Source organism: Paenibacillus tyrphae (assembly GCF_024158745.1).
Classification (GTDB): domain Bacteria; phylum Bacillota; class Bacilli; order Paenibacillales; family NBRC-103111; genus Paenibacillus_G; species Paenibacillus_G tyrfis_A.
On sequence record NZ_JAMZAW010000002.1, the window covers coordinates 1 to 57,372 of the forward strand.

Annotated in this window: 54 protein-coding genes and 1 riboswitch (1 of these 55 only partly in view); of the genes, 16 read left to right on the forward strand and 38 right to left on the reverse strand. The window is 52.0% G+C overall.

Annotation, left to right across the window (positions count from 1 at the left end; translation table 11 throughout):
• Positions 1-59: 59 nt before the first annotated feature.
• The 3 genes from NI000_RS02560 to NI000_RS02565 all read right to left on the reverse strand — a co-directional run bounded on the left by NI000_RS02560 (position 60) and on the right by NI000_RS02565 (position 1,910).
• Entirely contained in the window at positions 60-281 is a 222-nt protein-coding gene (locus NI000_RS02560; RefSeq protein ID WP_253407435.1) for a Spo0E family sporulation regulatory protein-aspartic acid phosphatase, read from the reverse strand.
• Between the two features lie 196 nt (positions 282-477).
• Complete coding sequence (locus tag NI000_RS36675) at positions 478-600, reverse strand: hypothetical protein (RefSeq protein WP_301292306.1); 123 nt, start codon at positions 598-600, stop codon at positions 478-480.
• Between the two features lie 38 nt (positions 601-638).
• Complete coding sequence (locus tag NI000_RS02565) at positions 639-1,910, reverse strand: helix-turn-helix domain-containing protein (RefSeq protein WP_253407437.1); 1,272 nt, start codon at positions 1,908-1,910, stop codon at positions 639-641.
• 539 nt (positions 1,911-2,449) lie between these two features.
• Between NI000_RS02565 and NI000_RS02570 the strand changes: the two genes are divergently transcribed.
• The 3 genes from NI000_RS02570 to NI000_RS02580 all read left to right on the forward strand — a co-directional run bounded on the left by NI000_RS02570 (position 2,450) and on the right by NI000_RS02580 (position 4,143).
• Positions 2,450-2,686 (forward strand): hypothetical protein, encoded by a 237-nt coding sequence (locus tag NI000_RS02570; protein ID WP_253407439.1) that lies wholly within the window; start codon positions 2,450-2,452, stop codon positions 2,684-2,686.
• Between the two features lie 196 nt (positions 2,687-2,882).
• The gene (locus NI000_RS02575; RefSeq protein ID WP_253407441.1) at positions 2,883-3,401 is read left to right on the forward strand and encodes a hypothetical protein; all 519 of its coding nucleotides are present in this window, start codon (positions 2,883-2,885) and stop codon (positions 3,399-3,401) included.
• A gap of 28 nt (positions 3,402-3,429) precedes the next feature.
• Positions 3,430-4,143, forward strand: coding sequence for a hypothetical protein (locus NI000_RS02580; RefSeq protein ID WP_253407443.1), 714 nt, complete (start codon positions 3,430-3,432; stop codon positions 4,141-4,143).
• Between the two features lie 54 nt (positions 4,144-4,197).
• Here NI000_RS02580 and NI000_RS02585 read toward each other — a convergent pair whose 3' ends face one another.
• Entirely contained in the window at positions 4,198-4,419 is a 222-nt protein-coding gene (locus NI000_RS02585) for a hypothetical protein (RefSeq protein ID WP_253407445.1), read from the reverse strand.
• A gap of 565 nt (positions 4,420-4,984) precedes the next feature.
• Here NI000_RS02585 and NI000_RS02590 point away from each other — a divergent pair.
• The gene (locus NI000_RS02590) at positions 4,985-5,497 is read left to right on the forward strand and encodes a hypothetical protein (protein ID WP_253407447.1); all 513 of its coding nucleotides are present in this window, start codon (positions 4,985-4,987) and stop codon (positions 5,495-5,497) included.
• Between the two features lie 614 nt (positions 5,498-6,111).
• Here the strand turns inward: NI000_RS02590 and NI000_RS02595 are convergent.
• Entirely contained in the window at positions 6,112-6,495 is a 384-nt protein-coding gene (locus NI000_RS02595) for a winged helix-turn-helix domain-containing protein (RefSeq protein WP_309247866.1), read from the reverse strand.
• 542 nt (positions 6,496-7,037) lie between these two features.
• Entirely contained in the window at positions 7,038-8,321 is a 1,284-nt protein-coding gene (locus NI000_RS02605) for a helix-turn-helix domain-containing protein (protein WP_253407450.1), read from the reverse strand.
• Between the two features lie 303 nt (positions 8,322-8,624).
• Between NI000_RS02605 and NI000_RS02610 the strand changes: the two genes are divergently transcribed.
• From NI000_RS02610 to NI000_RS02625, 4 genes are all read left to right on the forward strand, one after another.
• A complete protein-coding gene (locus NI000_RS02610; RefSeq protein WP_253407452.1) occupies positions 8,625-9,758 on the forward strand; it encodes a hypothetical protein in 1,134 nt (377 codons plus the stop codon).
• Between the two features lie 106 nt (positions 9,759-9,864).
• Complete coding sequence (locus tag NI000_RS02615) at positions 9,865-10,455, forward strand: stalk domain-containing protein (RefSeq protein ID WP_253407453.1); 591 nt, start codon at positions 9,865-9,867, stop codon at positions 10,453-10,455.
• A 481-nt stretch (positions 10,456-10,936) separates the two neighbouring features.
• On the forward strand, positions 10,937-11,635 hold the full coding sequence (locus tag NI000_RS02620; RefSeq protein ID WP_253407455.1) for a hypothetical protein: 699 nt from the start codon (positions 10,937-10,939) through the stop codon (positions 11,633-11,635).
• Positions 11,636-11,783: 148 nt separating this feature from the next.
• Complete coding sequence (locus tag NI000_RS02625) at positions 11,784-11,939, forward strand: hypothetical protein (protein ID WP_253407457.1); 156 nt, start codon at positions 11,784-11,786, stop codon at positions 11,937-11,939.
• Between the two features lie 277 nt (positions 11,940-12,216).
• Here NI000_RS02625 and nrdR read toward each other — a convergent pair whose 3' ends face one another.
• Positions 12,217-12,699, reverse strand: coding sequence for a transcriptional regulator NrdR (gene nrdR, locus NI000_RS02630; protein WP_253407459.1), 483 nt, complete (start codon positions 12,697-12,699; stop codon positions 12,217-12,219).
• 99 nt (positions 12,700-12,798) lie between these two features.
• Between nrdR and NI000_RS02635 the strand changes: the two genes are divergently transcribed.
• Positions 12,799-13,023, forward strand: coding sequence for an alpha/beta-type small acid-soluble spore protein (locus NI000_RS02635; RefSeq protein ID WP_036682129.1), 225 nt, complete (start codon positions 12,799-12,801; stop codon positions 13,021-13,023).
• Between the two features lie 86 nt (positions 13,024-13,109).
• Here the strand turns inward: NI000_RS02635 and NI000_RS02640 are convergent, their stop codons facing one another.
• The 5 genes from NI000_RS02640 to polA all read right to left on the reverse strand — a co-directional run bounded on the left by NI000_RS02640 (position 13,110) and on the right by polA (position 18,694).
• On the reverse strand, positions 13,110-13,691 hold the full coding sequence (locus NI000_RS02640) for a lytic transglycosylase domain-containing protein (RefSeq protein ID WP_253407461.1): 582 nt from the start codon (positions 13,689-13,691) through the stop codon (positions 13,110-13,112).
• Positions 13,688-14,284 (reverse strand): dephospho-CoA kinase, encoded by a 597-nt coding sequence (gene coaE / locus NI000_RS02645; protein ID WP_253407463.1) that lies wholly within the window; start codon positions 14,282-14,284, stop codon positions 13,688-13,690. The genes NI000_RS02640 and coaE overlap by 4 nt, the downstream gene beginning before the upstream one ends.
• A gap of 44 nt (positions 14,285-14,328) precedes the next feature.
• A complete protein-coding gene (gene ytaF, locus NI000_RS02650) occupies positions 14,329-15,012 on the reverse strand; it encodes a sporulation membrane protein YtaF (RefSeq protein WP_253407465.1) in 684 nt (227 codons plus the stop codon).
• A gap of 86 nt (positions 15,013-15,098) precedes the next feature.
• Positions 15,099-15,962, reverse strand: a complete 864-nt coding sequence (mutM, locus tag NI000_RS02655) for a DNA-formamidopyrimidine glycosylase (protein ID WP_253407467.1) — start codon at positions 15,960-15,962, stop codon at positions 15,099-15,101.
• A 44-nt stretch (positions 15,963-16,006) separates the two neighbouring features.
• Positions 16,007-18,694 carry a DNA polymerase I gene (gene polA, locus NI000_RS02660; protein WP_253408379.1) on the reverse strand — a complete coding sequence of 896 codons (2,688 nt, stop codon included), beginning with the start codon at positions 18,692-18,694 and terminating at the stop codon, positions 16,007-16,009.
• 182 nt (positions 18,695-18,876) lie between these two features.
• On the opposite strand from polA, the gene NI000_RS02665 reads away from it, so the two are divergent.
• Positions 18,877-19,647: an HAD family hydrolase gene (locus NI000_RS02665; RefSeq protein WP_253407469.1), complete on the forward strand. Its 771-nt coding sequence runs from the start codon at positions 18,877-18,879 to the stop codon at positions 19,645-19,647.
• Here the strand turns inward: NI000_RS02665 and NI000_RS02670 are convergent.
• From NI000_RS02670 to NI000_RS02725, 12 genes are all read right to left on the reverse strand, one after another.
• Complete coding sequence (locus NI000_RS02670; protein ID WP_253407471.1) at positions 19,644-21,446, reverse strand: GGDEF domain-containing protein; 1,803 nt, start codon at positions 21,444-21,446, stop codon at positions 19,644-19,646. The genes NI000_RS02665 and NI000_RS02670 overlap by 4 nt on opposite strands.
• A gap of 120 nt (positions 21,447-21,566) precedes the next feature.
• Positions 21,567-22,589 (reverse strand): response regulator, encoded by a 1,023-nt coding sequence (locus NI000_RS02675; RefSeq protein WP_253407473.1) that lies wholly within the window; start codon positions 22,587-22,589, stop codon positions 21,567-21,569.
• Positions 22,590-22,632: 43 nt separating this feature from the next.
• Positions 22,633-24,459: a sensor histidine kinase gene (locus tag NI000_RS02680; RefSeq protein WP_253407475.1), complete on the reverse strand. Its 1,827-nt coding sequence runs from the start codon at positions 24,457-24,459 to the stop codon at positions 22,633-22,635.
• The gene (locus tag NI000_RS02685) at positions 24,456-25,481 is read right to left on the reverse strand and encodes a response regulator transcription factor (protein ID WP_253407478.1); all 1,026 of its coding nucleotides are present in this window, start codon (positions 25,479-25,481) and stop codon (positions 24,456-24,458) included. Before NI000_RS02685 ends, NI000_RS02680 begins: the two co-directional genes overlap by 4 nt.
• 166 nt (positions 25,482-25,647) lie before the next feature.
• Positions 25,648-27,201: an extracellular solute-binding protein gene (locus tag NI000_RS02690; RefSeq protein ID WP_253407480.1), complete on the reverse strand. Its 1,554-nt coding sequence runs from the start codon at positions 27,199-27,201 to the stop codon at positions 25,648-25,650.
• 150 nt (positions 27,202-27,351) lie between these two features.
• Positions 27,352-28,221 (reverse strand): carbohydrate ABC transporter permease, encoded by an 870-nt coding sequence (locus tag NI000_RS02695; RefSeq protein WP_253407481.1) that lies wholly within the window; start codon positions 28,219-28,221, stop codon positions 27,352-27,354.
• A gap of 14 nt (positions 28,222-28,235) precedes the next feature.
• Positions 28,236-29,192, reverse strand: coding sequence for an ABC transporter permease (locus NI000_RS02700; protein ID WP_253407482.1), 957 nt, complete (start codon positions 29,190-29,192; stop codon positions 28,236-28,238).
• A gap of 168 nt (positions 29,193-29,360) precedes the next feature.
• Positions 29,361-30,020, reverse strand: coding sequence for a phosphate signaling complex protein PhoU (gene phoU / locus NI000_RS02705; protein ID WP_253407483.1), 660 nt, complete (start codon positions 30,018-30,020; stop codon positions 29,361-29,363).
• A gap of 36 nt (positions 30,021-30,056) precedes the next feature.
• Positions 30,057-30,845 (reverse strand): phosphate ABC transporter ATP-binding protein PstB, encoded by a 789-nt coding sequence (pstB, locus tag NI000_RS02710; RefSeq protein WP_253407484.1) that lies wholly within the window; start codon positions 30,843-30,845, stop codon positions 30,057-30,059.
• A gap of 2 nt (positions 30,846-30,847) precedes the next feature.
• Positions 30,848-31,705: a phosphate ABC transporter permease PstA gene (gene pstA, locus NI000_RS02715; RefSeq protein WP_253407486.1), complete on the reverse strand. Its 858-nt coding sequence runs from the start codon at positions 31,703-31,705 to the stop codon at positions 30,848-30,850.
• On the reverse strand, positions 31,702-32,640 hold the full coding sequence (gene pstC / locus NI000_RS02720) for a phosphate ABC transporter permease subunit PstC (RefSeq protein ID WP_253407488.1): 939 nt from the start codon (positions 32,638-32,640) through the stop codon (positions 31,702-31,704). Before pstC ends, pstA begins: the two co-directional genes overlap by 4 nt.
• 193 nt (positions 32,641-32,833) lie before the next feature.
• Positions 32,834-33,763 carry a phosphate ABC transporter substrate-binding protein gene (locus tag NI000_RS02725; RefSeq protein WP_054973561.1) on the reverse strand — a complete coding sequence of 310 codons (930 nt, stop codon included), beginning with the start codon at positions 33,761-33,763 and terminating at the stop codon, positions 32,834-32,836.
• A gap of 211 nt (positions 33,764-33,974) precedes the next feature.
• Between NI000_RS02725 and NI000_RS02730 the strand changes: the two genes are divergently transcribed.
• Positions 33,975-35,936 (forward strand): methyl-accepting chemotaxis protein, encoded by a 1,962-nt coding sequence (locus NI000_RS02730; protein ID WP_253407490.1) that lies wholly within the window; start codon positions 33,975-33,977, stop codon positions 35,934-35,936.
• A gap of 70 nt (positions 35,937-36,006) precedes the next feature.
• On the opposite strand, the gene NI000_RS02735 is transcribed toward NI000_RS02730, so the two are convergent.
• The 6 genes from NI000_RS02735 to NI000_RS02760 form a co-directional block, all read right to left on the reverse strand.
• The gene (locus NI000_RS02735) at positions 36,007-37,089 is read right to left on the reverse strand and encodes a Gfo/Idh/MocA family protein (protein ID WP_253407492.1); all 1,083 of its coding nucleotides are present in this window, start codon (positions 37,087-37,089) and stop codon (positions 36,007-36,009) included.
• Between the two features lie 173 nt (positions 37,090-37,262).
• Positions 37,263-38,267: a Gfo/Idh/MocA family protein gene (locus tag NI000_RS02740; RefSeq protein WP_253407494.1), complete on the reverse strand. Its 1,005-nt coding sequence runs from the start codon at positions 38,265-38,267 to the stop codon at positions 37,263-37,265.
• Positions 38,268-38,398: 131 nt separating this feature from the next.
• Positions 38,399-39,118, reverse strand: a complete 720-nt coding sequence (locus tag NI000_RS02745; RefSeq protein WP_253407499.1) for a response regulator transcription factor — start codon at positions 39,116-39,118, stop codon at positions 38,399-38,401.
• A 95-nt stretch (positions 39,119-39,213) separates the two neighbouring features.
• Positions 39,214-41,013, reverse strand: coding sequence for a two-component system histidine kinase PnpS (gene pnpS, locus NI000_RS02750; RefSeq protein WP_253407501.1), 1,800 nt, complete (start codon positions 41,011-41,013; stop codon positions 39,214-39,216).
• A gap of 61 nt (positions 41,014-41,074) precedes the next feature.
• On the reverse strand, positions 41,075-42,070 hold the full coding sequence (locus NI000_RS02755; protein WP_253407503.1) for a bile acid:sodium symporter family protein: 996 nt from the start codon (positions 42,068-42,070) through the stop codon (positions 41,075-41,077).
• Between the two features lie 9 nt (positions 42,071-42,079).
• A complete protein-coding gene (locus NI000_RS02760) occupies positions 42,080-43,615 on the reverse strand; it encodes a fumarate hydratase (protein WP_253407505.1) in 1,536 nt (511 codons plus the stop codon).
• A 270-nt stretch (positions 43,616-43,885) separates the two neighbouring features.
• Here NI000_RS02760 and NI000_RS02765 point away from each other — a divergent pair, with 270 nt between their 5' ends.
• Together NI000_RS02765 and yfbR are read left to right on the forward strand one after the other, a co-directional pair.
• A complete protein-coding gene (locus NI000_RS02765) occupies positions 43,886-45,037 on the forward strand; it encodes a polysaccharide deacetylase family protein (protein ID WP_253407507.1) in 1,152 nt (383 codons plus the stop codon).
• A 52-nt stretch (positions 45,038-45,089) separates the two neighbouring features.
• Complete coding sequence (gene yfbR, locus NI000_RS02770; RefSeq protein ID WP_253407509.1) at positions 45,090-45,671, forward strand: 5'-deoxynucleotidase; 582 nt, start codon at positions 45,090-45,092, stop codon at positions 45,669-45,671.
• A 133-nt stretch (positions 45,672-45,804) separates the two neighbouring features.
• Here the strand turns inward: yfbR and ytaF (NI000_RS02775) are convergent, their stop codons facing one another.
• Complete coding sequence (gene ytaF / locus NI000_RS02775; RefSeq protein ID WP_253407511.1) at positions 45,805-46,440, reverse strand: sporulation membrane protein YtaF; 636 nt, start codon at positions 46,438-46,440, stop codon at positions 45,805-45,807.
• Between the two features lie 131 nt (positions 46,441-46,571).
• On the opposite strand from ytaF (NI000_RS02775), the gene NI000_RS02780 reads away from it, so the two are divergent.
• Positions 46,572-47,234: a DUF1232 domain-containing protein gene (locus NI000_RS02780; RefSeq protein WP_253407513.1), complete on the forward strand. Its 663-nt coding sequence runs from the start codon at positions 46,572-46,574 to the stop codon at positions 47,232-47,234.
• Between the two features lie 251 nt (positions 47,235-47,485).
• Positions 47,486-47,658, reverse strand: a riboswitch (M-box (ykoK) riboswitch).
• Between the two features lie 70 nt (positions 47,659-47,728).
• Here NI000_RS02780 and NI000_RS02785 read toward each other — a convergent pair.
• Complete coding sequence (locus tag NI000_RS02785; RefSeq protein WP_253407515.1) at positions 47,729-50,278, reverse strand: S8 family serine peptidase; 2,550 nt, start codon at positions 50,276-50,278, stop codon at positions 47,729-47,731.
• A 3-nt stretch (positions 50,279-50,281) separates the two neighbouring features.
• Positions 50,282-52,084 carry an oligoendopeptidase F gene (gene pepF / locus NI000_RS02790; RefSeq protein WP_253407520.1) on the reverse strand — a complete coding sequence of 601 codons (1,803 nt, stop codon included), beginning with the start codon at positions 52,082-52,084 and terminating at the stop codon, positions 50,282-50,284.
• A gap of 86 nt (positions 52,085-52,170) precedes the next feature.
• On the opposite strand from pepF, the gene NI000_RS02795 reads away from it, so the two are divergent.
• A complete protein-coding gene (locus NI000_RS02795) occupies positions 52,171-52,473 on the forward strand; it encodes a hypothetical protein (RefSeq protein WP_253407527.1) in 303 nt (100 codons plus the stop codon).
• On the opposite strand, the gene NI000_RS02800 is transcribed toward NI000_RS02795, so the two are convergent.
• Positions 52,460-53,389, reverse strand: coding sequence for an MsnO8 family LLM class oxidoreductase (locus NI000_RS02800; protein ID WP_253407529.1), 930 nt, complete (start codon positions 53,387-53,389; stop codon positions 52,460-52,462). The two genes, NI000_RS02795 and NI000_RS02800, sit on opposite strands and share 14 nt — an antisense overlap.
• Positions 53,390-53,509: 120 nt before the next feature.
• A complete protein-coding gene (locus NI000_RS02805; protein ID WP_253407531.1) occupies positions 53,510-54,289 on the reverse strand; it encodes an SDR family oxidoreductase in 780 nt (259 codons plus the stop codon).
• A 609-nt stretch (positions 54,290-54,898) separates the two neighbouring features.
• On the opposite strand from NI000_RS02805, the gene serS reads away from it, so the two are divergent.
• A complete protein-coding gene (serS, locus tag NI000_RS02810) occupies positions 54,899-56,188 on the forward strand; it encodes a serine--tRNA ligase (RefSeq protein ID WP_253407532.1) in 1,290 nt (429 codons plus the stop codon).
• Between the two features lie 67 nt (positions 56,189-56,255).
• Here serS and NI000_RS02815 read toward each other — a convergent pair whose 3' ends face one another.
• The 3 genes from NI000_RS02815 to NI000_RS02825 form a co-directional block, all read right to left on the reverse strand.
• The gene (locus NI000_RS02815) at positions 56,256-56,453 is read right to left on the reverse strand and encodes a copper amine oxidase N-terminal domain-containing protein (protein ID WP_253408381.1); all 198 of its coding nucleotides are present in this window, start codon (positions 56,451-56,453) and stop codon (positions 56,256-56,258) included.
• Positions 56,454-56,485: 32 nt separating this feature from the next.
• Positions 56,486-56,671: a hypothetical protein gene (locus NI000_RS02820; RefSeq protein ID WP_253407533.1), complete on the reverse strand. Its 186-nt coding sequence runs from the start codon at positions 56,669-56,671 to the stop codon at positions 56,486-56,488.
• A 380-nt stretch (positions 56,672-57,051) separates the two neighbouring features.
• On the reverse strand, positions 57,052-57,372 hold the 3' portion of the coding sequence (locus tag NI000_RS02825; RefSeq protein WP_216797707.1) for a hypothetical protein. 105 nt of this gene lie beyond the right edge of the window; only the last 321 of its 426 coding nucleotides appear in the window; the start codon falls outside the window, past its right edge; it ends in the stop codon at positions 57,052-57,054.

A 57,372-nucleotide genomic window follows, 5' to 3' on the forward strand; every position in this document is an offset into this window, starting at 1 on the left:
CATTCTAACTATTCCAGTTCTTCTATCCTCTTGCATAAACACACCTCAAACAATAATTTCTAGCTCACACATCGCATTTTTCGAATTTGAGCAATTAAAACGTATGTATCTAATTGTTGGCTCAGTTGGACCATATATTCACTCGTTAAGCTTTCGCCTTGCTTTACTGCCTCTTCCATTTGGTTTAGGATGATTTTCATTGTATTCTGCAATGTTTGATCATTTAGATGATCAATTGTATGCTGCGTGGGAGCCTCCTCTCCAGATACTTGATGCGTCATGTAAACCCCTCCTTTTACTGTTTAGTTTGATTTACTGACTTGAGTATACTGCACTGTATGGCAATTTTTTGCTTTTAGATAATTGCTGATACAGGAAAAATAAGTTAAATACAAAAAACCCGAACACTAGGTCCGGGCGTTTTATAAGCACTATTATGAAACTGAATGAATGTTCAAGCTCTTCAAGTATTTCTTTTTAATGTCCGGGATCAACATCCACATTTTGGAAAACAGTACCGGGGTATGGTTCTGGAGGAAAATTAGGAATAGTTCCAATAAGGATGAAAGATAGAACTGCCATCAAAACGAGCTTCTTCATATCACTCACCTCCAAATTATTGGTTTAATTTGGCATCATTAATATATATTATACACCTCTTTCAGCATACGTACATACTGTAAATCCAATTGTTTATTTGATTTCAAAAAATAGGTGAAAATTTGATTCATGCACACCTCTCTTTCTTTAGTTTCATTAATTTTTCCAAAAGCGTGCATACTAAGAACGAAGCTTTGTATCCCCTCGTAAACCGTTCCAATTTCAAGTTGATATGCCCCTTTTTGACGGTAATACACTCCAATGCCATAGTTTGTATGCGGACTTTCGGGATTTTTAGGCAAAAACTCTCGTTCTCTTTCCAGCAATTCGGCAATCGATTTCATATCTTTGGTTTGCAGATAAATTTCAATAAGCTCGGTTGCAACGCTTATTTTGTATTTGCTGCTTAGTTCATTCATGTAGCTTCGCAGCAGCGGAACGGCAATATCATATTCTTTTTTTCTTGCTTTGGTTATGGCACGAGTAATTTTAGCTGCTTCGGCAACAAAATCGTACTCAAACCGTTCAAATACGTCCAGATATCTTTCTACCGTATCATAATGCTTTAAGTGTGAGTATGAATTAATCATAGCCAGATAAGCTCTAGCTTTTAGCTCAGTGTCTCTATTTTCTAAATTAATGCCTTCATTGCAAAGTTTAATACAGTCCTTATATTTCTTTGTATTATGAGCATGTAAGCTCATTCTAAAATAAAAAGTTATTTTTTCCTCTCTGGACAAAAAATCCGTGTAATATAGTATCTCTTGCCCTTTTTGATACGTTTGTTCCAGCCGTTTAAAATCAAGCCGCTCTATTAAATATTTCTGTAACATTCCTTTAGCCAGATAGACCATAACGCCATGTCCTCTGGAATATTGAATAATAACCTCAAATAGTGCCACTTTCAGGGAATCATTCTTCATTGATTGTGTAAAATTAAACAATCGTTCTAAAGAAACTTCCGTCCCCTTGTTTGGAGATTCAAGTAAACGTAATGCTACCTTGGGTGCAAGGCTACAGGTTTCTTCGCGGGTAATAATGTCAGCTAGAATTTCTAACAAAGTATCGACTCGATTTTCATTTTCAATGTAGCCTTCAATGACTTGAAAATATGGAACGAGTAGTACTGGGGAAATCGCCTTCACTGTCTTGTATTCTGGATGTTTCGTTTCTCCAATTTCAATCTTATGAAGAACTCCTCTGCTAACCCCTGTAAGTTCTTCAAGGTCAGCGAAAGACAAGTTTCTCTCTTTTCTAAGTTGGAAGATGAAATCTGCGATGGCGTTATTCTGATGCTTAATATCCACCATAATACATACCTTCCCTTTAACTAAAATTTTACACTGGTTAATTATAGCAAAGTATGTTCTGTCTTACAATTTATTGATTCTTACAAAATCCCCTTAATTCTTACACGAAGCACAACTATTCGATGAAATTCTACAAAATTCAGCCTTTATATGGTAATATATGTATTTACTTGAACATTTAGAGGAAACTATCAAAACAAAAATAGCCACCTATTCCTATCCCATATTTTATATCATTATGATAAATTATGTTTGAACGATGAGGTCGCGACAAATTGTTCAGCTATTCCTAAAAGGAGCGAAAGCAACGATAATCAAAAAAAGTCCTGTTAACATCTGTGGCCTCTACCGTACTCGGTTTTCCTTCAACTGGTAACGCATCTGCCGAGTCACACCAAGAACCAAACACAATTTCAAAACAAAAAGTGGAAAAAAGCTCGTTTTCCGATGAGGGAGGTGGTGCGGCTCAGCCAGCGTTTAGATCGGTTTCTGATGGCTCAAAAGTCTTCTTCTAAGCTGAAGCTGAAGGTGTGTGGGTGATGCAGTACGAAAAGTTATTGGTCGGGGAAAGTCAGGAACGCATTCAATACCTTGCCCGGATCGGTGCAATCTATGAAAAGCTTTACGGCATTAAGGATTTACATGACGCGGTCTACAGGGCATCATCTGGTGCTGGGTTTGTCCACCGAAGATTGGCCAAGCTCGGCTATACCGAGGAGCAAATTGAGAAACTGTTACGCGAGCGCCTATTTTTTCGCAGAGTAAACCAAATTTGAAATTTAGATGCAACATTTCGTGTTCTTTGAACGTCAAAGATTAGGGATAATATTCCATCAATAACTTTTGTTAGGATGTGGTATGAACAAAAGAAGTCCGAGAATGTAAGAGTCGTAGTAATTGTCGAACCACCGATTTTGCCTAGATGCCGCTGGTAATAATTCTTGTGCAAAAAAAATAATTGGAGGATGTACCATGAAAAAAGCAAAGTCTTTAGCAATGATTTCTTGCTTATCTTTAGCAATGGCCTTACCAAACGCCGCATTTGCTGAAATTGATAGGCACGAGACAAGCGGGGTTATTTTCCAATATGGCCCCAATGGAGGAGTTACTTTTAGTGTAAGCGCCTTTACAAGTTCCGTTTTGGACTATACAAGCACTTATGTCGGAGCAAATATGTATCAAAATACGTATACTAAGTCTGATGCGAGCGTTAGATCGGACAGTTCCCATGGAATTAGTAGCTGCAACAGTAGATTGGACGTTAGAAACAACACCAATTTTAACGGTTCTTCCGTTAGCCTAACGGAACAGTCTAGTTACTGGGTCTCCCCTGGGACGTTTATCTTTGGCAAAAACAGTGCAAGTGGATGGAGGACTTCCTTGACGACAAACTATAGCGTAAACGTTGACAATGAGGGATATATCTCTCCTTCCTTGAATAAATGTTTTGGTGGTGGGTCTGTAAGGGATTCGTTCACTGTTTCTCATTAAAAAATCCTTGGAAAGTAGGGTATGCAAAATGAAAATAAAAAAGCTAACCGTGGTGATGGGCGGAGCTTGCTTATCTTTGTTACTAATCGGCTCTGCATTCGCTTCTACTGCTTCTAACGCTTCTAGTGTATCCATGTCCAAGACAGGGATCATTAGTTCAAGCTTTGATGATCTGAAAGCAAAACTTGAACAAGAAAAAAACAGCAAAAATTTGGCTTCCACTACTCCTTTAGTTCAGGGTGAAGATTTTCAAATTTCCAGACAAGACTTTATCTTTTACAAAAGCAATATGGATATGATTAACAAGCTCCAAAACAATAAGATTGCACCATCCTCCATTTCGGATGATGCCCTGATTGATGAAATGGTGTTAAAGGAACTAACTGTGAATCACGCGAAAAAATTGGGACTTCAAGTTAGCCCTCAAGAAGTAGACGCAGTGATCCAACAGGAAAGGACTTTGCTAAATGATCCTTCTATTACGGGAGAAAATAATGAAACAGTGCGTGAAATTATGAAGCATCGAATCCGAATCACTGGTTTATCCGAAGATGAATTCTGGAAAAGCAAAGAAACCAAAAAAGAATACGAAAAAGCGCTGTTGACGGGCAAATTGTTTGATAAACTGGTTGCAGAAGGAAAAATTGAAAAAGACGGTGCAAGCTTTGGAGTCTTCCAAAAGAGTCTTCTTGAGAGTTCTAAGGGGAAAGTAACCGTCAATAAAAATGCACTGAATAATTAAATAAAATCCCCTTGCAGTTTGAAAACTCCTTTCAACTGTAAGGGGATTTTATTTTTAAAGAAATTGCAAAGCATACATGATAATAAATAAGATTGCACATATTGCCCCTATTGCAAAAACAACATAACCGAAAAGACGTAGAACACGCGGCATCGTTTTCATATCAACTTTATTGGTTGGCGTTCCCATAATGGTTCTGTAGTGCTCAGTCACCGAGTTAAAGGAAGGTATCTCATCAGTATCATTCTTAATTTCTTTTTCGTTGGGTGTTTTCATAAAACATCACTCCTCACTAAGTATTGTAACACGAACCTTGAAGAAAGCGTGCAGCAGAAAGATAGGGTGCGTGGCCTTCACTTCCATAACGGAATTGAAATTCAAAAACTGACGATGGCATTTTTATCCTTTTTGCTGTCTATAAACCATTGCTGCATACGAGCGCTGATCGATATGGAGGTATCTCGGATTAGCTCCCATGTGGCCTTCATTGTAGGGGTTCCCACCAACAAAACGCGGAAAACGTACGCTAAAGGAGATGAAGCCAGCAAAATTGCCGCTTTTCCGTACGCTAAGGGATGCAGCACAAAGTCAATTGTGTTGTATTAGACCATGTATTCAAGCCGAACCATGCCCTCTAACGCAACACAATTTAGCCGTTCACGGCTGGATCAAAATGCAACAAAATTGTTAGCGTACGATTTTCGCGTTTTGCTGTCTCTCCCCCTATAAGATAAAGATAGTTGGTATAATAATACTAACTATCTTTATCTTGTTATTTATGGAATAATACTTATGGAGGTGGCTTATTGTGGGAATAAGGATGTTCTTATTGATAGCGTTCATGTGGGTATTAATTGGTTGTAATGCACAAAACGATTCGAGGGAGCACAACGATAAATCAAATTCTCAGTCGATAGTAGCTATAAAAGAAGCGGCAATTAAGGGTCAAATGAAAGGTATGGAGGTCCCGTTAAAATCTACTTACTCAAAAGTTGTTGAAGTGTATGGGGAGCCTAAAGAGATAAGCAATGAGGAGTGCTGGACGTATTCTCACGATCATCCCAAAACTAAGGCGAACTTTTATTTTAATTACGATTCATGTGCGAATGGTCTAAATGTCTTGAAGCCAGAAGCAATCGTTAATAAAATTTCTGTGCCAGTAGAGTCCCTTGATATACAGATGACGGCGGAAGATGTAAAATTAGCATTAGGAAAACCGAACAAAGAATTCTGGGATGAAGCCTACGATGGTTATTATTTGATCTATGAATTAGACCAAAGTCAGTTAGTATTTTTTGCAAAGGAGAATACCGATCCTATAAATATCAGCCGGGTGCAGGTAATCACTAGCTAATGAAAGGAATGAAATAAACATTCAATGACCCTAGATTTGATTACCCTCATGGATGAAACTGACTCCATGAGTTTTTTGTTTTTTGAGGATAAAAACACAGTTTGTCTTTGTTAACCTAAGCTTATGTTATCCCGCTTCTGCAAATAAAAAAGAGGCCCTTTGGCCCCTTACTTTATCTATAACAGTATATTCAAATGTATGTAAACTATACTGCGAATTTCGCTTTGATGAATTTTTCCATAATTGCTGATGGTAGTACATTCGACTTAATGGGACTCCCAGCTGAGCTAAGGCCCCTCGCTATTTGTTTCTTTTGTTGCTTTTATTAATTTCAGCGGCGACAAAATTGATAATAGCACAGCCCTAAGGGACTTGTCAATCAAATGAACTAAAGTTGTATTTTTCTGAAAATAAAAGGGCACTAAGCATCCAACTAGTGCCCCTATTTTGTTAAACAAAAAAATTATCGCAGCAACAAGTAAACTGACTGGTAGTGTAATTCAAAGAAGTTACTCTCCATATTCAAAACCAAAAAAGGAGGATGAAAATCCGCCTCCTTTAATTATATCATATTGAAACTTTTGGTATGTTCAGGAATTGGCACATTTATGTATCTACAGGTTCCTAATCAGTTTACTGACCCATGCCTCTGAAAATCCTAAGATTTTGGCTAACTCTTTTTGTGAGGCTTTCGGGTTTTCCTTAATCGCTTTATGCAGACGCTCCAATGCTTCTTTTCTTCTGTTAGTAGTTTTTTTCTTTTTTGAAAGTGTTCTTTTTACCTCTTTAGCACGCTCACATTCTACCCGCTCCAAAAAAACTTGAAGCGCCGGAAGGCTTTGAATACAGGGCATACAAATATAAAATTTTTTGAAGTAAATGGTTTGTTCCTTGTTTGAGCAAAACAAACATTCTTTGCCGTGATATCTATAAACCATAATCGCTTTTCTTTCGTCATCATAGTAATACTCTGTCATAACATTGGGATCAAGATTCAAAACACGCCTAACCTCCGTAGGGATTGAAATTCTCCCGAACTTATCTACCATCCTGACAATTCCAGTTCTTATACCCTCTTGCATCAACGCACCTCAAAATGAAAATTTCCCATAAACAATATGAATTAATTGTCATAAAAAACGGCTCTAATTTAAACACCTCATCTTCCTAGTTTGAGCGATTAAAATGTACTTATCTAACTCTTGACTTAAATGAACGATATGATCACAAGTCAAACTCTCTCCTTGTTGTACAGCTTCTTCCATTTGTCTAAGGATAGTCATCATCTCTATTTGCAACTCTTCATCGTCCATATTGAGTAACTAAACCTAAACCTCCCTTCCAGTAACTAATAATTTCAAGGGCCTCTATTAAACCTTAAGAAAAGTATATTGGTTTTCCCTTTAAAATGGATTTTTTAGAATTTAAAGAAAAAAACATAAAAAAACAGGCGAATATGCCTGTTTCAATAAATTGGTATATGTTTACGTTAAAGATAATGTCCAAAAATTTTCGAGAAAATAACCTTTACAATTCGGAGTCAAGTGTTTTCATAGGTGACATCCAACTGGAAAGTTTTTGCTATTTTTTTGATCATGGTTTTGAACGAGTCGTCCTTAGTTCCGACTATAGATAATATTGATAATAGAACGTTAATACATTCATCTCTCTTTTGAAAAGCACCAACTTTCTCAAACGCCTGGAGGCTATTAACAAAACTTTGTATTCCTTCGTCAATTAATCCAATGCAGAGCTGATAGACCCCTTTATGACGATAATACTTTCCAAGAGCCATATATTTTTGTGGTGTTTTTGGCTGTTCTGGTAAAAACTCATCTTCTTTCTCCAAAATCTCCGCGAATGATTCCAAATCACCAATTTCAAAGTATATTTCTAGTAGTTCATCGGCTATATGCAACCTATCGTCCCGACTAAATTCATCCAAATACTTTCGAAGGATGGGAATAGCTACGTCGTACTCTTTTTTTCTTGCTTTTATTAAAGCTCGGATATGTAGAGATGGTATGACAACATGCTCATTCTCCATCTTTTCGAAAATGTCCAAATGCTTCTCAACCGCATCATAGTTTCTAAGCCTCAATAATGAGTTAATCATTGACAGATATACCCTTGCTTTTAGTTCTGTATCCTTTTTTTCAAGGGGAAGCCCTTCTTCACAAAGTTTTATACATTCATTGTATTTTTTGATGTTATGCGCATGCAAAGCCATTCTAAAATAAAACGTGATCTTCTCTTCAGTCGATAAAAAATCAACATAATAGGTTATTTCTTGACCCAATAGGAATGTTTCCTCTAGCCGTCTCAAATCGTTCCTCTCAATTAAATACTTTTGTAGCAGCCCTTTGGCTACGTAATACGGCACACCGCGTTCTCTGGAATATTGAACAATAACTGTATAAAGGGATGCCCTGAGCGGATCATCGGATATCGATTCCGTAAAATAAAATAATCGTTGCAAAGAATCTTCTGTGCTCCTTTGAGGTGATTGAAGTAACCGCAAAGCTACCACAGGGGCTAAGTCATTTTTCAGGGAAATTACCTCTCGCAATATTTCAAACAATGGCTCAACTCGATCTTCTTCCTCAATATAACATTTCACAATTTCTGTATAATGTGATGGTAATGCTGTGGCTATGGCCTTCAATGTCTTAAACTCTGGTCGCTTTGTTGCTCCAGTTTCTATTTTATGGAGAACTGTGATACCCACACCCGTTAGTTCCTCAAGTTCTGCGTATGTCAAGTTCTTCTCTTTTCTAAACTGGAAGATGATATCTGAGATGGTTTTACATTTAATATCCACCATATAATATGATACCTTCCTTTTATTCAATATTATACATGGTTAATTATAGCAAAACATGTTTCATTTTACGATTAATTCATAATCGCCTAATTCTTACATTAGATACAACGATTCGATAAACTTCTACAAGGTATAGTTAATTTTTGGTAATGACAGTCATTACTTTTAAGTTTTGCAGTTAAGAGAGAAATAAAAATAGATGCCAATTCCTATCCTATATTTTGTGTTATTGTGATAAATTATGTTCGAACGATGAGGTCGCGACAAATTGTTCAAAACTACTTCCCTAAAGGAGCGAAAGCAATGAAAGTCAAAAAAGTCCTGTTAACATCTGTGGCCTCTGCTGTACTTGTTTTTTCTATTATGGGTAGCGCATTTGCCGAAACGCTTCAAAAACCGTCATTACAAACAAACGAGTTAGCCCCTGTGTCTCTACAAACAACCACCAAGCACAATTCAAAGTACAGCTCAGACGTCGAAAAGCTCAAATCACATGGGGTATCCGATGAAACTATTCAACGGCTAGGAGGTGATGTCGATGTTTTGGCTAGTCAGATTGATCATTTGTCCAAAACTCAAATTGCTAATTTTACAAATGGGTTAATTAAAAGCGCTGAAACAAGTGTAAAAATGAAAAACCTTCTTAGCGCTGGACAAAATGACAATTCCACACAATATGTTGCAAAGGTTATCAATGGGGAGGTTACGCTTGAGAACGGGAATAAGATCCCTGTTCCTAATAGCCATAAGTTAGATAGTAGTTCTGGCGCTCACACTTCCGGATATAATATCAATGAGGGGCCTATGTACAATGTTGATGCTAAATTGGGTTACTCAAAAGTTAGTGCATTAGTGACGCTCCCCCAAGTAAAGTCAACATACAAAAGTGGCGTCATTCCTTATGTACTCAATGGAATTTTTATGTCTAACGGACAAGGTGGCTATACTGGTGGAGCCGATTTAGGCTTATTTTACGAGGATAATCAGTGGCGGCTCTGCATCAATGGCGGTAATGGTCTTTGGGTCAACTCTAAAGATCCAATTAACACATCAAATGTCTTTATTATTTTTAAAGTGTCCGCTTGGGATACAGTTGAAATTGCTGCGTACGATGGACAAAGCTATCATCCTATTACGTCCATTTATTATTGGATGGGAGGAAAGAATTTTGACCCATCTGGTAACGGTGTTGAAATGGCAACGGGCTTTTCCCTTGCTTTGAAATATTATCATGGACTGAATGATGGTTCTTATTTACGCGGCGGACGATTCCAAAACACTTACTTATATAATAATAATGAAACTCGACTTTGGACTTCAGATCTTACAACACATAGAGATAAGAAAAGAACCGACGACGAAAAAAGGTGCATCTATGTGAATACTAACAGCTATGATTATGATTATTCTGTCGATATTAATCTCAATCTGCCATAATGTAATCATGGTTTACTAACTAAAGCTATAGGCTTGGAAGTGTGGGTTATTCCAAGCCTATAGCCATTTCTCAATTTTATAATAATGACTGTGTGGAGGCGAATTTATGAACAAGAAAAAATTTATTATTGTGCTAACAACGATGGGTGTGTTGTCTGGATTGACCACTGGTGTACTTGCAGCGGATTCAATACGTGCACTATTGTTTCCTGTAACTTATAAATTTAATGATCAAGTAAAGGAGCTTGGAAAAGAATATATCACTCTCAATTATGAGGGACACGTCTATGTTCCGCTCCGTTTTGTTGCTGAAAATATGGGCGGTGCTGTTGCGTATGAAGAAAGTACTGGAACAGTTTATGTAAAAAATAAGGGAACTTTGGATATAAAGAACATAACCTCAACCAGTGATAGCGTTAATTTAGGGAATTTAATCTTAACCAAGGAGGAGGGAAACAAAACAAAAGTCTCTGGATCACTTGAAATGTTATACGGAAGTGACGATATCGATTCTGTTTTAAAATTTTTTAACGAAAAAAACGAGGAAATAGGTCATGTGGACATAAAAGGGAATTTCAAAGAAGGGCTGAATAATTTTGAGGCAACAGGAGATGGCGATTTTAGAAGTTACAGTTCTGTAAAGTATTCTGTTAGCAGAATAGGAAAAATGGTATTGCCTAGAGTTCCGAAACCCTGAAAAATAAATTCATCCCCCCTCATGGAGTTTATCCATGAGTTTTTTATTTTCTAAATTTTACCGCTCGCAAGCTTCTATTGAATCTAAATTTAAACATTTCCCGCTTCAGCAAATAAAAAGAGGCTCTCTTTGGCCTTTCACTTAGGTTATCCTTATTAAACCCAAAATATTATTCTAAATTCTGTTCAAGTTTAGTACCAATTGAAGAAGCATATACACTATCAGCAAACGAATCTATTATCCTATGACAAGTAGTTAGGGCTTGACTGATCGCCTCTATAATCATTCGATAAACTTCTACAAAGTATAGTTAATTTTTGGTAACTACTGGCATTACTTTTAAGTTTTGCAGTTAAGAGAGAAGTAAAAATAGATACCAATTCATATCCCATATTTTGTATAATTATGGTTAAATTACGTTTGAACAATCCAATCGGCCGACGATATGTTCAATTTGAACTTGCGAAGGAGGTTCAGTCAATTGAAAAATTTATTTCGTAGTATCCTTGCCTTAATGTTTGTTTTTACACTGATAATGCCCTCATCAAGCATTTTTGCTGAAACAGATCTTGATGCTAAACTTAAAAGGATGGGTACACCTGAAGAACTTATATCACTGTGGAGTCCGGATTTAAAAAAACAGATTTTGTCTAAGGGGTTAAAATACGTTACACACGGCATTTCAGGAACCCGGACAAATAAAACCAGAAAAGTCCTTACTGTAGTAGCAACTGCTAAATGGCTACCTCGTAAAATGCCGTTTTGGCGCTTAACTGATCCTTACGGAGTTGCATTTGATAAGGATCTCTTTAGAATTGTCGATAACTCTGCATATTACGAAGATAGATTTAGATGGTGGGGCGAATCATCGTTTAATACTTTCCAAACCGGAAGAAACTTCACTTACGCAACTGAAAATGGGGTAGGATTTAACGCTGATCTTAGAGGTGATGAATTTGTTCCGCCAAGAAATGTAGAGGAACAAATCAGTTCAGGTCTCTTTAGAATCGAAAGTAAAGCGACCAATTATCCGAGAGGGAGTTCATCACTTACTGGTACCTATTACCACATTATTAGCGCTAATGGAACTATTGGATTGACTTTTTATGGAATTGGTGTATCATTTACTGGAACTGCTTCTAACGACTCTCGTGGAGCAACTAAGTCATTTAACTATTAATAATTTATTCTAGTACTTCATACGATTACAAAATGGCTATCATTTTTTTCTGATAGCCATTTTTTCTATCTCCCCATAATTATACTGATGTACTCATTAATCGGAGGTCATTGTACCTACCTTTATTAATACAGGAGGATGAAATCAAATGGAGGTAGCAGTGTTGATTATCTCGCTTGTTATAGGAGGAATTATTTCTGGGATAGTAAACGGAGGATTTCCAGACGTAACCGATGTTTTCCTAGCAGGTATTATTGGATTGCTGTTTTTAATTTCCAAGAGACTCCATAGTGTTCGGAAATAATAAAGTTTCAGATTTATTTTATTACTCCCAGGTAATTCGATGATTTTATTGTCCTCACTGGGCCTTCCTTAGCAAAGGCTATCCCGCTTAAGTCAAATTAAAAAGAGGCCCTTTGGCCTCTTACTTTATCTATGCTAACAGTATACCGCAATGTATGTAGGCTATACTGCGAATTTCGCTTTGATGAATCTTTCCATGATTGTTGATGGTAGTATATTTGCCTTACTGGGACTCCCAGCTGAGCTAAGGCCCCTCGCCATTCGCTTCTTTCGTCGCTCTACAGCTTAGTCGTTTCTCCACCGGCCTGATGCTTGGAGAGCAGCTCGGTCAATTCTTTCATAAACATATCGATGTCTTTAAATTGACGATACACCGACGCGAAGCGGATATAAGCGACCTCGTCTACGGGATACAGCTCGCTCATGACAATCTCCCCGATCTCGCGGCTGTCTACTTCGGCATGGGCCGTCGTGCGGATTTGCTTCTCCACCTCGGAAACGATCATCTCCAGCCGTTCAACGGATACCGGACGTTTCTCACAGGCGCGGATCAAGCCCCGCAGCATTTTTTCCCGGTTGAACTCCTCCCGGCTGCCGTCCTTTTTAATGACAATGAGCGGCGTCTCCTCGACCATCTCAAAGGTCGTGAACCGCTTCTGACACTTCTCGCATTCGCGGCGGCGCCGGATCGATTTATTCTCGTTGGCGGCACGCGAATCCAATACCTTCGTGCCGGAATAATCGCAATATGGACATTTCATCGATCGTTTCTTCCTCCCCCTATTTCCCAATAGCTCCCTGTCATGAAGTCCGGGCAATCGCACATAATAGGACTACCAACGACAAGGAGGTGAACAGACATGGGTGCAGGTCAATCCCGCAGCAGCAATCAATTGGTAGTGCCTCAAGCGAATGCAGCGTTGGATCAACTGAAATACGAAGTAGCGCAGGAACTGGGTATCGTGATCCCTCAGGACGGTTACTTCGGTCACATGGCTACTCGTGATACTGGTGCGATCGGTGGTAACATCACGCGTCGCCTGGTGCAAATCGCCGAGCAGTCTCTTGCCGGTCAATTCAAATAATAACACGTTTTGAAGAATACGCAAGAAGTATCGGGCTTAAGCTCCCGTCCAAGGCAGCTTGTCCGATACTTCTTTGCCGTGTAAGGTCAAGCGGCGCGCTCTCCCCACTCTTCTCCATACAATTTAACATACTTGTTATAATAATACATTACACGCTGTATGTAATGTCTCGTTTCCCCGTAAGGAATACGGTCCGCATTCTGGAGCGTTCCGTCCCATTCGTTCTCCTGGAGCCAGCGGCTGACTTTGCCATGCCCTGCATTATAGCCCGCAAGAACCGCTATTCGATTTCCGTTAAACTGCTTGAATAACCAATTAAGATACCATGAGCCCAGCTCGATACTGACTGCCGGGTCGTTAAGTCTGGTTTTGAATTCTTCATTAAAACGCGCCTTGTCGATAATCCAATTCGCCGTATCCGGCATAAGCTGCATCATTCCGTATGCGCCCTTCTTGGACTCCGTTTCCGTCAAATAGTTGGATTCCACCCGAATGACGGCGGCCACAAGAAAAGGATCGAGATCGTATTTTGCGGCGTTTTGGCGTATTTCCTGTTCGTAACGGATCGGATACAGCATGCGTCCCACATAGGTGCTGCTTAAGAACAAAAAGATAACAAATGTCAGCAGCAGCAAGGCGAACACCCGCTTTTTCCGCCAAAAGCTCATGATAGCCCCCTTTCGTTCCAGAAAGCTTCAACTTGCTTTTCCGTTGCCTCTAGGGTGCCCGAATTATCGATAACCCAATCGGCGAGCCCTTTTTTCTCCTCGATCGGCATCTGGGACAACAGACGTTTCTCCGCCTGCTCCGCCGTGATTCTGTCCCGGGCCATCAGACGCTGAAGCTGCACTTCGCGCGGCACGTAGACGACCATCACCTGCTCGTACATGGCCTGCTGCCCCGATTCGTACAGGAGCGGCACGTCGACGACGACCAGCTTGTCCGGCTGCTCCGCCGCGTAGGTCTGCATTCTCTCACGTATTAATGCGCGAATGGGAGGATGCAGCAGATTTTCTAGATCGCGAAGCGCTTCGCGATTGCCGAAGACCCGCTCGCCCAGTTTTTTACGATGAAGAGAACCGTCCGGCAGCAGCAGATCGTCTCCGAACCGCCGGATCACTTCAGCCAGAACGGGGGTGCCCGGCTCCACGACCTCTCTCGCAATCCGGTCCGCATCGATCAGCAGCGCACCGCGCCGGACGAGCATCTCGGCTACCGTGCTTTTGCCGCACGCAATCCCCCCGGTTAATCCGATGTTCATGGTCATTCCCCTATTATATCCAAGATGATGTTGTTGTTGTATGGTCAGAACAGTTTCATGATGCCCATCAGGATCAAGACAAATCCGGGCAAAACGGACAGCTTGCGAATCCATTTCAGCTCCGCATAGCGCAATCCGATTTGCAGACCGATTCCCAGAAACGTGCCGCTGGCCAGCGCAATGACCGCCGCCGTCAGCCACGGCGTGAAGCCGAGCAGTGCGGCGCCGATCCCCGCTCCAAATGCGTCCAGCGAGAGCGCCAGGCCCAGCAGCGTCGCTTCGTAAGCCGATATGTTGCCGGAACGGTCCACATCCGCCATGGACGGTGTGCGCAGAATTTGAATGACCAGACCGAACCGTTTCAGTTCAAGATAAAATACTTCTTTGGCCGTCGCCGGTCCCGGCGTGGGGACTGGCGGCTGGGGCTCGTTCGCCGGCCCCGCTTGCGATTCCTGCCGTCTTTGCTGGATCAGCTGAACCAGCGCCCACAAGCCGATCCCCATCAGAATGACGGCGCCGATATCTTTCGCCACGGCCGGGTCGACAAACCGGCTCGTCCAGACGCCGATCTGCATCGATGCGTAAATGGTAACGCCCGACCAAGCCGCGATGATCGCAATCGAAGTGAGCGGAATCCTAATTTTGCGGAGACCGTACGTGACGCCTACCCCAAATCCGTCCAGACTGACGGCAAAAGCAAGCAGAAGCAACGAGACGACAGACAACATGACGTTCCCTCCTCACCAGTAACTGCACACCATACTATATGGCTGTTCTGGGCGGAGGGTGCGTGTTGCCGTTCCGGGAGAACCCGTTAGCCTTCGAGCGCTTCCCTTTTTCCGCGCTTGCGCTTTAGCGGCTGGCAGACCGGGCAATAGTGGGTGCCGCGCCCGGCTACCACCGTCTTGACAATCGCCGTGCCGCAAGTCAGACAAGCCTCGTCCTTGCGGCCGTACATTTTCAGCTGATGCTGGAACATCCCGATCTCGCCTTGACCGTTGACGTACGACTTGATGGACGACCCGCCTGCCGCCACGGCGTCCTTGAGCGTCTCTACAATCGCTTCATGAAGCTTGTCCGCTTCCGCCGCGCTCAGCGTATGGGCCTCCCGCTCTGGATGAATACCGGACAGGAATAACGCTTCATCCACATAAATATTCCCGATGCCGACAATGTATTCCTGATTCAGCAGCAGCGGCTTGATCTTCGTCTTGCGCTTTCCGATCTTCCCGCGGAAAGCTTCCGGCGTAAACGCCTCGTCAAGCGGCTCAAGGCCGAGCTTCTTGAGCGGCGCCTCCAGCAAATCCCGATCCTTCGGATAGACGTGCATCGTTCCGAACTGCCGCACGTCCTTGTACCTCAGCTCCGTGCCGTCCGTAAAATGAAACACGACATGCGTATGCTTTTCCATCGGTTCGTCCGAACGGTATACCCCGTAGCGTCCCTCCATCCGCAGATGCGAGACGAGCGTATACCGGTCGAGCATGAACCGCAAAAACTTCCCCCGCCGCTCGACCGAGTGAATCGTTTCTCCCTCAAGCATAACGGCAAACGCCTGGATGTCGTCCGGATGCTGAATAATGCGGGGCAGCAGGACGGACACGCGCTCGACCTTCTTGCCGATGACTAATTGATTGAGCGTACGGCGTACCGTTTCGACCTCCGGCAATTCCGGCATGATGTCTTCCCCTCCTCCATTCCGCCCGGACGATGTCCGGCGGATTACTTCGCCTCGTACCAGTTCTCCCCAGCATCGACGTCCACCTTCAGCGGCACGTCGAGCTTCAGGGCCGATTCCATCACTTCGGCGACCATTCGTTTCATCAAGTCAATCTCGTCTTCCGGCACCTCGAACACCAGTTCGTCATGCACCTGCAGCAGCATGCGGCTGCGCACGCCCTCTTCCTTCATCCGCTTGTCCAATTGGACCATCGCCAGCTTGATAATATCCGCGGCCGTTCCTTGAATCGGCGTATTCATCGCGGTGCGCTCGGCGAACGAACGGAGGTTGAAGTTCGAGGCTTTAATTTCCGGCAGGTAGCGGCGGCGCTGCAGCAGCGTCGTAACGTAGCCGTCCTCTCGGGCTTTCTTCACGATATCGTCCATATATTGGCGAACCCCTTGAAACACGGCAAAATATTGCTCGATAAACTTCGCCGCGTCCTTACGGGTAATGTTCAAGTTTTGCGACAACCCGTAATCGCTAATGCCGTACACGATGCCGAAGTTGACCGCTTTGGCCTGACGCCGCATGTTCGAATCGACTTCCGCTTCGGATACGCCGAACACGTCCATGGCCGTTTTCGTATGGACGTCCATATTTTCGCGGAACGCTTCGATCAGCTTCTCGTCCTGCGAAATGTGCGCCAGCACGCGCAGCTCGATCTGCGAGTAGTCGGCGGTCAGGATTTTCCAGCCGGGCTCGGAAGGGAAAAACACCTTGCGGATTTTGCGGCCTTCCTCCAGCCGGATCGGAATGTTCTGCAGGTTCGGATACTGGCTGCTGAGCCGTCCGGTCGCCGCGATCGTCTGCTTATAGTACGTATGCACCTTCCCGGTAGAAGGACGCACTTCCTTAAGCAGGCCTTCCACGTAAGTCGACTGCAGCTTCGCCAGCGTCCGGTAATGAAGAATATGACCGACCATCGGATGATACGGCTCCAGCTTCTCCAGCACTTCGGCGTCGGTCGAATAGCCGGTTTTCGTTTTCTTGATCACCGGCAGACCGAGCTTCTCGAACAAAATTTCCCCCAGTTGCTTCGGCGAGTTGATGTTAAACTCAATTCCAGCCGCATCGTAGATCGATTGCATGATGCCTTCAAGCTGGTTCCCAAGCTCCGCGCCGTAGGCTTTGAGCTCCTCCGCGTCCACTTTGATCCCTTTGCGCTCCATCGAAGCCAGCACGAGCGCCAGCGGAAGCTCCAGCTCGTAAAACAACGGATGCATTTCGCTCGCTTCGAGCGCTTCCTTCAGTTTCGGCGCCAACCGATGGACCGCGGCGGCTTTGCGGCACAAATAGGCGGTCAGCACGTCTTCCTCGGGCACCTTGAATTTCGCGCCCTTGCCGAATACTTCCTCGTCGGCCGGAAGCGGACGCAGTCCGTAGCGGGACGTCAGGCCGTCCAGCGTCAGCGACGATTCCGTCGGATCGAGCAAATAGCCGGCGAGCAGCGCATCGAAGCCGATGCCGCCCAGCTCGATTCCGCGCCAAGACAGCACGATGACGGCACGGTGCAGATCGTAGACGGAAACCTCCTGCTTGTCCTCCGAAGCGAGCCATTCCCGAACCGCAGAGGCGTTTTCCTGCTCAAGCCGTCCCACCGGCACATAGTAGCAAACGGGCTCCACGCCCTCTTCTTCGCTATAGAAGGACACGCCGATCACCTCGGCGTTATGCGGATTGTCGCCCGCCGCTTCCACATGCAGCGCTCGGACATGCGGCAGAACCGCGATCAGCTCAGCCAGCTTGTCGTCCGTAACCAGCACCGCCGGCGGCTCCGTACCGGTCTCCTCCGCCTCCGCTGCTCCTGCCGCTCCAGCGCCGGAAGCGGGCAGCTGCAGCCGCTCCATTAACGACTTAAATTCCAGCTTGCGGAACATCTCGGCAAGCTCCGATTCCTCATATCCGCGGTACGCAAGCTCGTCCCACGAAAAATCGACCGGCACCTCCCGGAAAATTGTCGCAAGCTCCTTGCTCATCCGGGCGCTGTCGGCGTTCTCAGCGACCTTTTCTCCTAGCTTGCCTTTGATCCGCGAGGCGTTCTCCAGCACGTTCTCGACCGAGCCGTATTCGTGCAGCAGCTTAAGCGCCGTCTTCTCCCCAACACCCGGGATGCCCGGAATGTTGTCGGACGTATCGCCCATCAGCCCTTTCAGATCGATGATCTGATGCGGCTTCAGACCGTACGTTTCTTCGATGTGCGCCGGATCGAACAGCTCGACCTCGCTGATGCCCTTGCGCGTCAGCGCGATGGTCACCTGTCCGCTCGCAAGCTGCAGCATGTCCTTGTCCCCGGTGACGACGACGACCTCGATGCCGTCTTTCTCGTCCGCAACGCGCGTCAGCGTGCCGATAATGTCGTCGGCCTCGTAGCCGTCCAGCTCAAACTGGCGGATGCCGAACGATCCGAGCAGATCCCGGAGCAGCGGAAACTGCTCGGATAGCTCCGGCGGCGTTTTTTCGCGGCCGCCTTTGTACTCTGCGTAATCTTTATGTCGAAACGTCGCTTTCCCCGCGTCGAATGCGACCAGAAAGTGCGTTGGCTTCTGCTCCTCCAGCAGCTTGAGCAGCATGGTGGTGAACCCGTAGACGGCGTTCGTGTGCAGCCCCTTGGAATTGCTCAGCAGGGGCAGCGCAAAAAAAGCGCGGTAGGCAATGCTGTTCCCGTCGATCAAAATAAGCTTGGACAATGGATACACCCCATTCGGCAGTCTTCCTACTCTATACATGATAGCATAGGACAGCATAAGAAAAAAACCTTTGGAAAGCTTTCTCGAAAAAGGGGTGTGCGCCGTTTTTGCCGCATAAAATGAACTAACTTTTGATCCTTGACGGCACCTTTCGAGCGGAAAGGAGATCGGAGGCTGGGTTCATGAAAGAGACGGTTCGTTTGAACGGAAAACGCGCGATTTTTTTCGATGTCAATCAGACGCTGGTACAGCAGGGACTCAGCTTCGAACAATGCTTCGCAGAGGTGTGGGGCGATTATTCGGCCAGGTGGGCGGCGGAGGACCGCCCAAAGGCGGATTCGCTCTGGGAGCAGTATATCACCCGTTGGCAGCAGCGCAAAAAAGGCCGGACGACGTTCAAGCAGCTCGACGAGCTGCAGCAGCAATGTCTGCTGGAAGCCTTTGAGACGCTGAGGATTCCCGTTTCTTCCGGCGTCCTGCGAAGCTTCATGCAGGATATCCGCCGCTTGCAGGTATCGGCGAAGACCATGGCGCCGCAGACGGCAAAGACGCTGGAGGCGCTGTCCCGGACATACCGCTTCGCCATCATCAGCAACAGCCCCCGCAGCGAAGTGCTGATGATGCTGCAGCGGTTCGGGCTGGAATCGTATTTTCCCAAAGAACGCGTCTTTACGGCGCAAAAGCCGGCGGACAAGAAGCCCGCGCCTTATCTCTTCAAGACGGCACTCCAAACGATGCAGCTTGCGCCCAGGCAGGCGCTCATGGTAGGGAACTCGTGGAAGCATGACGTGTGCGGCGCCGTCAAGGCGGGCCTGGATGCCGTATGGCTTCATCCCGGAGCGGCCGGTCCGTCCGCCGAATCGGGAGACAAAAAAATTTCCCAGCAGCGGCTGGGAAAACGTAAGGTATATCTGATCAAGCAGTTGGATCAGCTTCACCAGCTCTTCGGTTAAATTTCAATCGGCCCGTCGTCCTCCGGAACGCCGACCGCATCGCTGCTGAAGACGCTCCCGCGGTGCGCTTTTGACTGCTTCTTCAGCTTGGCCGCCGTTTCGGAAATTTGTTCAGGCGTTACGGCGGCGGCCGCCTTGCAGATGACAAGCGACAGCGACAGCGTGACGCCGTCGCTATCGATCCGGTTGCCCTGCCGGTCCTCGACATACGTCCAATGGTCCTCGTCGTAGAACATTTTGACCCCCGCATCGAACCGCCGCAAAATTTCGCCGCACAGCTTCTCCGGCTCCTCGCTCGCCGTAATCGCAATAAAATCGTCCCCGCCGATGTGACCCACGAAATCGAACGGCAGCCCCAGCACGCCCATCGCCTGCTGAATGCAATCGGCGGTAAATTGAATGAGCTGATCGCCCTTTTGAAAACCGTACCGGTCGTTAAACCATTTGAAATAATCGAGATCGGCATAGATGACCGAAAACGGCTTCTTGTCCGTCAGCCGCTTGCTCAGCTCCCGGTAAATTTGCAGATTGCCCGGCAGTCCCGTGAGCGGGTTTGCGACCTTGGCGCTTTCCATGCGGGCATTCGTGATGCATTCGAGAATGGACCTAATGGAGGACATCCCCAGCATCCGCCCTTTGGAGGTGATGATCACGAGATCGTACAAATTTTGAATGTCCCGCGAGGTCGCGAGCTGGGACACCTCCTCGACCGACATCTGCTCGTCCACGATCAGCGGTGACGGGTCCATCACTTGATCGATCGGACGGTTCCAGAACAGCGAGTACCCGTACTGTCCCGCAAGCTGCTGGAACAAGCGGTCCCGCATAATGAGGCCGATGGGCACTCCGCCGGAAATGACCGCCACGCCGAGCGCGTTCGCATTTTTCTTAAAATACCCGGCGACCGTCGAGATAGGCGTCGAGCTTTCAAAGGACTGATACGGGATCGACAGGTCGCCGATGGCCCAAAAGCTGCCCGCGGTTTCGACAAATTTGCGGTGCAGCAAAATATAATTTTTCAGCTCCGGCTGTAGCAGGGCTTGCTCCGTTCCGGGACGGCCAAGCAGAAACCCCTGGCCGAAATGCACGCCCATGCGCGTAAGCTTCATCAGCTCCTCGGCCGACTCGATGCCCTCTGCAATCAGGTGAATGCCCAGTTTCTCGGCGAACGACAGCAGCGTCTCAAGGATGTACTCCTTCGTTTTATGGCGGTGAATGTCCTTGATGAGCGAGCGGTCGATTTTGATAAAATCGGGCTGCAGCTCGGCAATCGCTTGCAGCGAGGAATACCCCGCTCCGGCATCGTCGATGGCGATCCGGTACCCTTGCTGGCGGTAATGATCCAGAATCGATTTGGCCGCGTCGAAATCTTCGATGGAGCTGCGCTCCGTAATCTCGAATACGACGTTCCCCGGCGTCAGTCCCCGCTGCTCCAGCAGCTCCAGCGTCCGGCCCGGCTCAAACTGCGGATCGTTCAAAATTTCGGCGGACAGGTTCAGAAACAGCATCTCCTCCTCCGTCCGGGTCAACGCGCCTTGAATCGCCTTGGCCCTCGCAAGCCGGTCCAGTGGATACAGCAAGCCCTCGGACTCCGCCGCCGCGAACAGTTTGAGCGGAGAATGCAGCGGGCTGCCCTCCGGTCCCCGGGTTAACGCCTCGTAGCCGAAAACGGTGCCGTCCTTCAGCGAAATAATCGGCTGATAAACGGACGTTACGGCTTGTTGATGTAAGATGTGCTGCAGCTCGCTATGAAGCGTCGAACCGTCGATCGGCTGCTCCGTCATTTGTTCTATCGTCATTGACCATCCCTGACTTTCCATGTCTTTGGATCTACTATACCATGGGAATTTTATCCCAGTGTTAACACGGAACGTCCCGAATTGTTAAACGATTGTAAATATTTACGAAGAAACCGTCTCTTACTTGATGCCGATCGATTGGCGGTATTCGGAAGGGGAACAGCCGACCGCCTTTTTGAACAGGATGGAGAAGTGCGGATAGCTCTGATAGCCGACGGCCAAGGAGACGTCGATCACTTTGTAGTGGGGAATTTCGAGCAGCCGCTTGGCCATCTCCATCCGTTTGCGGATACGGTACTGCACGAACGTCTCGTTCGCCGTTTTTTTGAACAGGTGGCTGAAGTAAGTCGGCGCAAGGCCCATTTTCCCGGCGACCTCCTCCAGGCTGATATCCGTCGCCAGATGTTGGTCGATATACGCTTTCGCTTCTTCCCAGACGTTCTTCAGGTTGCCGCCACGGTAGGTTTGCAGCAGCCCGGTCAGCTTGAAAATTTCCTCCTCCAGAAAGGCCAGGGCTTCCGGACGGGCAGGAAAACTTCGGCGCTCGGGAGGCTCGGGAAAGAGGAAGACGTCTCTGGCGTTCAGCCGCTTCACCAGCAAGCGGAGCACGTCGTTCACGGATGCGCTCATCCGCTCGGACGACGCATGCTCTGTGAAATACCGGTCCTTCCCTTCCGTCCAGCAGGCGGCAGCGGCATCCGGGACGGCGCTCCAGATCGCTTCCTCCAACGAATCGAGCCACTGCTCGTATTCCGAAATGGACGGCGCGTCGGCCTGGGCCGGTTTCAAAACGCGATCCAACACCGAATATAGCTCGCCGGGCGTGACCGGCTTGAGCAGGTATTCCTTGACCCCGTATGTCAGGCATTTTTGCGCATACGCAAATTCCCCGTAACCGGAGATGACGACGGTCTTGACGGAGGGCCGGATTTCCGAGATGAGTCTGCACAGCTCAAGCCCGTCCATGCGAGGCATCCGAATATCCGTGAGAACCAGATCGGGCGGGGTTTCCCGAACCAAAGCGGCGGCCTCCTCGCCATTGGCCAGAGCGGTAACGCGAATCCTTCCCGCCCCATACCGTTCGACCATCCGGGCAAGCCCGAGCCGGATCATGGGTTCGTCTTCGACGACGACAATATGCATCCTTATCCTCCCTTCGCTCCGCATCTGCACAAACCGCAACCCTTCAGCATGACGGCCCGCTTGAGGAAGGCATAACCATCGTCACTTTCGTTCCCTCGTCAAGCCGGCTCTCGATGTGCAAACCGTATTGCTCGCCGAACACCATCTGAATGCGCCTGTGCACGTTAACAATGCCAATTCCTCCCTTCTTGCCGGCCGCATCGTCCCCTCCGTCGACAAGACGGTTCGCCTCCAGCTTCTCCCGCAGCTCCGCCAGACGGTCATCCGGCATGCCGTTCCCGTTATCCTCGACGCTGACCCAGAACGTGCCTTCTCCTTCACCCGCATCGATCCGGATGCAGTGATAATCCTCCACGCCGCCTTCGAACGCGTGCTGAAATACGTTTTCGACGAGCGGCTGCAGCGTCAGCCGGACCATCTTATGAAGCAGCAGCTCCGGCTTCACGGCGACGTCGATCTCAAACTCCCGCCCGACCCGGTGTTTCAGCACGATCATAAAGTTAAGCACGTGCTTCAGCTCGTTGGCTACCGTGATTTCCTCCAGATTCGTCTGCACGGAATACCGCAGCATGTAGGCCAGCGCGCGCACGATCTCCGAAATTTCGTCCGAATCCTCGACGAAGGCATAGCACACAATCGTCTCCAGCGTATTATATAAAAAGTGCGGATTGATCTGGAGCTGCAGCGATTGGAACTCCGCCTTTTGCCGCTCCATCTGGATTTCGTGGTTTTTCAGCTCGGCCTGATACACCTTGTCCACGAGCTCCGACAACCGGTTGACCATCAGATTGTAGCGGATCATCAGCTCCACGATTTCGTCCCGCTGCCGCTGCTCGGGAAGCGGAATGGTCGCCCAGTTGCCCTTTTCGGTCTCCCGCATGCCTTCCTTCAGCGCTCTGATCGGCCCGGTAATCGACTTGCCGAAACGGTAGGCCAGCCATAACGCGAACACGAGCGTAAACAGACCGACGACGATCGAAGTGACGCGAATCGTATCGACCGGCTTCCGCAGCTCGGCCATCGGCATGGACACGACGAGATGCCAGCCCGAATAGGCAGACTTTTGGCTCCGGTACAAGCGCCGCTCTCCGTTTTCCTCCGCCACGAAGGACTGCAGACCCGATTCGACGATGCTGCGCTTCAGCTCAGGCTGTACGGTTTCCCCGATCCGCTCCCTTTGGGGGTGATACACGATCCGCCCTCGCTCGTCGACGATGAAGAAGAATCCGGTGTTGGTGAGCTCGATGCCTTTCCACAGCTCCGAAAGCTCGGCGGAACGAAGCTCGATCGCGAGAATGCCCTGGGGTTCCGAAGACGTTAAGCCGCGAATTTGGCGCACGAGAGTGATCGTCCGGTTGTTCTGGCTTTCGATAATGCTGCGGTTCAACACGCTGAGGTTCCCGTATGCCGACGTATTCGTTTTAAAGAAGGCCAACTGCTCCCTGATTTGCACCGGCGTAAACGACGATCCCGTGACTTCGTTATAGTAATATACGGCGTTCTCGTTGAAGCTGATCGAATAGACGGCCGTAATTTCGGGATTCCGTATAAAAATCGGGTCGATCACGAATTCTTTGATCTGCTTCTGAATCTCATAAAACTCGTATCCTTCCAGCCCTGCCGGCAGATCGATAAAACGTTTGACCTCCTTGTTGGTCAGCAGCGAAACCATGGAACGCTCATACGATTTCAGATACAGATCCGTATGGTAAGCCGCATTGCCGACCATCTGGGACAGCTGGCGCTCCACCATCCGGTCCAGCTCCTGGGAAGAGGCGTAGTACGTCACGATGCCGACTGTCGTCAGGGAGACGATAATTACGGTCAGAAAGTAAAGGAACAGCTTCCGGTACAGGCTCGCCCTCTTCATTTGATCCCCAGCTGGCTGCGGTATTCCGAAGGCGAAATGCCGACAATCTTTTTAAACGTTTTTGTAAAATGCGGATAGTCGTCATACCCGACCTCCAGTGCCACGTCCACAATGCGAATATGGGATTGAGCCATCAATTGAAGCGCTTTCTCCATCCGGCGCTTGATCCGGTATTGAACGAACGTTTCGGAGGTCATTTTTTTGAACAGCGCGCTGAAATAAGTCGGGGTCAGCCCGACAAGCTCGGCCACTTCCTCCAGGGTGACTTCCTCGGACAAGCGCTGATCGATGTAAGCCTTCGCTTCTTCCATCGGGTCCTTGAATTGCCCGCGGCGCGCCGAGATCAGCTTCCGGTAGATCGCCAGCAGCGTCTGTTCGAAATCGTCCAGCAGCTCGGCCTTCGTATGGCCGGCAATCGCCTCCTTCGTCTCCGGGGACACCGAAAAAGCGTTCCGCTCCTGCAGCCGCTGCACAAGCAAGGGGATACAATCGCCGAGCAGTTCCCGAAGCTTCGCGGCGGACAAGCCGGAGTCGAGACAGTAGCCCCGCCACTGCTCCAAGTACCGGGCCAGCTCGTCCGATTGGTTGGCCCAAATGCACTGCTCCAGCTTCCCTACCCATTCGACGTATTTGGATACCGGCACGTAGCCTTTCATTTTCCGCTTGAGCACCGTATCCAGCGCTTCATGCAGCTCGGGCTTCGTCACGGGCTTCAGCAAATATTGCTTTACGCCGTAAGCCAGGCATTTTTGCGCGTACTCGAAATCGTTGAACCCGGAGATGACGACCGTTTGAATATCGGGGAATTCTTCGTGAATGCTGCGGCACAGCTCCAGTCCGTCCATCTTGGGCATCCGGATATCGGTCAGCACGATGTCGGGCTCGTGCGCGCGGATCAATTCCAGCGCCTTCGCTCCGTTCTCAGCGGTTGCAATGCCGGCGAATGCGGGACTGTACTGCTCCGCCATTTTAACCAAGCCTCTGCGGATGACCGGCTCGTCGTCCACGATGAGCAAATGCATGGAACACCCCTCCTGTTAGGTCCGCCTAAGGGAAAAGTATCCGCTCCGGACAAGCCGGGAACGGATACTTTACCGTGATCTGTATGATGATTTTACTATGCCTTCGGGATGCAGGGCAATGAAAGAAGTTGGCTTTGGCGGACAACGGCTTTCCGGCCGCAGACCGTTACTTCACATTGTTGCGGACAATGACGCCTTCCTTCTTGTTGTAGCGGTCCGTCGCTTCTTTAATGACTTCGTTGCCGCCTTTCGCTTTGTATTCTTCGATGACCTTCGGCCAATCGGAGATCGGCTCTTTGCCGTAGATCATTTTGACCATAGGGTCGATGATCAGCTTCGGCGCCGTATCCGACGTCGGCATAAGATCCGGGTATTTGGCGAACGCATTCAGCGTCGGCGTAAATTCGATCGTGCCGAGTCCCTCTTTGGCCAGCACCGTATCGAACGCTTTCGCCAAGTCCTTGCCGTCCTGGGACAAGGAAGCGCGCAGCTTGTTGATGGTAATGTCATGCGCCCACCATAGATTGCTGCGGAAGCCCTCTTCGTCCACTTCTTCTTTCGTTTGCGGGAATTTGTACTTGATCTGCCCGTTCTCGACGGTGTAATTCTCGCCTTCCACCCCGATGCTGAAAAACTTCTCCGCCTCGTCGGTCAGCATCCAATCCAAAAATTTGACGATGCCGATCGCCGTTTCCTTCTTGACGTTATTGTTGATATACAAAGCAGTGGATAAAGAGCCGTACAGGAGATGACCGCCGTGTCCTTCCGGACCTTTCGGCGACGGAATAATATCGATTTTGGCCTCGGGCACGACCTTCTTCACCTTGGTTCGGTAGTTGGCCATCCCTTCCGCATTGGCGGACCACATGCCGACTTTGCCGGCCTCGATATTTTTGCCGTAGTCGGTTGACGTCACCGTTGCAAAATCTTTCGGAATCAAGCCTTCGTCGAACATCGTTTTGTAGGCTTGAAGCGCTTTCGTCATATTCTCCACGTCGAAAAATTTCGGAACGACCTGTCCGTCCTGCAGCTCGAATTGCGAACCGATAACATCGTAGGAGCCGAAGATCGTATCGGCATACTTGAATTTTTCCCGGATCTGGTACGGATTCTCGACGCCGAGCTTTTTCATCGCGCGCATCACGTTCAGCATGTCCTCGACCGTCTTGGGCGCGGGCAGGCCGGTTTTCTCCAGCAGGTCCGTGCGGATAAACAGCGCGCGACGCGACGGGTTGGACAGCCACGCCGGTACGGCGTAAATTTTGCCCTGGTAGCTGACCTCGTCCCAGGCCTGTTTCGGCACCTGCTTCATCAAATTCGGCGCATACTCTTTCAGCAGATCGTCCAGCGGCATGAACAGCTCGGCCTCCACCGAGCCGGACATCGCCTTGCTGTTCACGCTGCTGCCTTGAACCACGTCGGGGATGTCGTTGCCGGCGAACATGACGGCCATTTTCTGGTCGAATTCCTTGAGCGGGAGGAAGCGGATATCCATGTCTACATTCCCCAGCTTCTCCAGCTTTTTAACCCATTTGTCTTCGTTAATATTCGTCGAGCTTTCCGCATACGCATTGCCGCTCGTGTTCAGCGAAATCGTAAATTTCGTCGGCCCCTGCTTTCCGTCGGCGCCCGGCGCTTCGCCTTCATTCTTGCCGCCGCCGCATCCTGCTGCCGTGACCGCCAGCGAACCGACCAGCACCGTACTGATGAGCTTTTTCAAGTCGAACCCCTTCTTTCGCTTAAAAAGTATGTGGATGTGCATGCTGCTCAATTCAAATGATAGCGATTTCAAATCGATCATAGAATTGGCTAATTTATTATGACGCTGTGTTTTTTTACGATGGGGCCTGTCCTGTCGTCAGATAAATGATTACGATTTGATCGAGCCGATCAGCATCCCTTTGACAAAATAACGCTGAAGAAACGGATAAATCATCATGATCGGAATGGTCGCCACTGTAATAATCGCCATTTTGATGCCTTCAGGGGACGTATTCGTAAACTGTGACAGCTGGTCTGACGAGCCGAAGAAGTCGGTAATGACGATTTCGCGCAAGCGGACCTGCAGCGGGTAGAGCGCCCGGTTATTAATATAATACAAGGCATTGGAGTACGTATTCCAGTGCGATACCGCATAGAACAAGCCCATGGTTGCCATCGCCGGCTTGGACAACGGAAGCACGATGCTCCATACGATACGCATTTCCCCGCAGCCGTCCATCCGGCCGCAATCGATCAGCTCGTTCGGCAGGTTGACGAAGAAGGAGCGCATGACGAACAAATTGTACGCGCTGATGGCGCTCGGAATAATTAATGCCCACACCGTATCGAGCAGGTGCAAATTTTTGACCAGCAAATAGTTCGGAATTAGCGGCGCCTGGAAAATCAAAGTGATGAGCACCATAAGCAGCACGTACGTGCGGCCCGCATATTCCGGGCGCGACAACGGGTAAGCGAGCGCCGCGGTGGCGATCAGATTGATGACCGTTCCGACGACGGTAATGAACAGGCTGACCGAGAAGGAGCGCCAGACGGAGGCATCTTTTAAGATCAGCTGGTAATTTTCCAGCGTAAATTGTACCGGCCACAGCGTCACTTGCCCGCTATTGATTGCAGCGTCGGCGCTGAGCGATTGGGCGACCACGTGAAGCAACGGCAGGATCATCGTCGCCGCAAGAATCGTAAGCACAACATAGTTCAATACCGAGAATATCCGTCCCGCCGGAGTTATATGATTCATCTGCATTCACCCGCCTAATATAGTCCTTGTCCGGTCGCTTTGCGGCTTAGCGCGTTGCCAAGCATGATCAGCGCCAGCCCGACGATCGATTTGAACAGCCCGATGGCGGTCGTGAAGCTGTATTGGCGCCCCACCAAACCAACCCGATAAATGTAAGTATCCATAATATCCCCCGACCCTTCGTTGAGCGAATTGAGGAACACATAGACCCGCTCGAACCCGAAGTCGAGGAAATTGCCGATATGCAGCAGGAACAAGATGACGATGGTCGGCATAATCGTCGGAATCGTGATGGATATCGTCTGCCGCCAGCGACTCGCGCCGTCCATGACGGCCGCCTCGTACATTTCCGGATTGACCCCGGCCAGCGCCGCCAAATAGACGATCGTCCCCCAGCCGCTATCCTTCCAGATGCCCGAGCCGACTAGGATGCTGCGGATGTACGAATCTTCGCCCAAAAAATAAATCGGTTCGATCCCGAACAAGCCCAGCACATGATTGACGACCCCCGTCGTCGGAGACAAAATGCCGATCGCAATCCCGCCGACGATGACCCACGACAAGAAGTGCGGCATATACACCACCGTCTGAATAATCCGCTTGTACATCAGCAGCCGCATTTCATTCAGGAGCAGCGCCAGCATAATCGGAAACGGAAAAGCGAAGATCAAATCGTAAAATCCGATCAGAATGGTGTTTTGTAAAATTCGCAAAAATTCGTCGTAGGCGAACATCCGCTGGAAATTTTCAAGCCCGACCCACGGACTCCCCGCAATTCCTTTAAAAATGCTGTAGTTCTGAAACGCCATAACCGAGCCCATTAAGGGAACGTATTTGAACACGACGAAATATAAAATGCTGGGCAGCGAAAGAATATAAATGGTCTTGTACTTCTTCATCAGCCTCCACGTTTCCCGGGCCTTTGACGGTTTAGCCTCGGTGCGAACCGCCCTCTCCAGCTTGGCTTCCATGCTGCATTCCTCCTTTATAGTTCGATCTTACTATGAGGGAAGGTCGTTTCAAATGGAGAAAGTTGCACGGAAGCTGTGTTTTTTTACGATGGCAAAAAGCAAAAAGTCCCGCCCGCGCCTTGGTGTAAGCGCGCGGTGGGACTCTTGGCCGGAGCCGTTCGGTATCCGCTATACGTTCAAATCTTTACGTTTGCCTGTGACCATAAAGATCACACCTTCTCCGATATTCGTCGAGTGATCGGCCACGCGTTCGAGGAAATGGGCAGCCAGCATGAGCTGGGACAATTGGCGGTTTTTGGCAAAGTCAGTGCCCATCAGCATGATGATATCGTTCACGATGACGCTGTACAGCTTATCGACTTCGTCGTCCTTCTCGGCCAGCGCCGCAGCCCGGTGAACGTCGCGTTCGGTATAAGCCAGCAGGCTCTCCTGCAGCATGTTCTGGGTCAGCTCCGCCATGCGCGGAATGTCTTCGAGCGGCTTCACTAGCTCTTGGCCGTTCAACCGGATGCAAATTTTGGCGATATCGACGGCATGATCCGCAATGCGTTCCAGATCGGTGGCGATCTTCAGCGCCATGCTGATAATCCGCAGATCGCTGGCCATCGGCTGCTGCAGTGCGATCAGCCGCAGCGAATCCTCTTCGATTCTCGCGGTCATCTCGTCGATCTGGTCGTCCTCTTCGATTGTTTGCCGGGCCAAGCTCTCATCCAGACGCGCAAGCGATTCGACGGCTTGGCGGATGAGCCTTGCCACATTGTTGCCCATGTCAAGCAGGTCTTTTTGAAGCAGATCCAGCGATTGATGGAAATTGAACCGGTTATCCACGAATTAAGCGCTCCTTTGTCCGAACGGCTGCGGAACTTATCCGAACCGTCCCGTAATATAATCTTCCGTCCGTTGGTCGGAAGGCGTGGTAAAAATTTTGTCCGTTTTGTCCGACTCGACCAACACGCCGTTCAGGAAGAACGAGGTGTAGTCGGAAATCCGGGCCGCTTGCTGCATGTTATGCGTAACGATGATGATCGTATATTTCTCCTTCAATACCTGCGTCAGCTCCTCGACCTTCAGCGTCGAGATCGGGTCAAGCGCGGACGTCGGCTCATCCATCAGCAGCACATCCGGCTCGACGGCAAGCAGACGCGCTATGCACAAGCGCTGCTGCTGCCCGCCCGAGAGGCCGAGCGCCGACTTGTTCAAGCGGTCTTTGACCTCGTCCCAGAGGGCTGCCTGTACCAGGCTGCGCTCGACGATTTCGTCGAGCACGGCTTTTTTCTTCGTGCCGTGAATCCGCGGGCCGTATGCGATGTTGTCGTAAATGCTCATCGGAAACGGGTTCGGACGCTGGAATACCATGCCGACCTTCTTGCGCAGGGACACGACGTCCGTATCCGGACCGTAAATATTTTGGCCGTCCACATAGATGTCGCCGGTGATGCGCACGTTGTCGATCAGATCGTTCATCCGGTTCAGGGTGCGTAAAAATGTCGATTTCCCGCAGCCGGAAGGGCCGATCAATGCGACGATGGAATTTTGCTCGATCGTCAGCCCGATGTTATGCAGCGCATGATTTTCACCGTAATATAAATTTAATTGCTCCACTTTGATTTTATTCGCAACCTTCGGATTCGCGATTGCACTCGCTGTCGCCATAGTCATTTCCCTCCGGACAATTTTTTCTGCAGCATACGGCTTGGAATGCCGATTAACAGGTTAAAGATCAGCACGACGATCAACAGCAGCGCGGCGGAGCCTTTGGCAATGTCCTGGGCGTCCGGCACGATCGCTTCGGATTGGACGTACCACAGATGAACGGACAGCGTCTCGCCCATGCTGAGCGGATTGAAGTCCGGGAAGAAGCGCGATACCGACAGCCCCGCGGTATAGATCAGAATGGCCGATTCCCCGAGGGCGCGGCCTGCGACGAGCGTGATCCCCGTAATTAAGCTAGGCAGCGAAGCCGGGAGCAGCACCTTGCGGATCGCCTGCCAGCGGGTGGAACCGAGAGCAAGCGACGCTTCCCAGTACGATTCCGGAACGGATTTGATCGCTTCTTCCGTCACCCGCACAAGGACGGGCAGATTGAGCAGCGACAAGGTGATCGCCCCGCCGATGATGGAAAATTTCAGGCCCATCCAGTTGACGAACAACAGGAAGCCGAACAAACCGAAAACAATCGACGGCACGGAAGACAAAGCTTCGACGGAGACGCGCACGATGTCCGTAAACCGGTTCTTTTTCGCATAAATGGCCAGATACACGCCGGCGCCGATACCGATCGGCAGCGAGAACAGCAGCGACAAGAACAAAACATAGAAGGAGTTGAACAGCTGCGGTCCTACGCCGCCGCCGGCCATAATCTCCGAAGGCTTGCCGGTGATGAAATTCCAGTTCAGCATCGGCAGTCCGTCGCCTAAGATCCGGAATAAAAACCAAGCCAAAATTAGAATAATAACAACACCCGTTGCCCAAAAATAGAGCGTGGCGATCCGGTCTGTCGTTTTGCTCGTCATTTCACTTCACTCCTCTTTGCGACAATGCGGATGATCAGGATCAAGGCCAGCGAGACCAGAAGCAGCACAAGAGCCATCAGGAACAAAGCGTTGTTCCACGTGCTGCCGTAATGGGTGTTCCCCATGTCCTTGACGATCGCCGTCGTCAGCACCGTCGCCGAGCTGAGCAGCGAATCCGGCATTTGCGGCGAGTTGCCGATGACCATGAATACGGCCATCGTTTCTCCGATTGCTCGTCCCATCCCGAGAATGATCCCGGTCAGAATGCCGGGCCGGGCCGCAGGAATAAGCACGCGCCAAATCGTCTGCCAGCGCGTTGCGCCGAGCGCGAGCGAAGCCTCTTCCAGACGGCCGGGCAGCGCCCGGATCGCGTCCTCGGAGATGGACAGAATCGTCGGCAGAATCATGATCGCCAGAATGATGGCGGCCGGCAAAATCCCGTACCCGAAGCCCTCATTGAACTTGCCGAGAAACGGAACGATCACCGTAAGACCGATCAAGCCATAGACGACCGACGGAATCCCGACGAACAAGTCGGTCGCCGGACGAAGAATTTCGCGCACCCACTTTGGCGCGATTTTGGCCATAAAGACCGCACCCGACAGCGCGAGAGGCACCGACAGCAGCACCGACAAGAAGGTCAGCAGCAGCGTGCTGTACAGAAACGAGAACGCGCCGAATTTATTTTCCGACGGGGTCCAGTCGGTCGAGAAAAAAAACTCTACCGGCGTCACGCCCGAAAAGGTCTTGACTCCTTGCCAACCGACGAAGACGATGACGGAAAAGATGATGAACGTCACAAGCGAAGCGCTTCCTATAAATATCCATCTCATCATTTGGTCGCTTCTGTTCTGTGCTCTCGTCCAGCGGTTCATCCGATGCTCCTTCCGCTCTTCCTTTACACTTTCCGTCAGCTGATCGGCAAATGAATTCATCAGCTATTACCCCCTGGTTCGAATAGTTCCACACGTGTTCCTTAGCTCAAGACCATCATAGAGTACGAATGTAATAACAGAACATGAGAATTGTTAAGGTAATGTAAAAATTCGCGGGTTTCGACAAATCGGCAGACGCGGACATAAAAAGAGCAGCGACTTTATGCCGCTGCTCTCGTAGATGACTGAATGATTATTTTTTCAACAGGCTGGCCGGAAGGAACTTGAGCTCCTCGACTTTTTTGTCTTGGAATTCCGGGCTCATGATGTAGTCGATAAATGCTTTCGTTGCGCCTTTAGCTTCACCTTTGGTGTACATATGCTCAATGCCGTACAGCGGGTATTTGCCTTCTTTGATCGTCTCTTTGCTGAATGCCACGCCTTCGAATTTCAGAGCTTTCAACTTGTCGTTAACATAAGGCGTATCTACGTAACCGATCGCGCCAGTTGTTTGACCAACAGTCGTAGCCATAGCGCCGCTGGATTCTTGCGTTACGCCGTCTTTCGTGAAGTCTTTGCCGTCCAGAACGATTTTCTTCACAAGCGCACGGGAACCGGAGCTGTCCGGACGGTGAACGATCGTAATTTTTTGATCTTTGCCGCCAACTTCTTTCCAGTTCGTGATTTTGCCGGAGAAAATGTCCGCTGCTTGAGCTTTCGTCAAGTTGTCGATCGTAACGTCTTTGTTAACGATGATGGCAAAAGGCGCAATCGCTACGATGTGGTCGACAAGACCTTTGTCTTTATATTCCGGACCAGCTTCGATGTCGGAGTTACCGATATCGGACGTGCCGTCCGCGACGTTTTTAAGACCTGTACCGGAACCGCCGGCGGTCGGGTTGATTGTTACTTTCGGGTTTTTCTTCATGAACTCGTCCGCAGCCGCTTTAACGAGCGGGAGCAGGGCGCTGGAGCCGGAAGCCGTTACCGTACCGGTGATCTCTTCTGTTTTAGCCGGTTGGTCTGCCGGTTTTTTGTCTCCCGTTGTTGCCGTTTTGTCTCCACCTGCTGCCGAATTATTCGGTGCCGGATCTGTCTTCGTACCGCAAGCGGAAAGAACCCCCAACATTAAGATCGAAACCATGGCCAAGCTTAAACCTTTTTTTGACAGCTGCTTCAACATTTCAGCATGTCCTCCCTTTGTTTTTTGTTTACTAGGACATCGTACCAACCAATTGTTAAGTGAAAACCCTCGGAACGTAAACGGAATGTAAAAGTTTAAAGCTGCTAAAAGTTAACAATCGTTTTACAAACTTCCGTTCTTCTATTAATACTTTAGTCCTACACTGGCATCAGAATCGGGATTAACTAGAAAGAATGAGTGGAGGGTTTCTATGAAACTAGCAGGCGCTATGACGCTTAGACAGAAGCTGATCGCCGGTTTGTCGGCTATGGTGGTCTTGTTTATGGGCGTTGCGTTATTTAACGTAAACCAGATGCAGCGGATCAAAAGCCAGTTGGGCGTTCAAAACGAGAAGGTGGAACTCAAGCTGATGGCGCTTGAATTGAAGGAAATGGTTCAGGAGCTCAACATTATCGCCTCCGGTTTGGAAATCTCAAAGAACCCGGACTATATCCCCAAATATAATGAAAAAAGAAAGCTGTACGATCAAATGGTCCAGCGCATCGGCGAAACGGCCGATACGGACGAGAAATCCGTCTGGCGGAGCAAGCTGATTCTGCTCACCGGAGAATATACGAATACGTTCGACGTGGCGGCCAAGGTCGTGCAGGATAAGTCCTTGACGAAAACGGACGTCGATAAAAACATGGAGTACCTATATAACGAGTCGCAGCGGACTATGGGCGAAATTTTCACGTATGTCGATCATTTCTACGTCTCGTATGCGAGCGATGCCGCCGCTGCGGTAACGGCGACGCAGGACAGCTTGGACCGAACCGTCGCCGTCATGATCACCGCGTTCGCCCTGGTCGCGGTATGCGTAACCGTGATCGGCGTCCTTGTGATCCGCTCGTTCACCGGCCAAATCCGCCGGCTGCAGCATGCCGTGGGGCGAATTGCGGACGGAGACCTGCGGCACAAAATCGGAAGCCGCTCCCGCGACGAGCTCGGGCTGCTCAGCCAAAGCTTCGATCATATGGTCGATCAGGTGCGAGGCATGCTGCACAGCACGAAGCAGATCGCTTCTTCCTTAGCCGGACATTCGCTTTCGTTCCGCGAATTCTCGGGGTCGACGGCCGCCGCCAATCAAGACATTTTGCGCGCGATCCAAGACATCTCTACCGGAGCGGAGCAGCAAGCCCATTATTCGGAGCACAGCGCCTACCTCATCACCAGCTTGGCCGAGGAAATTCGTAAAATCAACGAATATACGGATACGATGCAGCGAAAAAGCCGCGAAGCCGCCTTCAATACCCACACCGGTTCCCGGTCGATGGAAGCGCTAAGGCAGTCGGCCGACCGGTCGGGAGACGTTCTCCGGCAGGTGACCGCCGCGATGGAAACCTTGTCGCAAAGCTCGGCGCAAATCGGCAAAATTGTCGGCACGATTACGGAAATCGCCACGCAGACCAACGTGCTGGCGCTCAACGCGTCCATCGAAGCGGCGCGGGCCGGTGAACACGGCAAAGGCTTCTCCGTCATCGCGGAGGAGGTCCGCCAGCTCTCTTCGCAGACGGCCGAATCGTCCAAGATGATCGGGCTGATCGTCAAGTCGCTTCTGATTCAAATGAGCGAGATGGAAGCCTCGTTCGAGGAAGCCCGCCGCTCGTTTGACGAGCAGAACGGGAAGATGGGCGAGAGCATGGAAGCGTTCAGCTCAATTCGGTCTTCGATGGACGAGCTTTCCGGCTACATCGGCCAAATTCACGAGTTGATCACCGATGCGCAGGAGAAGAACGGCCAGCTCGTCGAAGCCGTGCAGCACGCTGCCGCCATTGCCCAGGAATCCGCGGCGGGCGTAGAAGAGGTTAATTCCTCGTCGCACCAGCAGGATACGGCCATTCGGCACATCGCTTCGCAGGCGGATGACATGCTTTCGTTATCGCGGCGGCTGTTCGAGGAAATCGACAAGTTCAAGATGGATAACATCGAAGTGGAGGAAGCTGGGGAAGCGGAAATCCCCGTATCGCTGGAGATTGATGATGAAAATCGAGGGCATCGCGAGGTGAGTCCTGAGACCAAGGGGACGGTTCAAACAGCGGCCGAAGTCATGGCTGCCCCTGTGGCATCGGCTGATGCCAGGATGCAAGCGGCGCCTCAAGAGCAGGCTGATCGCAAGGATGACGAAGCCGTCAGTCGGGAAGAAGAGGAGAAAAAGCTGCAGCCGGTTTGATGCCAAGAAATTCGGCAGGCATACGAAAAGCCCCGGTTTCGCATCCATGCGAAGCCGGGGCTCCTGACGTTTATTCGAAATAGACGGCTTTGCCGGTGCGGGAAGACTCGTAGATCGCTTCGAGAATTTCCGACACGACGCAGGCCTGCTCCGGCGTGACGACCGGATCGATATCCTTGTCGATCGCTTCCAACCACAAGCGCGCTTCGAGATCAGCCGGGCTTTCGCCGTTGCCTTCGTAGAAATCGACGCCTTTAGCATCCAACTGGATTTCGTTCATGAACAAGCGGCTGTGCTTCTCGCCGTTAATGCGCAAGCCATCCCACATGTCGGCGCCGCCCTCGGTGCCGCACAGCGTCGTTTTGGCTTCGCCGGTTTGCAGCAGGTTGATCGCCCAGCTCGATTCGAGCACGATCGTCGCTCCGTTCTGCATCGTAATCATGCCGAATGCGGAATCCTCGACCGTGAATTTCTCCGGGTCCCAGGAGCCCCAAGCGTTGGCAGCGTTTGCTTTCTTCGACAGCTTATGAAACGCGGTCCCGAGCACGGCCTTCGGCTTATAATTATCCATCATCCACAGCGTCATATCGAGCGCGTGCGTTCCGATATCGATCAGCGGGCCCCCGCCTTGCTTCTCTTCATCCAGAAAGACTCCCCAGGTCGGCACGGCGCGACGGCGGATCGCATGCGCTTTAGCGTAATAAATGTCGCCGAGCTCGCCTTCCCCGCAAACCTTTTTCAAATACTGGCTGTCCGCACGGAAACGGTTTTGATAGCCGATCGTCAGCTTTTTGCCGGTCCGCTTCGCCGCTTCCACCATACGTCTGGCGTCCGCTGCGGTTTTGGCCATCGGCTTCTCGCACATCACGTGCTTGCCGGATTCCAAAGCGTCGATCGTAATGTCGGCGTGGGAATCGTTCGGCGTACAAATATGGACGATATCGAGCGTCGTATCGGCCAGCAACTGCTTATAATCCGAATATACTTTCGCTCCCGGAGCGCCGAACTTGCTTGCGGCCTCGTGCGCCCGCTCTTCGACAATATCGCAAAATGCGACCATTTCAGCGTTAGGTTGATTTTTCAGCGCAGGCATGTGCTTGCCGTTGGCAATTCCCCCGCAGCCGATAATTCCAATCCGGTATACTTTAGACATGAAGACGGCGCCTCCTTCGTCATTCGCGGTTTGATTCGTAATCTCAAACCTTAGTATAGACAAGTTGCGGGCAAAAAGATATTTCGGAATTGGCGTTCATTATATGCGATTGTGTCATCACGGATTCCGGTTCCGTAATAAAGCACCACTGTGCGCGTTATGTATCGGACTTCTCATTCGGTCGACGCCATTACGCGCACTCTGCGCTCGGTGCGGGCTGCCTGCAGCAGCGCATCCATAACCCGCGCTTGTCGGAGCGCTTCTTCGGCTCCGTCGCTGTTTTCTAAACTCCCCTGCTTCCGAAGCAGCACCGCATCCGCGAAGCTCTCCGCCTGCAAGCGAAACGGCGCGAGCCGGTCGGTGACCCATTCCTTCCACCGGCTGTCGAGCCGACAGCGAATCCGCAGCTCCTCCGCGGTCACGTCGAGCTCAACCTGCAACTTCCCCTTTGTCCCCCATAGCTCGAAGCTGGCTCCATGGGGCAGATCCAGAGCCGCATCCAGTTGGGCCGTTCGCCCCTCGCCAAAGTAGAGCGTACCCGCGAATCGCCGGTCTACGCCATGAAGGGGATGCAGATCCAGAGCCGCATCCGCGGCTATCGGCTCCTCCCGGGTGAAGTACCGCGCCCAAGCGACCGGATAACAGCCGATGTCGTACAGTGTGCCGCCGCCCCAGTCTTTGCGCCAGCGGCTGCTGGCCTCGTCGGCCACAAACGAAAAGCGCCCGTAAAACCGGGCCCAGTGCCCTATCGCACCTTCCCTGATCCAATCGCGCATCTGCTCGAATCCGGGATAGTACTTCCACACAAAAGCTTCCCGGACCAGCACGTTATGCTTTTGGGCCGCATCGGCAATCGCTTTGGCCTCGCTCCCGCTCAAAGCAAACGGCTTTTCCAGCAGCACGTGCTTTCCGGCTTCGCACGCTTTCACCGCCCATTCTTTGTGCAGATGATTGAGTAAAGCGATATACACCGCATCAATCTCGGGATCGCGCAATAGGGCCGCGTAGCTCTCGTAATGCCGGGGCACACCGAAGCGCTCGGCAGCGGAACGCCCGTTCTCTTCCGTCCTTCCGGCTACTCCGTGCCACATTCCGTTTGCCGCTTCTTTTAACGCCATACCGGCTTTGCCTATAATCCGGCCCGTACCCAAGACTCCCCATTTGATTTGATCTGACATCGATTGCCCCGTCCTTTCGACCTATTTCCCGGGAAATGGATATTGGTCGCCACTATTCGACCCAAGGAACTCCGCTTATGCACAAAGAAAAGGAGGCCGCGATGTCTGCTGCCTCCTCTTTGCTGCGTAAGCTATCCTTTTTTTCCTGACGAAGTGACCAGCTTGTAGCCGACGCCGCGAATCGATTCGATCTGCACCGACTGCTGGTTCATTTCCAGCTTTTTGCGGAGGGAACTGACGTGCACGTCCACCGTCCGCTGACCGCCGATATAGTCGAAGCCCCAGACGATGTTCATCAGATCGTCCCGCGTCACGACGACGCCCGGCCGCTGCACGAGATACAGCAGCACTTCGAACTCCTTCGGACGAAGCGGAATCGACTCGCCGCCGAGCAGCACCTCGTATTTTTCCGGATAAATATACAGGTCGCCCGCGGTGATCACTTTCTCCCCGCTTCCGGGCTTATCCTGCTGACCGTCATCGGCCGTCGTCCGCCGCAGCACGGCGGATACCCGGGCCAACAGCTCCGCCACGCCAAACGGCTTCGTAATATAGTCGTCGGCTCCATATTTGAGCCCCTGCACGACTTCTTCCTCGGCATTGCGGGCGGTCAGGATGATCACCGGCGTTTTGTTTCCTTTTTGCCGGAGCTTGGATAAAATCTCAAAGCCATTCATCCCGGGAAGCATGATGTCCAGTACGATGAGATCGAACTGATGCTGCAGCGCTGCCTGCAATCCGTCGCTTCCGTGATCGACCACTTTGGTTTCGTAGCCTTCTTGCGTAAGATTATAAGACAACAGCCTCGCTAGCGTAGGCTCGTCCTCAATAACCAAAATTTTTTGCGGCATGTTACTCCCCCGGACATTCATTCTATATCTAAAGCTTAACATAGCCTATATTTATTGACAAACGGTAAATGGTTTTTTGGCCCAAACGGCTGCGCTCAGTGAATCATCGGCATATCGATCTCGAACTTCGTCCCCACGCCGACTTCGCTTTCTACCCGGATCGTGCCCTTGTGAAGCTCCACCAGATGCTTGACGATCGACAGCCCGAGTCCCGTGCCCCCGGAGCTGCGGGAACGCGCCTTGTCCACCCGGTAAAACCGCTCGAAGATGCGCGGCAGATCCTTCTTCGGAATGCCGATCCCCGTATCCGCAATCGTGAACCGAACCTTGTCGTCCGCCGCCTCCGACGTTCCGCCGAGCAACTGCTCGACCTTCACTTTCACCTTGCCGCCCTCCGGCGTATAGTTGATGCCGTTCGACAGCAGGTTGATCAAAATCTGCCGCAGCCGGTCCTCGTCCGCTTCCATATAAATATCTTCGGGCACATGCATATCCAGCTCGATCGATTTCTTCGCCGCCTCCGTCCGCATCACGTTGACGCAATGACCGACGAACGTTTCCAGATGCACCGGCGAGAACTGCAGCGGAATGCGCTTCGATTCGATTTTGGACAGCTCCAGAATGTCCCCGATCAACCGGTTGAGCCGCTCGCTCTCGTCGAAAATGATCTGGAGAAACGACCGCGCCGTTTCCTTGTCGTTCAGCGCCCCGGCCAACAGCGTCTCGGCAAAGCCCTTGACCGCGGCGATCGGCGTCTTCAGCTCGTGGGATACGTTAGCGACGAATTCGCTGCGCATCCGCTCCAACCGCCGGACGGCGGTAATATCGTGCAGTACGATGAGAAGCCCCGTCCATTCCTGACTCGAATCCGAGATCGGACTCAGGTTAATCTCCAGAATCCGCTCACTGGGGTAGTAGAAAATCATTTCATCCCGGATATGCTCGCGAACTTCGATACATTCCTGGATCATCTGGGTGAACTCGAACTGCTGTTTCGCCTGATCGAATTTTTTCCCTAAGAGCTCTTGGGCGGAAAAGCCGAGAATGTCTTCGGCCGAACGGTTCAGAAGCACGATCTTGCCTTCCCGGTCGATCATCATGACGCCGCTGATCATGTTCTCCAACACGCTCTTGAGCCGGTTCTCGTCCTCCAGAATGCGGTTCATCTGCAGCTGCAAACTGTCCGCCATCCGGTTGATCGCATGACCCAGCTGCCCGATCTCGTCTTTTTTGTTGAGCTGGACGCGGTACTTGTAATTCATGTCCGTAATCTGCTGCGCGACGCTCGTGATCAGCTCGATCGGCCGTGTAATCCCGTAGGCGACGCGGTAACTGATCAGGCCGGCCAGCAGGAACACCGCCAGCAGCCCGCCGAGCAGAACGAACCATACTTTGCGGATCGACTGCTCGACTTCCGCCAGACTCATCGCGAGCCGCAGATAGCCTTCGGTCTTGTCCCCCATCTGCACCGGAATCGCGACGTAGAGCATGTTTTGACCGATCGTGCTGCTGTAGCGCTTCGCGTAGCCGACTTTCCCCGAGCTTGCCGCAGCTTCGATTTCTTCACGGTGCAGGTGATTCTCCATCTCCGCCGGATTGGAATCCGAATCCGCCATCACCTTGCCGTCTCCGCGGATATACGTGACCCGGGCGTCGGCAAACTGCTTCAGCCGGGTGGCGCGCTCCGAGAACTCCTTCATCAGCTCCGGCTCCGATCCCCGGTGGCTCCAATCCATCGTCGAAAGGATGATTCGCAGCTCCCGCTCCATATTCGTTTTGAGCGAGTCGATGTACGATTGCTGCAGCATTTGGGCCATGAACAAACCGGCCATCAGCACGGAAGCGCCGATCAAAGCGATAAAAATCAAGGTCAACCGGGCGCGGAACATCTTCATAAGGTGCGTTTTCCCTCCAAGCAAGCTGCGCGGGCGTCAAAGTCCCGACAAACGTTTTTACTCAATATCGTACTTGTTCGGCCGGCGGAGCGCCAGTTAATTTTGTGTAAAGGGACGAGCGCCAATATTTTTTCATCAACCAATGATTGAGCGTGGCCATCGGCTGTTGGATCAAAATCGACAGAACGACGGGCACCGCGGTCAACGGCTCAAAATACGCGAGCGCCAGCACCAGCCCGAGCGAAATGTTGCGCATGCCGGACGAATACGTAATGGCAATGACCAGATCGGGCTTGCGCAGCCAAACCGAGCCTGCGAAGCCTATTAGATAGGACAAGAGCACCAGCAGCACGACCAGCGGAATCACGACGATCATATCGCTCTTCATCTGCGCCACATACGGCTCGATGGCGGCCGCATTGATCATGACCACGACGGCCAGCGCCAGCTTGGAGGTCGGTCCGCAGACGGGAGCCGACCAGCTCTTGAAGCGCTGCTTGGACAGCTCGTTCACGAGCACGCCGAGAATCGTCGGCACCACGATGATTTTCACCAAATCCAGCATGACCTTCGTATGGTCGAACGCAATAGCCTCGCCGAAGAACAGCTCCACCGCGGCCGGAATGACGAATGGGCTAAGAGCCGAATCGATCACGATCATGGCCAGAGCCAGCGGCACATGCCCTTTGGACAGTCCGACCCAGATGACGGACGATACCCCGAGCGGGATGATCGCGAACAGGACGAACCCGACCACATACGGCGATTCCGCGCCGAAAGCGGTACGGCCGATCGCATAACCGAGCGCCGGCGCCACGACATGTGATAGCACGAACGTCAGCGCCATCGGCAGCGGCATCCGGAACGCTTCGCGGATTTGGCCGAAGCTGCAGCCGGTCGCCATGACGAAGGTCAAATAGGCGAACAGCAGCGGCACCGCCGCCGTCCAGCTATTCATATAATGAGACAAAAGAAACCCCAGTATCAACGATACCGGGACAATGACGGACAAATATTTTTCTATCCAGGCGTTCAGCCTGACACCGAATGATCCCATGGCCGGGCTTTACACGAAGACCGGTTCTTTGAACTGGGCCAGCTTCTCGCGCGACTCCTGCTCGACGTCCGCATGCAGGCTGTTGCCGTGGGAATCCATGGTAACGATGGCTGCAAAGCCTTCCGTTTGGAGATGCCACATCGCTTCCGGAATGCCGAATTCCATGAAGTCGACACCTTCCACCTTCTTAAAGCATTCGGCATAATATTGCGCCGCGCCGCCGATGGCGTTCAGGTACACCGCTCCGTGCTCCTGCAGCGCTTTGAGCGTTTTGGCCCCCATGCCGCCTTTGCCGATGACCGCGCGAATGCCGAACTTCTTAATAATGTCGCCTTGGTAAGGCTCCTCGCGGATGCTGGTCGTCGGGCCTGCCGCTTTCACGACCCAATTTCCTTCCGCATCCTTGGCCATGACCGGTCCGCAGTGATAAATAACCGCGCCGTTCAGATCTACCGGAGAATCGTGATCCATCAAATATTTGTGCAGCGCGTCGCGGCCCGTATGCATCGGTCCGTTGATAATCACGACGTCACCAACGCGGAGCTGGCGGATCTGCTCCTCGGAGATCGGCGTCTGCAGCACGACTTCGCGGCGCTCGCCCGACTCGGACGCAGCAGCCGGCTCGTCCTTCTGCATCGGCAGCTCTTCACCCTTGCGGTATGCCCACTTCGTGATCGCGCCCGTTGCCGGATCGAGCAGTACGCCCTGCCGGCGGAACGCCCAGCAGTTGTACGCGACGGAGACGAAGAAGCTCGCCGGCAGCCGGTTCATGACGCCGACCTTGCAGCCGAGCAGCGTCACTTGACCGCCGAAGCCCATCGTTCCGATGCCGAGCTTATTGGCGTTGTCCATAATGTAGTCTTCCAGCTTGCGGAGCTCATCGTTCGGATTGACGTCATCCGCCGCCCGGAACAGTTGGTGCTTCGCCAGCTCGTAGCCGGTCGTCCGGTCGCCGCCGATGCCTACGCCGATGAACCCGGCGCTACAGCCTTGGCCTTGCGCTTGATAGACCGCATGCAGGATGCATTTGCGGATGCCGTCGAGGTCGCGGCCCGCTTTGCCGAGGCCTTCGAGCTCGGTCGGCAGGCTGTATTGAATGTTCTTATTTTCACAGCCGCCGCCCTTGAGGATCAGCTTCGCTTCGATTTCATTCCGCTCCCACTGCTCGAAGTGGATAACCGGGGTGCCCGGACCGATGTTGTCCCCGCTGTTCGCGCCAGTCAGCGAGTCGACGGAGTTCGTCCGCAGCTTGCTGTCCTTCGTTGCTTGGGCCACAGCGGCGATGATCTGCTTCTTCATCTCGATCTGGTTCGCACCGACCGGACAATGTACGATAAACGTCGGCATTCCCGTATCCTGACAGATCGGCGATACGTTGCACTCCGCCATCCGGATGTTGTCTGCAATCGTGGACAGCGAAAGCGCGGAGCGCGTACCCGCATCTTCCCGGGCACGGGCAGACTGAATCGCTTCCCGGACGTCGGCCGGAAGGTTCGTGGACGTTTCGACGATCAATTGGTAGATGCTCTCTTGAAAATGCTGCATGATGGCAAAGACTCCTTTCGTTTTTCGCAAAAACGATACTTGATAACATGGAAACGCATAAATCTATAATAGCATATTCGGACGGGGACCAACACCGCGTTTTTGCGCGATTCCGAAGGGGAGGAAAAGCCCGTTTCACGGGAGCGGCTTTACAAAATATTATTTTTTGACAATAGCACTTTCTTGAAGGAAACGAAAGCGGGTTTGTCGAATAATGCAGAAAAAACGAGTAGGTCTATTTAACCAAGTCCGAAGGAGTTAAGAACTACCATGAGAAAGCTGGTCCTCCAAATCGTCCTCCTGGCCTCCCTTGGCCTCGGCCTCATCTTCCAGCCGCTGAGCGCGGCCAAAAGCACCGTCCTTTATAAAGATCAGGTCGCGGTAATCATCTACCATCATATCGACGACGACGCCAAGAGCGGCGGGACGATCACCGCACAGCTCTTCAAGGATCAGTTGAGCTTTCTCAAAAGCAAAGGGTACCAGTTCATCACGCTGAAGCAATTCAAGGCGTACATGGAAGGAGCGCCGGTTCCGAACAACGCGGTGCTTGTGACGTTCGACGACGGATACGAAAGCTTCTACGTCAACGCCTATCCCCTGTTGAAGCAAATGCGCGTCCCCGCGGTCAATTTCGTCATCACGGGCGATTTGGAAAATCCGCTCGCCAGCTATATTCCGTCCATGTCACGGGACGATATTATGGAAATGACGAGCGATACCAATTTCACCGATTTTCAGTGCCACAGCCATCGTTTTCATTATAAGCTGCCGGGCGGCGGCGCCGCATTGGTCAGCCGGCTCGTGAAAGACGGCGTCAAGGAAACGGAGGAGCAGTACAAACAGCGGGTCGTCGGCGATACGAAAGCCTGCGTCGGCGCGCTAAGCGAGCTATATGCGGGGCCGGTCGATTCGTACGCTTACCCCTTCGGCATATACGATAAGACGGCGCTGGAGCATATCCGGCAGGGCGGCATCAAATACGCGTTCACCGTCGTCCCGGAGATGGCCACCCGCGAGGTGGACCGGCTGCAAATTCCGCGGATCGACGCCGGGAACAGCGGGGTATCACCGGAGCGGCTGCATCAAGCGATCCTGCGGCGTGTCGTCGCTCCGATGCCGCCGACGAGTGAAGTACCGCTGGCCGAGACGGTCGGCGCATTCGGCGGCAAGGTCGTGCAGTCCCATGACGGGACCGTGCAGATCGGCTTCGGAGCGCATCACTGGAGCGGCACAGCTGGCGGCACGAAGCTGACCGCGCCGGACGGCCGGACCCTGGCCCTTCACAAACCGCTGACATGGAAAAACAATAAAATCTTCATCACTCTGAAAGATTTAGAACAGACGGTCGGGGGACAAATCGTGTATAATCCAAATGTACAAAGCTTCGCCTTGCGCCAAACGATCGATACGAAGCCTTGACCGGATGTACGCATGAAGCCGAAGCTGAATTCATAATTTAGGATGATGATGGATGGAAAGTCATTTTTTAGCTTATTTGTACCGGCTACGGTATATCGAGCGCTGGAGCCTCATGCGGAACGTGCTGAAGGAAAATGTCGCCGAGCACTCTTTTCACGTCTCGATTCTGACCCATGTGCTGTGCACGATTGCCAACGAGGTGTACGGCAAGCAGGTGCCGACGGAGCGCGCCGTCAGCATGGCGCTGTTCCACGACGCAACGGAGGTTTTCACGGGAGACATTCCGACGCCGGTGAAGCACCACAATCCGAAGATTCTTTCCAACTTCCGCGAGATCGAGCAGCTTGCCGCCGAGCGTCTACTGGACATGGTTCCGGAACCGCTGCGACACGTGTACGACCCGCTGATCGTTGCGAAGAAGGATGCCGATCCCGAGCTGAAAAAATACGTCAAAGGCGCCGATCTTCTGGACGCCTATCTCAAATGCGTGTCCGAGCTGTCCGCCGGCAACCGTGAATTTGCCACCGCGAAGAAGCAGATCGAGCAATCGATTGAGGCGATGAACATGCCCGAGCTGGACTATTTCCTGCAGCATCTTGCCCCAAGCCTGGAGAAGACGCTCGACGAACTATAGCCCTAACGAAAAAGCAGTCCGACGCATTTCACCCGCGTTAGACTGCTTTTCTCCTATCATTCGTTCCGTTCCTGTCATAACAAGCAGCCGCAGCCCGTAGTATAGTAAAGACAAGTAGCCGGGGGCCGTCTCCTTAGTCAAACAGGGAGTTGCATGCAATCACCAGAAGGATCACCCCGCTGATCAACGTGCCGAATTGTCCCAAGGTGAAGGCCCCAATGCGGACCCCCGCCACTTTCCGGCCTATCGCGACGCCGACCCAGATCGTAATAAAGCTTCCTTGTGCAGCCGTGAGCGAGATGGCGAGCGGCGACAAATTCATCAGCCCTGCGCTCAGACCGTTCGTGACGGCATTCGCCGATAGCGCGACTCCCAGAACAACCGATTCGCCGATCCCGATGGAGCCGGATTGATCCTTGTCGGCCTTTTCGGGATGCTGCAGGAGACCTTTTAACGACGGGCCGTCGGACCGGTCTTCCTTCACCTCGGGAGTCATCGATGGCTTTCGCGGCATCGCCAGCAGCACGATGCGCAGCCCGATGACCGTCAAGACGAAGGCTCCGACCACAACAGGAAGAATTCCCGGAAGCACCTCCGAAAGCCACTGTCCGAATAATATCCCCGTTTCGCTGAACAGAAAACAAATCATGGCGATGATCAGATTCGACAACACGCCGACGCGGATTCGCCGGATCCCATAGGATATCCCTACACCCAAATTATCCAGACTCGACGAGACGGCAAAACCTACAATTAACAGCCATGTCATGCTGTTTCACTCCTTTTCGCTTTATATTGGCATCATATTGAGAAATCGGCAAAAATGTGCCTATCCGCCTCAACACTGTTGAGAATTTTTCAATATGCTTACTCAACACAAGCAATCGGGGGGAATAACCGATGTCCGATAAGAAAAAAGAACCGGAGCTGGGCTTAACCTTAAAATCGCTGTTAAAAGGCCGTTCTTTATCCATGCGCAAGCTGAGCCTGCTTACCGGAATCGATACGGCGACGATCTCGCGCATCGCCAACGGCAAGCAGCAGGCCAAGCCCGACCACCTGCAGCAGTTCGCCGTCCATCTCGGCGTTCCAACGGAGCAGCTGTTTCAAGCGGCCGGCTTCGACGTCGGTTCCCGCCACTCAGAACAAGGTTCGGATATTTACGCCTCCGTCGAAAGCATCAAGGATGTTCTTCTGTCGTCCAACTTATTCGACCAGCAGTTTACCACCGAGCTCGTCGGCAAGGAATTGAGCAAATACGAGCAATATGCCATGACCGAGGAAGGACAGCGGATCATCGTCGACGATTTCCGCACCAAGGTGGAAAGCGTCAACGGCGCCGGGCCTTTTATCGATGAGCTGCGGCAATTGTATGAGCTGTACTGCCGGGAGGACACGACGCCGGAGAGGCGTGCGATCGCCGGCAGCGCCCTGCTTTACTTTATTTTGTCGGCGGATATTATCCCCGACTATGTCTTTCCCTTGGGGTATCTGGACGATGCCATCGCAGTACAGATTGTCACCGGCCGGCTATCGCAAACGGCGGATAAAATCGAACCTTAACCGCTGGTCCTGTTTCGCATTTTATCCTACAGCCACTCGTAACTACACCCTTCCGCCGTAAGAAAGGCCCGGAAAGGGAGGCATGGGAAACATGGGAGGGCCACCTTCCTCGTTGCGACATATGGACTTGTAGAAAATAACCGTCGAAATCGATTACTACTGCTACTGTCCATGTGCATGTTTCCCCCCTCTCCAAATGAAAACCCCTCAGTTGACCTGAGGGGTTCGATAAGCGCACAAAAATACACCATCGCTAACCCCCTGGTCGAGTTTTGGCACTATACAACGTAAAGAGCGCGGTACGCTCTTAGCCACGTTAAGAAAAGCCTTAATCCGGCAGTTCCTGTTCTACCCATTGGCATCTTTCGATATTTCCGGGCAGTGGCCTATGTTTGTATAGGAGCCTCACCTAACGAGGTCATGTGATTTACATAGCTCATCAATGCTTGCACTATTTATTTTGTCAACCCTTTTTTATCGGTGTGCGATGTGGATCAATTCATCATGCGGGCCAGCAGGGTCACAAACTCTGCCCGCGTCGCTTGGCTTTCCGGACGGAACGTCCCGTCGGGGAAGCCTATGATCCAGCCTTCCGCTTTCAGCTGCTTCAAAATGCCTACTCCCCAATCCGTCTCTTTTACATCTGCAAAAGGCGACGTTCCTCTCTGCTTCCCGCTCATCTTCATGCTTCTTGCCATCATGGCGGCCATTTCCATACGGGTAAGGTACCGGTCCGGGGCCAACGATCCGTCGGGATAACCGTCGATGATCTCTGCCTGGGCGGCTTTGGCGATGTACGGGTAAGCCCAATGATCGGGTCCAAAATCCGTATAGCGGACTTCTTTTTGCTTCGTCAGCTTTAAACCTCGGACTAGCACGGCCGTCGCCTCCGCCCGCGTAATCGGTCGATCCGGCATGAACCGGTAATGCTCGTACCCGTCGATGATTTTCCGCTCGGACGCCAGCTTGATCACCGCCTCGGCCCAATGCCCTTTGACGTCGGCGTATCCGCCAACCAGCGGCTTAACCTCGGCTTTAAGCTCGTAGAACCGGTCATCGAATGCCGCGTCCGCCGTTAACCGGATGTAATAAACGCCCGGCTGCCAAAGCTGGCTTAGCAGCGCCTCCGACGTGCCGTCAGGATTCGTGACAGAGTCGACCGGCTTGAGCGTGCCGTTATAGGCGGACATCGTCATCCGTATGTTCTGCGGAATGCCGGATAAACGAAGCTCGACCAGACTTTCCTCTTCGATGTTCAGCGAAAACCAGTTTGCGCCGCCGATCTTGTCCAGCAGCCCTTGATATTTCGCTCCGGGCTGCATGACCGTAGCCGAGTACGGCTTATCGTGCGGACCGTTCGGATCGAGCAGCTTGGGCTTGTATTGGATCGCAAGCGTGTACTCGCCCGTAATGGGAGGGAGATAGCCCTCGGCATTGCTGACGCGGATGTAATAGTCGCCCGGATAGACGTCCGTCTCCGGAAAATATTCGGACTCCCCTTCGCCGCCCTCGTCGATCGTCTTGCCCTTTTCCCCTCTCTTTTGAACGAACAGCACCGGGTCCATCCGGTTCGTATCGACGGATAACCGGACGCTGAGCTTGCCTGTTTGCGTAACCGGGAGCATATACCAGTCCTGATCGTTGTTCCGGTGAAACGTTCCTTTCAAGGTCTGACTTTGCGCCGGAAGCACGTAGGCCTTGTACTGCTTGCCGTTATCGGCATAGGCATCCTTATAAATCTCAAAGGAGGTCGTAAGCTTGAATTCCAGCTTGTGCTTGGCGGAGGCGTTTTTGAGCTGCAGCTTCAAGTAGCTTTTACCTTTCTTCACCGGCATCGTGACCGCTCCCGCTGCGCTTAAGGAGTAATCTTTAACGCCCCCTCCGGCATCCGTATGCGTAACGGCTACCTCCTCCTTCGGATCCAACTCCAGCTCCAGCTTGACGCTTCCGTCGTAAGGCGCCTCGAAGGTAAACCAGTTCGGATCGCTCCCGTTCTCAAACGACCCGCTGACCGTCTTGCTTACCGAGATGGGGGTGGCCTGCTCCTTCCGGTCGTTCCGCTTGTACATGTGCTCCGAATAAGGATCCTTCAGAACGCGGTCGGCGCGCAGCAGACCGTAGCCGGTCCCGGGACTCCAACCGTTCCCGCTGAGGTCCTCGGCCGTTTGCCGGAGCAAGCTGCGAATTTGATACGGCTTCATCCAAGGATACTTGGACCAGGCCAGAGCGCAAACCGCCGCAACCTGAGGCGCCGCCATGGAGGTGCCGTCCTTGTGTTCGTATCTCCCGCCGATCCCCGTCGTAAAAACGTCCCACGGCGCCACAAGATCTACCTCGGGACCGCTGTTGGACAGCTTATGCGCCTTTTTGTCCGCCGCCATGCCGCCGACGGCCAGAACGGTAGGATACGCTGCCGGGTATTTGACGGTGTTTCCCTCGTTGCCGGTGGCGGCGACGAGCAGCACCCCCTTCGTCTCGGCATAGCGCACGATTTCGCTCATGTAGTCCGAATACTTGTTTAAGCCGAGCGACAGCACGACGATTTTGGCCCCGTGATCGACGGCGTAGCGGATGCCCTCGCCCAATTTGGCTTCGCTGCCCGTGCCGTCGTTCTCTACCGCCTTCACCGGCATCAGCTTGGCCTTCCACAAAATGCCGGCGATTCCTTTATCGTTGTTGGCCGCAGCACCGATGATTCCGGCGACATTCGTGCCGTGTCCGTTGTCGTCGCGCGGCGGCTGGCCGGGCTCGATCAAATTGATTCCTTTTACCAAATTCGGCGTCAGATCCGGATGGTTCAAATCAACGCCCGTATCCACGATCGCAATTACGATCGAGTCGTTACCGGTCGCGACATCCCAAGCCTCGTTCATATGAATTTGCTGCAGATAGGCTTGCTTCTCCACTAACGGGTCGGTCGGGTAAGCGGAGATTTGCACTTCCCTCGCTTCCTCGGCCGCCAATATGGAAGAATGTGGAACAAGGGATGTGCATAGGAGTAAAATGCAAATCAGGACGATGATGTTTACTTTTTTATTCGGCATCGCTTATGAAAATAACTGCTCCAGCTCGTCGATCAAGGAACCGACATAGGCGACCGTGCTGCGAATCGGCTGCGGCTCGGACATATCGATGCCGGCGAGCTTCATCAGCTCGAGCGGCCGCATCGTGCCTCCGGCCTTGAGTACGTCAAGCCAGCGGTCCACGGCCGGCTGCCCTTCCTCGCGAATGAGCTCGGCTACGGCCGTCGAGGCCGTTAAGCCCGCCGCGTACGTATACGGATACAGCCCCATATAATAATGCGGCTGCCGCATCCAGGTTAATTCCGCTCCCGCGTCGAAGTCGACCGCATCTCCCCAGAATTCCGACAGCACGCTTCCCTTCAGCTCGCGGAGCTTTTTCGCCGTCAGCGCCTTGCCCGCTTCCGCCGCCTCGTACACCCTTCTTTGCATGTCGCCTTCCAGCAGGTGCGTGACGAAATTGTGATAGTAGGTGTTCAGAAGCTGAAGAATCACCCAGCGTTTTAGACGCGGATCGTCGGACTGCTCCATCAGATGCCGGGCAAGAAGCAGCTCGTTCATCGTCGACGGCGCTTCGATAAAATAGGTGGACGGCCTGTAGTTCGTATACCGTTGATTGCGCGCGGCCAGCATCAGATGGCCCGCATGCCCCAGCTCGTGCGCCAGCGTAAAGGCGCTGCGCATGTTGCCCGCCCAGGTGATCAGGATGTAGGAATGCGTGCTGTACGGACTTGAGCAGAAGGCACCGGTCGACTTGCCGATATTGTCGGCGTAATCGATCCAGCGCCCGGTCAGCGCCTGCTCCATAAGCTCCGTGTATTCGGGCCCCATCACCCGGAGAGCGTCCAGAATTGTCCGCCCCGCCTCTTCGAACGTGACCGAAGGACTGAATTCCGGATCGAGCGGAGCTTTCAAGTCGCAGAACCGGATGCGGTCCAAGCCGAGCACCCGCTGCTTCAGCCGGGCCAACCGCCGCATGTGCGGTGCCAGCTCCGTACGGATAATATCAAGGATGTTATGATACATCGGAATCGTAACCTGCTGCGGCTGGAGCAGCATATGCGTCACGGATTCGTATCCGCGCAGCCGGGAAATAACCGTCTGTTTCTTTACTTCGGCGGCATACACGGCGGCAAACGTATTCTGGTAAGACTCCAGCGTCCCGGTAAACGACTGGTAAGCATTGCGGCGCAGCACGGTATCCGGTGACAGCTCGTAGTCAGTTTCGTACAGTGCGAACGAAACCGGCCGCGTTACGCCCTCCCCGTCCTCTACGGAAGCGAAGGACATATCTGACAGCTTGCTTCGCTGGTAGATCGTATAGGGGGCTCCCAGCACTTCCCCGAGCGACGCCAGGACCGCTTCCGTCTCTGCCTGCAGCCGGTGCGGCTTCGTTTCCAGCAGATCCGTCAAGCTTTTGCGGAACGATTCCAACTTCGGTTCCTCTCCTATGTAACGCTCCAGCCACCCGTCCGGCAGCTCCAGCAGCTCTGAGCGAATGAACGAAAGCGCAGCCCCCGCTTGCGCAGCGACATCTCCGACCCGGGCAGAATTCGCTTGGTACGCCGGGTTCGTTCCGTCGCCGGACAGCTGCAAGCGGGCATATGTAGCGGCGCGCAAAAGCCGCACGTGCAGCGCCTCCTGGGCTTCCAGACATTCCAGAAGCAGGCCGGCCCCTTCGTGCAGCTTCCCTTTAAAGCGCTCCATGGACGGAAGAGACTCGGCGATGCCGGTCATCTCGGCTTCCCAAGCTTCGTCTCCTGCATATAAATCGGCTAAATTCCAAGTGGATTGTGGCTCGACCTGATCTCTTCTTTTTCTCTCTTTCATTTCTGCTTGCTCCTTTACATTTGAAGTAGACCGTTCCATCCGTCATAATAAAACAAAATGAAATCATCGATAAGGATGACCGGCTTATGGCATTCGGTATTAAAAGAAAAGAGCTCGTTCAGTGGAAAGAAGCGGTCACTCGCGGGGAGATCGCTTTTTTAACCCATTTTTGGTTCGACCCGCGGTTCCCGCAGTTTCATTCGGTCACCAAGGTCGGATGCTCGGATATGAACCGGCTCGTCGCATGGTGCGAGACCAATGGACTTAATCCCCGATATATACACGATCGCGAAAGCTTCCCGCACTACGACCTGATCGGACCGAAGCAGATCGAAATTTTGCAAAAGGTAGGGCTCGGGGAACACATCGAACGGTTCAAGCTGTTGTGACACCTCCCGCAGTTCCCCATACGGCGTCCGCCAGCAGCTCATACGAACGAAGACGGCTTTCGTAATCGGGCCCCAGCGTCACGATCATAAATTCGTCGACATCGCAATCCCTCTGCAGCTGCTCCAATGCCGCCTTCACTTGTCCCGGAGTTCCGATCATCGGCTTGGGCCGGTCCGCTCCACTGCCTTCCTCCGGCTGAAGCAGCCTCTTCGCTTCGGATGCGAGCCCGTGCGCCTCCTCTTCCGTATCCGCGCACAGGATGCTCACGGCCATGATCACACGCGGAGCGGCCCCCAAGGACGTTGGCCGGAACTCCCGAACGTAGGCGGAAAGCACTTCCGCCCCGTCCCGGTCGCTCATGAATTGGCCGAAGACGTATCCGGTCCCGAAATCCGCAGCATACGAGGCGCTCTTCCGATTCGTCCCGAGCAGCCATACCTCCGGATCGGCAGGAGGAACAGGCATGGCCCGGACCGGCACATCCTCCACGCGAAATTCGTCGGCAAGCAAGGCGGACAAAGAACGAAGCGATTCGGGCAGCTGCCGGACATTTTCCAAAAAATTGCCGCTCAGCGCCATGCTCGTATGCGCCGACCCTCCCGGAGCCCGGCCGATTCCGAGATCGATCCGCCCGGGATACAAAGCCGCGAGCAGCCGAAACGTTTCGGCCACCTTGATCGGCTTGTAATGCGGCAGCAGCAGCGCCCCGGAGCCGAGCCGTATCCGCTCCGTGTGCGCCCCGATATGCGACAGCAGCACTTCCGGCGCAGGGCAGGCCAGCCCCTGCTCCGCGGCCCAGTAGCGCGAATACCCCAGCTTCTCCGCCGTCTGTGCAAGTCTGCGTGCTTGCGCCAAAGCGGTCGAAGCATCGGCCCCTTCAAGCAAAGGAACAAGATCCAGCAGGCTTAGCTTCATGTGTGTCCATTGCTCCTCTCTCAGGGCTTGCTTCATTCTTTCTAAGTTTATCCAACATCTGCCGCGTCATCAACTTTGCCGCAGGGCGGATTGGCCTCGGACCTTCAGGATCAAAAAGCCTCAGTCCCAAAATCCGCCGTCTGAGTGAATAATTTGTCCCGTCACCCACCGGGCGTCGTCGCCGGCCAGAAACCGGATCAACCGTGCGACATCATTCGGCTGTCCGATGCGTCCCATCGGAAATTTGGGAAGCAGCGTCCGCTTAAACGCTTCGTCCATCCACCCCGAATCGGTCGGTCCGGGATCGACCGCATTGACCGTGATCCGGTGCGGGGCCAATTCCGCCGCGAGCGAGACGGTAAACGCCGAGATGGCCCCTTTGGTCGCAACATATGCCAGATTCCCCGGCATCGGACCTTTGTCTTGTCCCGATACCAGATTGATGATCCGTCCGCCCCTCCCCCCTCTTAACCTGCGGGCAAATTCCACCGAAAGCATGCAAGTGCCGCGAACATTGACGGTGTAATGCGCATCGAGAATAGCTGCGTTCAGCGCCTCGAAACCGACTTCTTCGCAATGCGTTGCGTTATTGATCAATATAAACGGGGTGCCCAGCCGGTGCTGCACTTCATCCAGCAGCCGAATCGCCGAATCTTGGTCAGATAAATCCAGCTCCATTGACCCTGTCCTCACACCGAGTGCGACAAGCTCCTCGGTCATCTGCTTCGGCCACTCCCGCTCGCTTCCATAAGGCTGAGCTTCGTCATATTTGCGCCAATGGGTAAAAAACAGATCGGCGCCCTCTTCCGCCAGCGCGCGGGCAATGGCGCTCCCGATGCCCCTCCGGCGGCTCACTCCCGTCACAATGGCGATTTTGCCTTGCAGTCTTTTCTCGTTCATACGATCTCCTCCCGTAGATGGAGACGCGGCGGTGTGAGCTGCCGGAGATGCAACTATTCCCGGCTGAACTAAAAAAGCGGATACCATGAGGTATCCGCTTGCCGGGTGTCGGGCTCGTTCCCATAGCGTCCCTGTAATGGTGACAGACAGGCACACCTCTCCCGTTAAACCAATCGGGATCGTGCGCTATCCGGTTCATTAACCATTACAAAGTGCCTGCCATCGGAAACAATTCCCCTTTCCTGCATCTCTATCCTGATTGTACAAGAACGGCAATGACCGGTCAATCCAAAACAGGCCGGAAGCGCCACGCGATTCCATCGCCTCGCTGCCCTGCACTTGAATCCTTTACCCGAATAAGCTATACTACAACAAATTGAATGATCGACCATTTGCCTATGAAGAGCATCCAACTCGGAGGCGTTCTCGTTAAAGGGACCAATACCGTCCCTCAAGTGAACCGGGCCCGCCCGTTAACGCGGAACCAAAGCGGATCGGACCGCCATGCTGTCCGGTCAAGTTGGGTGGCACCGCGAGACAAGCGCTCCTCGTCCCAAAAGGATACAGGGCGCTTTTTGTCATTTTCCTAAAAAAAAGGAGCGGTACCACATGCTGGATATTCACTGGATTCGCCAAAATTACGAGAGAGTACAAACGGTCGCCGATCAAAAAGGAATCGCCGTTTCCGTCTCCGAGCTGCTTGCTTGGGACGAGAAGAAGCGAAATCTGCTTCAAGAGACCGAGAAGCTGCGCCACGCCCGAAACAAGCTGTCGGAGGAGATCGGCACACTCGTTCGTATGGGAGGCCATAAAGAAGCTGAGCCGTTGAAACGTAACGTGAAGGATCTTGGCAGCCGCTTGGCGGAGACGGAACCGGAGCTGGCTGAGGCCCAGCGTCAGTTCGATCAGCTGATGCTTCGCATCCCGAACGTCGTATCTCCCGACACGCCTGTCGGGCGTTCGGATGCGGACAATATTGAAATTCGGCGTAACGGGACGCCGCCCGCGTTCGCTTTCGAGCCCAAAGACCACGTAGCCCTCGGCGAGCTTCACCGGATGATCGACATCCCGCGCGGCGTCAAGACGGCCGGAACACGGAACTATTACCTGCGGGGCCCCGGAGCCCTGCTGCACCGCGCCGTACAGCAGCTTGCGGTGGATCTGCTGCTAAGCCGGGGCTTTACGCTCATGGAGGTTCCGCTGCTCGTACGCGCGGATGCCTTGACCCATACAGGCTACTTCCCCTTCGGCCAAGAGCAGGTGTACCGGATCGCGGACGAGGACAAGTGGCTGGTCGGCACCTCGGAAGTGCCGCTAGTTTCGTATTACAGCCATGAGGTGGTCGACGTGCGCGATCCGCTCATGCTTGCCGCCGTCTCGTCGTGTTTTCGAAGCGAGGTCGGCTCGGCAGGCAAAGACGTGCACGGCTTATACCGCGTGCATCAATTTTCCAAAGTGGAGCAGGTTATCGTGTGCGAAGCCGAGCTTGACCGTTCCGAGCCGCTGCTGGAAGCCATCACGAGCAACGCGGAAGAGCTTCTGCAACTGCTGGAGCTGCCCTACCGGGTCATGGCCGTCTGCACCGGCGATATGTCGCAAAAAACGTATAAGCAGTACGACATCGAAACTTGGATGCCGAGCCGCCAAGCCTACGGCGAAACCCATTCGTCGTCCCACCTGCTCGACTTCCAGGCCCGCCGTTCGAACATTCGGTATCGCGATTCGGGCGGCAAGCTGCGCTACTGCCATACGCTCAACAATACGGCCGTCGCTTCGCCGAGAATCTTAATCCCGCTGCTGGAAAATCATCAGGCCGAGGACGGCTCGATCCGGATTCCTCCGGCGCTGCGCCCGTACATGAACGGCTTGGAGCGGCTGCTCCCTCCGTCCGAAGAATAGCTTTCCAGCGTTACGGACGCTGCCTTGCATCCCGGTTCCCCTGAGCTTCCGCGCGCAGCCGCTTCAGCTAGGCTTCCGACAACGGCTTGGCAGGCGTCTCCGTGTTGATGACGACCAGGCGCGCGGAAGGTTCCCAGCTAATCGAAGCACCCAGCGCTTCGGCAACGAACCGGACCGGAACATAGGTAGCATCCTGGATCAGCTGTGCAGGCACGTCCAGCGGATAAGGCTTGCCGTTCAGGTAAGCCGTCCCGCTATCCAGCATAAGCTCCACAGATGCCGTTTTCGTCCGGGCGGTCACTTTCCGGCCGGCTCGGGATTAGTGATGGGCGAAGAAGCAGACGCTTGTTCCGCGCCAACCTCCGCTGCTCTGGCCTGCGATAAGGGAACGAGGCTGCTCCCTATGGCAATCCATCCGGCCATAAGCAGCTTTACCGGCAGCGAACCCGCCCCGGAGTGAAGCAATTCATCCAATGAACGCATCGGTGCTTCCTTCCCCTTTCCGAAACTCGTGTGCTTTCTTCCCATTTAGACGAAAGGACGGAATAAAGGTTGCTCCAAAGCGCGCAGGTCCGGACGAAAAAAAGGCCGGGGTTTTTACCCCGGCCAGATTGTTGAGAAAGAGGTTTATGATTGAAATAGAGATGCAAACGGAGGTGGGGTATCCACTGGAGAAGCGATAGCCGCCTTTGTCATCGGGAAATGTCCGCTACTAAGCGGCTTCCAATGAAATTTCCCGATGACAGCAGCGGTCGGAAGTGGATACCCCACCCCCTCGTAACCTCTATAATCCCGTTTCGACCACTTTCTCAACAAGCTCAAGGCCGGGGCTGTTACCCCGGCCTTTTTCACTCTAATCTGAACTAAAATGCGTATGGGAACTTCATCAGCGTAACGACAAGAAAGAAAATGATGCCGTTGATCACGCTAAGCGACTTGATGGAGCCGATGTGAGCTTTGATATTGCCGCCGGCCGGATCTTGCAGCGCCTTACGCATTTTGCTGCCGAGAATGCCTGTCAGCGCCCCGATGGCTAGGAATAGAACGACCGCCAGCACCATCCAAAGCACCGAATAATGCGCCTTGCTGACCAGATAACCGCCGGACAAAAATGCGATCACGAGCGCCAGCTGTCCCGCACGGTTGGCGGCAAACAACACATTCAAGAAACCGAACTGCGCTGT

Excerpts from the sequence above, each read along its gene's own strand:
- NI000_RS02560 (WP_253407435.1), bottom strand. The coding sequence starts at position 281 with ATGACGCATCAAGTATCTGGAGAGGAGGCTCCCACGCAGCATACAATT.
- NI000_RS36675 (WP_301292306.1), bottom strand. The coding sequence starts at position 600 with ATGAAGAAGCTCGTTTTGATGGCAGTTCTATCTTTCATCCTTATTGGA.
- NI000_RS02565 (WP_253407437.1), bottom strand. The coding sequence starts at position 1,910 with ATGGTGGATATTAAGCATCAGAATAACGCCATCGCAGATTTCATCTTC.
- NI000_RS02570 (WP_253407439.1), top strand. The coding sequence starts at position 2,450 with ATGCAGTACGAAAAGTTATTGGTCGGGGAAAGTCAGGAACGCATTCAA.
- NI000_RS02575 (WP_253407441.1), top strand. The coding sequence starts at position 2,883 with ATGAAAAAAGCAAAGTCTTTAGCAATGATTTCTTGCTTATCTTTAGCA.
- NI000_RS02580 (WP_253407443.1), top strand. The coding sequence starts at position 3,430 with ATGAAAATAAAAAAGCTAACCGTGGTGATGGGCGGAGCTTGCTTATCT.
- NI000_RS02585 (WP_253407445.1), bottom strand. The coding sequence starts at position 4,419 with ATGAAAACACCCAACGAAAAAGAAATTAAGAATGATACTGATGAGATA.
- NI000_RS02590 (WP_253407447.1), top strand. The coding sequence starts at position 4,985 with ATGTGGGTATTAATTGGTTGTAATGCACAAAACGATTCGAGGGAGCAC.
- NI000_RS02605 (WP_253407450.1), bottom strand. The coding sequence starts at position 8,321 with ATGGTGGATATTAAATGTAAAACCATCTCAGATATCATCTTCCAGTTT.
- NI000_RS02610 (WP_253407452.1), top strand. The coding sequence starts at position 8,625 with ATGAAAGTCAAAAAAGTCCTGTTAACATCTGTGGCCTCTGCTGTACTT.
- NI000_RS02615 (WP_253407453.1), top strand. The coding sequence starts at position 9,865 with ATGAACAAGAAAAAATTTATTATTGTGCTAACAACGATGGGTGTGTTG.
- NI000_RS02625 (WP_253407457.1), top strand. The coding sequence starts at position 11,784 with ATGGAGGTAGCAGTGTTGATTATCTCGCTTGTTATAGGAGGAATTATT.
- nrdR (WP_253407459.1), bottom strand. The coding sequence starts at position 12,699 with ATGAAATGTCCATATTGCGATTATTCCGGCACGAAGGTATTGGATTCG.
- NI000_RS02635 (WP_036682129.1), top strand. The coding sequence starts at position 12,799 with ATGGGTGCAGGTCAATCCCGCAGCAGCAATCAATTGGTAGTGCCTCAA.
- NI000_RS02640 (WP_253407461.1), bottom strand. The coding sequence starts at position 13,691 with ATGAGCTTTTGGCGGAAAAAGCGGGTGTTCGCCTTGCTGCTGCTGACA.
- coaE (WP_253407463.1), bottom strand. The coding sequence starts at position 14,284 with ATGAACATCGGATTAACCGGGGGGATTGCGTGCGGCAAAAGCACGGTA.
- ytaF (WP_253407465.1), bottom strand. The coding sequence starts at position 15,012 with ATGTTGTCTGTCGTCTCGTTGCTTCTGCTTGCTTTTGCCGTCAGTCTG.
- mutM (WP_253407467.1), bottom strand. The coding sequence starts at position 15,962 with ATGCCGGAATTGCCGGAGGTCGAAACGGTACGCCGTACGCTCAATCAA.
- NI000_RS02665 (WP_253407469.1), top strand. The coding sequence starts at position 18,877 with ATGAAAGAGACGGTTCGTTTGAACGGAAAACGCGCGATTTTTTTCGAT.
- NI000_RS02670 (WP_253407471.1), bottom strand. The coding sequence starts at position 21,446 with ATGACGATAGAACAAATGACGGAGCAGCCGATCGACGGTTCGACGCTT.
- NI000_RS02675 (WP_253407473.1), bottom strand. The coding sequence starts at position 22,589 with ATGCATATTGTCGTCGTCGAAGACGAACCCATGATCCGGCTCGGGCTT.
- NI000_RS02680 (WP_253407475.1), bottom strand. The coding sequence starts at position 24,459 with ATGAAGAGGGCGAGCCTGTACCGGAAGCTGTTCCTTTACTTTCTGACC.
- NI000_RS02685 (WP_253407478.1), bottom strand. The coding sequence starts at position 25,481 with ATGCATTTGCTCATCGTGGACGACGAGCCGGTCATCCGCAGAGGCTTG.
- NI000_RS02695 (WP_253407481.1), bottom strand. The coding sequence starts at position 28,221 with ATGAATCATATAACTCCGGCGGGACGGATATTCTCGGTATTGAACTAT.
- NI000_RS02700 (WP_253407482.1), bottom strand. The coding sequence starts at position 29,192 with ATGGAAGCCAAGCTGGAGAGGGCGGTTCGCACCGAGGCTAAACCGTCA.
- pstB (WP_253407484.1), bottom strand. The coding sequence starts at position 30,845 with ATGGCGACAGCGAGTGCAATCGCGAATCCGAAGGTTGCGAATAAAATC.
- pstA (WP_253407486.1), bottom strand. The coding sequence starts at position 31,705 with ATGACGAGCAAAACGACAGACCGGATCGCCACGCTCTATTTTTGGGCA.
- pstC (WP_253407488.1), bottom strand. The coding sequence starts at position 32,640 with ATGAATTCATTTGCCGATCAGCTGACGGAAAGTGTAAAGGAAGAGCGG.
- NI000_RS02725 (WP_054973561.1), bottom strand. The coding sequence starts at position 33,763 with ATGTTGAAGCAGCTGTCAAAAAAAGGTTTAAGCTTGGCCATGGTTTCG.
- NI000_RS02730 (WP_253407490.1), top strand. The coding sequence starts at position 33,975 with ATGAAACTAGCAGGCGCTATGACGCTTAGACAGAAGCTGATCGCCGGT.
- NI000_RS02735 (WP_253407492.1), bottom strand. The coding sequence starts at position 37,089 with ATGTCTAAAGTATACCGGATTGGAATTATCGGCTGCGGGGGAATTGCC.
- NI000_RS02740 (WP_253407494.1), bottom strand. The coding sequence starts at position 38,267 with ATGTCAGATCAAATCAAATGGGGAGTCTTGGGTACGGGCCGGATTATA.
- NI000_RS02745 (WP_253407499.1), bottom strand. The coding sequence starts at position 39,118 with ATGCCGCAAAAAATTTTGGTTATTGAGGACGAGCCTACGCTAGCGAGG.
- pnpS (WP_253407501.1), bottom strand. The coding sequence starts at position 41,013 with ATGAAGATGTTCCGCGCCCGGTTGACCTTGATTTTTATCGCTTTGATC.
- NI000_RS02755 (WP_253407503.1), bottom strand. The coding sequence starts at position 42,070 with ATGGGATCATTCGGTGTCAGGCTGAACGCCTGGATAGAAAAATATTTG.
- NI000_RS02760 (WP_253407505.1), bottom strand. The coding sequence starts at position 43,615 with ATGCAGCATTTTCAAGAGAGCATCTACCAATTGATCGTCGAAACGTCC.
- NI000_RS02765 (WP_253407507.1), top strand. The coding sequence starts at position 43,886 with ATGAGAAAGCTGGTCCTCCAAATCGTCCTCCTGGCCTCCCTTGGCCTC.
- yfbR (WP_253407509.1), top strand. The coding sequence starts at position 45,090 with ATGGAAAGTCATTTTTTAGCTTATTTGTACCGGCTACGGTATATCGAG.
- ytaF (WP_253407511.1), bottom strand. The coding sequence starts at position 46,440 with ATGACATGGCTGTTAATTGTAGGTTTTGCCGTCTCGTCGAGTCTGGAT.
- NI000_RS02780 (WP_253407513.1), top strand. The coding sequence starts at position 46,572 with ATGTCCGATAAGAAAAAAGAACCGGAGCTGGGCTTAACCTTAAAATCG.
- NI000_RS02785 (WP_253407515.1), bottom strand. The coding sequence starts at position 50,278 with ATGCCGAATAAAAAAGTAAACATCATCGTCCTGATTTGCATTTTACTC.
- pepF (WP_253407520.1), bottom strand. The coding sequence starts at position 52,084 with ATGAAAGAGAGAAAAAGAAGAGATCAGGTCGAGCCACAATCCACTTGG.
- NI000_RS02795 (WP_253407527.1), top strand. The coding sequence starts at position 52,171 with ATGGCATTCGGTATTAAAAGAAAAGAGCTCGTTCAGTGGAAAGAAGCG.
- NI000_RS02800 (WP_253407529.1), bottom strand. The coding sequence starts at position 53,389 with ATGAAGCTAAGCCTGCTGGATCTTGTTCCTTTGCTTGAAGGGGCCGAT.
- NI000_RS02805 (WP_253407531.1), bottom strand. The coding sequence starts at position 54,289 with ATGAACGAGAAAAGACTGCAAGGCAAAATCGCCATTGTGACGGGAGTG.
- serS (WP_253407532.1), top strand. The coding sequence starts at position 54,899 with ATGCTGGATATTCACTGGATTCGCCAAAATTACGAGAGAGTACAAACG.
- NI000_RS02815 (WP_253408381.1), bottom strand. The coding sequence starts at position 56,453 with ATGCTGGATAGCGGGACGGCTTACCTGAACGGCAAGCCTTATCCGCTG.
- NI000_RS02820 (WP_253407533.1), bottom strand. The coding sequence starts at position 56,671 with ATGCGTTCATTGGATGAATTGCTTCACTCCGGGGCGGGTTCGCTGCCG.